The following is a 56,544-nucleotide window of genomic DNA, read 5'->3' as shown; positions in this document are numbered from 1 at the left end:
CCGTTGGAACCGTCCCAGCGTGGCCTCGCTCGGTCCGGCCTCCGTGGATCCATGTCACGGAAGCTTATTAGCGAGCGCCCGTGTCTCATGCTGCCGGAGAGTTCGCAGATGGGTCAGCTTCCACGCTTCAAGGTCGCGGCCGTCCATGCCGCCCCGGTCTTTCTCGACAAGGCGGCGACGACGCGAAAGGCCGTCTCGATCCTGCGGGAAGCCGCCCATGCGGGCGCCGAGTTCATCGCCTTCCCGGAGACCTTCATCCCGGCCTTCCCGGTCTGGTCGGCACTCTGGGCACCGATCGAAAATCACGACCTGTTCGCGCGGATGGCGACCGAGTCGGTGTTCGTCGACGGTCCCGAAGTCGCCGAGATCCGGCATGAAGCGCGGCAACTCGGCGTGTTCGTCTCGATCGGCATCAGCGAGCGCTCGACGGCCAGCGTCGGCTGCCTGTGGAACTCGAACCTGCTCATCGGCGACGACGGCGCGATCCTCGTCCACCACCGCAAGCTCGTGCCGACCTTCTACGAGAAGCTCGTCTGGGCCGCGGGCGACGGCGAGGGACTGCGCGTGGCGGAGACCCGGATCGGGCGTCTGGGCGGTCTGATCTGCGGCGAGAACACCAACCCGCTGGCGCGCTTCACCCTGATGGCGCAGGGCGAGCAGGTCCACGTCTCGTCCTGGCCACCGATCTGGCCGACGCGGCCGCCCGCGGAAGGGGGGAACTTCGACAACGTAGCGGCCAACCGCATCCGCGCGAGCGCCCATTCCTTCGAGGCCAAGGCCTTCGGCGTCGTGTCCGCGGGGTTCATGGACGGCGCGATGCGCGACGCGCTGGTCGGACGCGACGCGAAGATCGCGCGCGTGCTCGACGAGACGCCGCGCGCCGCGTCCTTCGTGATTGATCCCACAGGACGACAGATCAGCGAGACGCTGCAAGACGCGGAAGGCATCGTCTACGCCGAAATTGACATCAATGCCTGCGTGGAACCAAAACAGTTCCACGATGTCGTCGGATACTATAACCGCTACGACGTTTTCGATCTCACCGTCCGGCGCAAGCGCCAGCAACCTGTCGCCTTCCGCAGCGACGACGAGCGCCCTCCCGCGGAGCCGCAGCGCCCCGCCGCCTCGCTCCCGCGTGCACAGCTGCACGAGATTGGCCCCGGTTACGGTCAGTTCGATCCTTGAAAAATAGGTTGCTTCGCGCGTTCTGGAGTCGGTCGTGTTGGGTCCAGATGCAAACCACTCCGACTCGCGAGATTGGCCTGCCCCCTGAAAAGTGGCCCTCCCTGAGGTATGGCTTTGAGCCCTGTGGAGGATGTCATCATGGGACGGAAGAAGCATACGGCTGAAGAGATCGTCGCCAAGCTGCGCCAAGTGGATGTTCTGGTCTCACAAGGTCGCAAGGTTGCCGAAGCAATCCGATCCATTGAGGTGACGGAGGTCACGTATTACCGCTGGCGTTCTGAGTACGGCGGCCTGAAGGGTGATCAGGTCAAGCGGCTGAAGTCGTTGGAGACGGAGAACCAGCGCCTTCGTCGGGCGATCTCGGACCTGACCCTGGAGAAGCTCATCTTGAAGGAGGCAGCCTCGGGAAACTTCTGAGCCCGGCTCGGCGCCGGGCTTGTGTCGATTACGTCGTGGCCGAGCATGGCGTGTCGGAACGCTTCGCCTGCCGTGTCCTGGGCCAGCATCCCTCATCCTGAGCCTGTCGAAGGATCGACGCAGCGTAAGTGCGCCGTGGTGGCCGAAGACGAGGCCGTCCTGACAGCCACCATCGTCGCCCTGGCTCTGCAGTATGGACGCTACGGCTACCGTCGGATCACGGCCTTGCTCCGGCGTGACGGCTGGACGGTCAACGTGAAGCGGGTCGATCCTTCGAGAGCCTCAGGAAGAGGGCATCTGGCGGCGGGAGGAGCTCAAAGTCCCAGCCCGACAGCCGAAGCGGGCTCGCCTCTGGCTCAACGACGGCTCGTGCGTGCGCCTGCGGCCGGAGCGGCCCGGTCACGTCTGGTCTTACGACTTCGTCGAGCACCGCACTCACAACGGGCGCAAGTACCGGATGCTGAACGTGATCGACGAGTTCACCCGGGAGTGCCTGGCCATCCGCGTATCCCGCAAGCTGAAGGCGCATGACGTGATCGACGTGCTCTCGGAGGTCGTGTCCCGGGTGGTGGTGTAGCTGAGGGGTGGTCATCGGCGGTTGCCGGGTAGGGTCGGGTTGCGAGCACCAACCTCGAACCCAAGAGACCTCCGATGACCGACGAGATGATGGCCCTGCGCGGGAGCGGCGCCCATCGTGGCAGGCCACGATGGGGTCCCGCCGATGGAGAAGAGTGCCGACGCCGATCTGCTGCGCGAGATGATCGGCTTTGCCGCCGAGCGGCTGATGGAGTTGGAGGTGGGCGGCCTGACCGGGGCGGCTCACGGCGAGAAGAGCGCCGAGCGTCTGGTCCAACGCAACGGCTGCCGCGACCGGGACTGGCAGACGCGGGCCGGCACGGTCGAGTTGCGCATCCCCAAGCTGCGCAAGGGCTCGTACTTCCCCGGTTTCCTGGAACCGCGGCGCATGGCCGAGAAGGCGCTCACGGCGGTGATCCAAGAGGCTTACATCCAGGGCATCTCGACCCGCTCGGTGGATGATCTGGTGCAGGCCATGGGCGGGACCGGCATCTCGAAGAGCCAAGTCTCGCGGCTGTGCGAGGAGATCGACGAACGGGTCAACGCCTTCCTCGACCGCCCCATCGTCCTTCGAGAGCCTCAGGATGAGGGGCGAGTGGCCGTATCTCTGGATCGACGCGACCTACGTGAAGGTGCGCGAGGCCGGCCGCATCGTCTCGGTCGCCGTCATCGTGGCGGTCGGCGTGAACGGCGACGGTCGCCGGGAGGTTCTCGGCATGGACGTCGGCCCCTCCGAGGCCGAGACCTTCTGGACCGCCTTTCTCCGCAAGCTGGCGCGCCGCGGCCTGCGCGGCGTCAAGCTGGTGATCTCGGACGCGTACGAGGGCATCAAGGCCTCCGTGGCCAGGTGATGAACGCGACGTGGCAACGCTGCCGCGTCCACTTCATGAGGAACGGGCTCGCCCGTGCAGGGCGCAGCGGCCGGCGCGTCGTCTCCGCCTTCATCGCCACCGCCTTCGCCCAAGACGACGCCGAGGCGGCCCGGCTCCAGTGGCGGCGCGTGGCCGACCAGCTCCGGCCCAAAGTGCCCAAGCTCGCTGCCCTGATGGACGAGGCCGAGCCGGACGTGTTGGCCTACATGGGCTTCCCCGCCCAGGAACGGGTCAAGCTCCACTCCACGAACCCGCTGGAGCGCCTCAAAGGCGAGATCAAGCGCCGGACCGAGGTCGTTGGCATCTTCCCCAACGAGGCCGCCATCACCCGTCTGGTGGGCGCGATCCTGCTCGAACAGAACGATGAGTGGGCGGTCCAGCGCTCGCGCTCCATGACCCTGGAAAGCATCGCCCCAATCGGTGATGATCCCCTCGTCGGCCTGCCCACCATGGCAGTCTGATCGATCCGGCCCTGGCCGGTGATCGTGGTGGCCCTCAGCGAGCTACACCACGCCAAGGGACACGACCTCCGACAACCCCGTGAGTCCGCTTCAGCGCCGATTGTTATAAGCAGCGTGCTCCACCAAACCTGACAATGAACCATCAGCATGGGGGCGGATCACGGTCATCTGGTCAGCCGTTTCGCAAGTTGAAAAAAATTCGTCACCGAACTGTCGCTTTCCCAATCTCGCCCGTCAGACCGGTCGAAACCCATTTCGGCAATCGCTAGTGAGGTTGGTACGCAATGCTGGGATTGACGCGCGCGGTATTGAACCGCCGGATCAACGCGAGGTCGTGCCTCGCCGCCGTGGCTCTGCTGACGGTGCTGCTGGCACCAGGGTCGGTCGCGGCTCAGGCGGAGCCGGCGCCTGTGCCGACCGTGGCGAGTGCGGAAGAGCCGCCGTCCATCGCGGCCGCGGCTCCGGAGGCGAGCGATACCCGCCTTCCGGCTTCCGCACCCAAGACAGACAAGGTCGCGCACGATCTGACCCCGATGGGGATGTTCTTGGCCGCCGATCCTGTCGTGCAGGCCGTGATGATCGTTCTAGCGGTCGCCTCGGTCGTCACCTGGACCATCCTGCTGGTGAAGATTCTCGGCCTCGCTCTGGCCAAGCGCCGGCTGCGCGCGACGCTCCGGGAGATTCGATCCTCCGCTAGCTTGGCCGAGGCCGCGCAAAGAGTCCGCCGTGGGGTCGGCGCCCGACTGCTGGTCGAGGCCGAGGAGGAACTCAGCCTGTCCTCCGGCCTGCCCTGCGAGGGGATCAAGGAGCGCGTCGCCATCGCGCTCGGCCGGATCGAGGTGATGGCCGGCAAGCGCATGGCGTCCGGCACCGGCATCCTGGCGACCATCGGCTCGATCGGACCTTTCGTCGGTCTGTTCGGCACGGTCTGGGGCATCATGGGCAGCTTCATTGCCATCGCCAACTCGAACACCACCAACCTCGCGGTGGTCGCGCCGGGCATCGCCGAGGCGCTGCTGGCCACCGGCATCGGCCTCGTGGCGGCGATTCCCGCCGTCGTGATCTACAACGCGCTGACCCGCTCCATCGCTAGCCAGCGCGTCATGATCGGCGACGCGGTCGCCCTGATTATGTGCCATCTGTCGCGCGACCTCGACCGCTGCGAACGTGGCACCTACGGCAAGGTCGGCATCCGCATGGCGGCGGAGTGATCCCATGGCCGTGAAGCTCGGATCCAACGACGGCGACGACCTGACCGAGACCGCCGACATCAACATCACGCCGTTCATCGACGTGATCCTCGTGCTGCTGATCATCTTTATGGTGGCCGCCCCCCTCTCGACCGTCGACGTGGCGGTCGAACTTCCGGTCTCCTCGGCGCCGCAGAAGCCGCGGCCCGAAAAGCCAATCTTCGTCAGCGTGAAGTCCGACCTCGCCATCACCCTGGGCGAGGACACCGTGGCCCGCCCGGCGCTCGGCGCCGCGCTCGACACTGCGACCAAGGGCAACAAGGACGAGCGCATCTTCTTGCGCGCGGACAAGGGCGTGCCCTACGGCGAACTGATGGGGGTGATGAACCTGCTGCGCGCGGCGGGCTATCTCAAGGTCGGCCTCGTCGGCCTGGAGGACGTCTCGGGCGGAGACCGGCCATGATGCACCCGCCGCCCGAAGCTTTCCTGCGGGCGATCGAACGGCATCGCGCGCAGATCGAGAGTCACGAACCGTCGCCGCCGGTCCGCACCCTGACCTGGACGGCGGCGGGCCTGCTGACGCTCGGTGTGCATGTCGGCCTCTACCTCGCATTGACCCAGCAGACGGCCCCGCCGCCCGTGCCCCTGCAAATGCCGGCGGCGGTAATGATCGACATGTCGCCCGAGCCCACCGTGGCGAAGTCGACCACGGACAACGCCACCAACCAGCCGGACGCGCCGGACTCCCAGCAGGCCAAGCCCGAGCCGGAGGAGGAGCCGCCGCCCCCGCCAGAGCCGGAACCGATCGTCGAGGCGCCGCCCCCGCCGCCCCAGGCGAAGCCGCTGGCAATCCTGCCGCCGAAGCCGCCCAAGGCGGAGAAGAAGGTCGAGCGCAAGCCGCCCGAGAAGAAGATTGAGAAGCCGGTCGAGAAGAAGAAGCCGGAGAAGACCGTCCAGAAGGACAAGCCGAAGGCGGCCTCCCGCAGCGGCGGCGGTCCGCGCTCCGACCAGGCGACCGCGGACCGCACCGCGGCCTCCGCCGCCGGATCCGAAGCCAGCCAGGCGTCGCGGGCGTCGTGGCAGAATGAGATGCGCGCCCGCATCGTGCGCGCCAAGCGGTTCCCGTCCGGTGCCGACGGCGCGGTCGGCGTGGCTGTGGTGAGCGTCACGTTCTCGGGCAGCGGCAGCGTGATCAGCGCCCAGCTCGTCCGTTCCTCGGGCAACGCCGCACTCGACGGCGAGGCCGTGGCGGTGATGCACCGCGCGGCCCCCTTCCCGCCGCCGCCCGGCAATCAGGTGATCACCCAGCTGATCCCACTCAACTTCAGCCGCCGCTGACGGCGTCCGGCCCGGCGGTGAAGCGCCGGCGAGCGGCGGTCGAGAGCCCAATCCGGCGCGGTCGTCGTTCCGCATCGGACGGTTCGCGCGTCGACCCAGCAGGCCCGCTTCGGGCGAGGCGGCGTCGCCGGGGCGGTCCGTAAGGGCACCCAACGGGGCGGACGAAGCGTACTCAGCAATGGCCAACCGAAGGTTGGTCGGCCAGGGCATGCAATTCTGCGAAGATTTGGCGGTGTGTCGGACCAGTTCCGGACCGTGTTTCCAAACTTCATTCCAGAGAACTGAAAAAAGTTCGGATCGGCACTGTCGGTTTGGGTTCGTGAGCCGACACAGCCAGTGACCGATGCAAACATCGAGACGATTGGGGGCAGAGAGATGCGGTGCGCGGGCGACGGTTGCGGGATGGAGGATGACGGGGCCGTGCGTGGGCACCTGCCGACCGGGTATGGGACGGTCGGCTCCGCCGCGTCCCCGCGTGGAACGGCGGCGGCACCGCGTCCGTCGCGGTTGCGGGCTGCGCCCCTGGCGGCCCTGCTGATGGCCTCGACGGCGGCCGTGCCGCTGCTCGTCGCCTCCACGACCCAGCTGCGGGCGGCCGGTCCGATCGTGTTCGACATCCCGACAGGCGACCTCGGCGGTGTACTCGCCCAGATCGGACGGGTCGGGGCGCAGCCCATCTCGTTCCCGGCTGACCTGACCCGCGGGCGCCGCGCCGGCCCGATCGCCGGGCGCATGGGAGTTCAGGAGGCGCTGACGCTGGCCTTGGGAGGCACCGATCTGGTGGTCGTGCCGGCCGCCGGCGGCACCCTGACGGTCCAGAGGCGCGGGCCCGTCCCCACGGGCGCTGCGGCCCCCGCGGCCGCCGGAGACATCGCCGCCATCGACGTCGTCGACGCCAATGCCGGCTCGCCCTACGGCGACCGAGGCTTCCAGGCGGGCAATGTCGGCGACACCATCCGCATTGCCGACGCCCCCCTCAAGGAGACTCCGGTCGCGATCTCGGTGGTGACCAACGAGACCATCCGCTCGCAGAACGTCACCAATACCCTGGAAGCAGCCCGCAACTCGGCGGGGGTCATCGTCACGCCCGGGGCCACCGGACAGCCGAGATTCATCATTCGGGGTTTCGAGACCTCCGGCTTCTCCGTGAATGGCCAGCAGAACCCGGTCACCTTGCAGCAGCAGATCCCAATCGATGCGGTCGACCGCATTGAGGTCCTGAAGGGGCCGACGGCGATCCTGACCGGCGTGAACGTCGCGGGCGGCGGTCTTATCAACGTCACGCTCAAGAAGCCGACGGCGGAGACGATCCGCGATTTGACGATCCGCTACGGCACCTACAATTACAAGACGATCGCGCTCGACCTCGGCGGCGGCGTGCCTGACCTCGAAGGGACGACTTACCGCTTCGTCACCTCTCTGAACCACGCCGACCGTACCGATCTCGGCTACCGCGACCCGAGCGAGTTCCTCGTGATGCCGAGCGTCCGTTGGGAGGGGCAAGATCTCACTGTGTCGGCCGGTCTGCGCTACATCCAGACGCGTGCCGTTCCTCAAGCGCGCTTCGGCTTCCGCGCCCTCGATCCGGAGACCGGCATCGGGGCGATCTACCGCATCCCCGGCAACGGTCCCGGCAATCCCAATTCGCATTACGACGGCAGGGAACTTACTTTCGAGACGGAACAAAACTATCACGCCGGAACGTTATTCGGTCTCTTCGACGTGTCATTCAACAATCTGTTCCAGCACCAATCGGTTCGATTCGTCGGTGATTCCTTTTCATTTTTCAATACTAATTTCGGCTTTACACAGAGCGGTGTCCAAACTGGTTTTGATACCCAAGTCGAAAATATCAGCGAGCGGCTGAGCATGACGCTCAAGTATCAAGACGATTTTATGAAAAGCACAACTAAGTTCGGCTTCGATTACCTGTCTTATTGGAGTGGAGCGCGCTCGGCACTTCCGGCATTTCTGCCAGATTTTGATCTATACAATAACACTCCTATTAGTCCACTTATTAGCGGGCCCTATGATTTTACCGTGCGCAAATCCAGCAATATCTATCGCGGCGGTTATATGGTCGAGAAACTTGATCTTTTTGATAACAAGCTGCATATTCTCGGAATGGCCCGATGGGACTGGTTCAACCAAAATTCGCAATCGCTGCAATTCGGAGTGGCTGAAACACCGTCCGTAAGCAAGAATGACGCCCTGTCCTATACTTTCGGTGCGCTCCTCGATCTTCCTTACGACTTAGGCGTCTATATCAACCGCAGCGAAGGACGGATCCCGCAAGCGCCGGTCGCCGGTATCAGCCTCGCGCCGATCGGCCGAACACTGAACGAGTTCGGCCTGCGCTCCTCCATGTTCGACAACAGGTTCAGGACCACGCTGAGCTTTTTCGAACTCACGGAATCGCCCCTGACCCTGATCCTGCAGGGCCAAGCGGGCTTCCCCGAAGGCATCCGGATCGTCAATACCGCGGGCCTGCAGTCGCGCGGCATCGAACTGGAAGGGCAGGGCGAGATCCTGCCCGGCTGGAACCTGACTGCGAACGTCACTAGGCTCTGGACCCGCTCGCTCGATCCGGACGGGCTCGGACTCGACCCGAGTGCCGGACGGCCAGCCTATCAGGGAAGCCTCTGGACGACCTACACGTGGCTGTCGGGATGGGCGGAAGGCATCACCGTCGGCGCGGGCGTGCGGGCTCTAACTGAGTTCAAGGTCAATCAACTGGGCGCAAATTCGCTGTTCACGCTGCCCGGATACGCGGTCTTCGACGCGGCCATCGGCTACACGTCCGGCGACTTCTCGGCCAACCTGAAGATTAACAACCTCTTCGACTCGCACGCGTTCTCGCTCTCCACGATCAGCACCTACCTGCCGATCGAACGCGGGCGCCATGTACTCCTCCAGGCGAGCTATCGCTTCTAACCCCACGGCGACGGGTCCCGGCCGCGCGGAGAGACCGCACCGCCTCCCGCGAAGGCGGGCGGTGGTGACCGATCAGCAGCGAACAGGCTCACGCCTTGTCGTCCGACCTGACGGACAGAAGGACCGTCCGAAGTTCCAAAGCCCTCTTTGACCCGATCGCGTCGGGCCGGTGGCCGCGGATTCTCCTCATTCCGCGCTTTCCGACGAACCGGCAACCGGTTTGTCGGAAAGCGCTCAACCGATCAGCGGATCATGCGTTCTCTGGCTTTCTCGCTCGCAGGTACCGGGATGGCGGCACTCGCCGTGGCGTCACGGACGGGCGACTGGAATCTCCACTTGCTGACCGGCTTCCTCATCGTGGCGGCGGCAGCCGTCCTGTTGGTGCGCGACCGCTCGACCTTTCTCAGGATCCCGCTCGCCACCTTCGGGTGGGAGGCGGTGGTGCTCGGCATCTGCTCCCTGGCCAAAGCCGAAGGGATGTGGCCGTCGCAACTGGACGATCTCGCGGTTCCGAGCACGAGCGTGATGACGCTGTGCTTCCTCGTCATCGTCCTAGCCTCGCTCTGGTCGTTCGCCGTCGTACGGCGCTGCCTCGTCATCGCCGACCGCTACTTCGACCGGGACGATGTCCTCGCCTGGCGCCTTCCCAGGGGCGCGACGCTGCGCCTGCGCGAGGGCCGCCTGGGCACGGCGGCGGTGGCGTTGACCATCCTGCTGCGTCAGGTCGGCGTGATCCTGACTATCAAGAGCCTCTACGTGAGCGCGCAACTCGCCGACGCGCTCCAAGCCGGCGACCGGGCGATGTTCTGGGACGCCCTGCTGGTGCAGGCGCCGCTCTGGGGAATTCCCTGGGTGATCCTGCAACTGTCCAGCACGTCGCTGGTGGTCGCCTTCTCCGTCCGCTGGCGGCAGGTCCTGGCGGAGGACTATGCGCGGCGCTGGTTCTCGGGTGCGGCCCACTACCGCATGACGCTCGTCAACAGCGGCATCGACAACCCCGACCAGCGCATCCACGAGGACGTGCCGAACTTCATCGGCGGGAGCGAAGGCAGCACCTGGGGCGTCTACAGCATCGTCGTGATGATCACGGGCATCCTCAGCTCGTTCCTGATCTACGCGATCATCCTGTGGAACCTGTCCGACAGCATTGACCTGTTCGGCAGCGAGGTGCGGATCCCCGGCCTGCTCCTGTGGATCGCGATGGCCTGGGCCGTCGTATCGACCCTCTTCACGATCTGGATCGGCAAGCCGATCGTCCCGCTCGCCTTCCGCCAGCAGCACGTCGAGGCGGATTACCGGTTCGGCCTCGCCCGCACCCGGGAATACAGCGAACAGATCGCGCTCTCGCACGGCGGCCGCGCCGAGGCCGCCATCATCGCGGGCAGGCTCGGTGCCGTGGTGAGCAACGCCTACCGGCTGCTCGGCATGACGGTCGTCATGAGCGTCCTCAACGCGATCCTCGACGGCGTGAAGGACCGCCTGCACATCTTCCTGCTCGGCCCGATGGTGGTGGCCGGCAAGCTGACCTACGGAACCCTGACGATCGCCATGTCGGCGTTCTCCTCGGTCAATTCTGTCTTCAACTTCGTCGTCGACAGCTTCGTCTCGCTGGCCAAGTTCAAGGCGGTGGCGGATCGCCTCTCGACCTTCGACGCGGCCCTCGACGCCCTCGACGGCCGCTCGGGCGGCACCCGCATCGAGACCGCGCCCGGGGGGCCGATACGCTTCACCGACGTCGCGATCGCCCTGCCCGATGGGTCGCGCCTCTACGACCGGACCTCGCTGGTGCTGCGGCCGGGTGAGAACGTCCTGCTGTTCGGCCGGTCCGGGACCGGCAAGTCGACCCTGTTCCGCGTCCTGGCCGGCGTCTGGCCGCACTGGACCGGCACCCTCGCGCTGCCGCCGCAGGGCAGCCTCCTCGTCCTGCCGCAGAAGGTCTACCTGCCCGCGGGCGACCTGATGACGGCCGTGAGCTACCCCTACGCGCCCGACGCCTACCGGCCGGAGGACGCGGCCCAGGCGCTCGACAATGTCGGGCTCGGCGCTCTAGGGCCCAAGCTCCACCACGACGTGAACTGGGCGCAGAAGCTCTCCGGCGGTGAGCAGCAGCGTCTGGCGATCGCCCGCGCCATCCTGGCACGGCCGCGCTGGCTCCTGCTCGACGAGGCGACCTCGGCCCTCGACGCCGACCTCGAACGGCAGGTCTACGAGGCGCTGCGCCGATGCCTGCCGGAGACGACGCTCCTGTCGATCGGGCATCGCGACAGCCTGCTGGCCTACCATCCGCGGCGGCTGCGCGCCGAGCCTTCCCCAGGCGGCGTCGTCCTCGAGGACGTCTCGTCCGGGAGCTCCCCGGCGAGGCACGCCGACGCGGCAGAGGAAATGCCCGCCTGACCGCCGCTCTCCGCGACCGTCCCTCTCCCCCACCTTTTCCCCTCGGCCGCGGCGCGTCGCTCGCGACCGCCCGGCCACTCTCCCCGACAAGGCGCCACCATGACCCCTCATCCGCGTGCCCTCCGGACCGACCTGCCGGCCGCGGACAGTCCCTCCGCCGCCCTTCCTCAAATCGCGACCGGGCGGCTCGTCAACGGCCTGGACGTGCTCGTCCTCCCGAGCCGCCGCAGCCCGGTGGTGACGCACGCGCTCTGGTATCGCAACGGCGCGATCGACGATTCGGCTGGGAAGTCGGGGACCGCCCACTTCCTCGAACATCTGATGTTCAAGGGAACGGAGCGCTACCCCGCCGGACATTTCAGTAAGGCCCTAGCCGCAGTCGGCGGCGAGGAGAACGCGTTCACGAGCTGGGCCTATACCTGCTACCACCAGAAGGTCCCGGCCGTGCACCTGCGGACCTGCATGGCCTACGAGGCCGACCGCATGCGCGGTCTGCGGTTCGACGAGGCCGAGATCGCCTCCGAGCGCGATGTCGTCCTCGCCGAGCGCGGCATGCACGACGATTCCGACCCCGCGCGCCTGATGCAGGAGGCGCTCCAGGCCGCTGCCTTCCCGGCCCATCCCTGCGGCCGGCCGATCATCGGCTGGCGCCACGAGATCGAGACCCTCGGCCGGGCCGACGTCGAGGCCTATTACCGCCGCTTCTACACCCCCGAGAACGCACTCCTGATCGTCGCGGGCGACGTCGAGCCGGACGCCGCGCTGGAGATGGCCGCGGACGTCTACGGGCCGATCCCGCCGAGCGGAATGTCGCTCGACCGGTCCCACCCGGTCGATCCGCCGCGGCGTGGGCGGCGTCTCCTAATCGTTGCCGAGCGGTCGATCCGCCAGCCGCGTCTGCGCCGGCTCCACGTCGTGCCCTCGCCGCGCCGGGCCGTCCCCGGGGAGGCTGAGGCGCTGGAACTCCTGGCCCACCTGCTGGCCGGAGACCAAACCTGCATCCTCCCGCGCCGGCTCGTGGTCGAGACCTCGCTGGCGACCTCGGTCGGGGCAGGCTACATGGGCACCGTCTTCCCCGACGCCACGGTGTTCGCCCTCAGCGGAACGCCATCGGCCGGCATCACTCCGGAGCAGATCGACACGGCCCTCGACGGGATCCTCGCGGAACTCGCCGAGACCGGCTTCCCGGAGGCCGATCTCGCCCGCGCCAAGCGGCAGATCGTAGCGGAGGCGGTCTACGAGCAGGACAACCATTCCGCGCTCGCCCGGCGCTACGGCGCCGCCCTGTGCTGCGGACTGTCCCATGAGGACATCGCGCTCTGGCGCAGCCGCGTCGAGGCGGTGACCGACGACGACCTCCGCTGCGCACTTCGGCACCTCGACCCGCGCAGCGCGGTCTCCGGGCATCTCGTCGAAGCGACCGCCTGAACGGACGGAGTTTGACCTCATGACGATCCATGTGGGCAGCGTCGCTGCCTCGCCCTCCCTCGCCGCGCGCGTGCAGGTGGTCCGCAGCCCCGGCGGCATCGAGGCCTTCCTACTGGAAGACCACGCTCTGCCGCTTGTCTCGATGCAATTCGGCTTCCACGGCGGCGCCGCCCTCGACCCGGACGGCAAGGCCGGGACAGCGCGTATGACGGGCGGACTGCTGTGCGAGGGCGCCGGCCCCTTCGACGACCACGCCTTCCAGCTCGCCCTCGCGGACCGAGCGATCCAGCTCTCGTTCGGGATCGAGCGGGACCGCCTCACCGGCTCGCTCCTGACGCTCTCGTCGGAACTCTACCATGCCTGCGAGCTGCTGGGCACGGCGCTGCGGGAGCCGCGTTTCGCAGTGCCCGACTTGGAGCGCCGCCGCGGGGCCTACGCGGCGGAGCTGCGCCACGGCCTGACCCAGCCCGGCGCCGTCGCCAACACGGCGTTCTGGGAGCGGGGCTTCCGCGGCCACGCCTACGGCCGCCCCCCCGCCGGGGCCCCGGAGGACCTCGCCGCGATCGGCCGCGAAGACGTCGTCGCGCTGCACGCGGCGCTCGTCACCTGCGCGGGTCTGCGTATTGCCGTCGTCGGCGCGGTGGGAGCCGACGCGCTTGCTGCTGCCCTCGACGCGGCCTTCGCGGGCCTCCCCGCCGGCTCGGCCCGCACCATGCCGGCGACCGCCCTCGCGGGCGTGGGCGAACGCGTCGCCCGTTCCGTCGACGCGCCTCAGTCGAGCGTCGTCTTCGGGCGGCCCGCCCTGCCGATGGCGGATCCGGATTTCCCCGCCGCGATGGTGGTCAACCATTGCTTGGGCGGCAACCCGTTCTCCTCCCGCCTCTACGCCGAACTGCGGGAGAAGCGCGGCCTCTGCTACGCGATATGGACAGGCTTCGACCTGTCGGAGGGCGTCGCTTCCCTCGTCGGCTCGACCTCGACGCCCAACCGGCACGTCGACACCAGCATCGCGCTGATTGGCGACGAGATCGGGCGGCTCCTGCAGGACGGCCTCGGCGAGGACGAGATAGACGCGGCGCGGCACTACCTGGTTGGCTCGCACGCGGTGCGCCTCGACACCTCGACGGCGATCGCCCGCCAACTCCTGGCGATGCGCTTCAACGGACAGCCCCTGTCCTGGCTCGACGAGCGCGGCCTCCGTATCGCGGCGGTGACGCGGGCCGAGGTCGCCCGCGCGATCGCCCGCCTCTTCGGCGAGGGCGACCTGCTCGTCGCCAGCGCCGGCGGACTGCACTGACGTCGCAGCCCGCCGCGCTCCACGGAAACCCAGCGCCCCCGTGCGGGCGGCGCGCCCATCGAAAACGAGGACAATCCCATGACCCAGACCGAACTCCTGGTCGGCGATCCGGCCCCCGCCCTCCCGCCCGCGACCTTCCTCAAGGGCACGCCGGTCTCCGCCTTCGAGCCCGGCCACGTCTACGTCGTGGAGTGCTGGGCCACGTGGTGCGGCCCGTGCCGGACGACCATCCCGCACCTGACGCAGATGCAGAAAGATCATCCCGAGGCCCGCTTCGTCGCCGTCGCGGTGTGGGAGGACAACATCGAGGATGTCCGCAGCTTTGTAGCCGAGCAGGGCGAAGCGATGAGCTACGCCGTGGCCTACGACGTCGCCGAGCCGGCCGCGAGCGGCGGATGGATGCCGCATCACTGGCTGCTGCCAGCCTACCGCAACGGCATTCCCACCGCCTTCATCGTGGACCGCGCGGGCCGCGTCGCGTGGATCGGCCACCCGGTCGGCATGGAGGACGTTCTGCCCGCCATCGTCGACGGGAGCTTCGACCTCCCGGCCGCCGCCGAGCGGTACGCTGGCTGGATGCGGGAGAGCCTGACCCGCGAGAAGGCGCACCTGCAGGCGGCGGTGCAGGGCTGTCTGAAGGCGGGGGACCGTGCCGGCGCCGTCCGGGCCTACGACGCCGCCTTCGCCGCATGTCCCCGCCTGGAGGCCGAGGCTGGGCTCAACAAGCTGCGGCAACTCCTCTCCCACAACGGGGCCGCCGCCCTGGATTACGGAAGCCGCCTCCTCGCGTCGTTCGGCTCCGACCATCCCTATCTGAAGCGGGCCATCGCCTCGGAGGTCGTCGCTACGCTGGAGCAGAACGCCGGCCACCCGCAGCGGCAGACGTTCGCCCGGTTCGTCGTTGACGTCGTCGGGGGCGGCGAGGCGGAGCGGCCGGAGGACGAGGACGCCTTCGAGGCGTGCATGCGCGCGCGCTGCCTCGCGGTCGCCTTCCTGAGCGATGACCGGCCGGCCGCAGCACTTCGCCAGGCGGAGGCGGCCATCGCCCAGGGACGGGCGGCCGACCTGAACGAGGGAGCGATTCACCGCCTCCAGTCCCTGGCGGACCGCTGCGCCGGCGTCGTCGCGAGCCAGCAGCCGAAGACGCCGACGGTCGTCTGCGAGGGCGACGTCTGCCGCATCGCCTGAGTCGCCGTCGCCACGGATCGGCGAAGCAGATCACCCCGCCGATCCACCCACGCCCGCCTCCCTCGGCCAGGCCCCACCGCGCGGGTCGCCGACCCGCCGCCTCCGAAGTAAGCGCCTCACGTTCCCATGACCTTCCAGACCTGGCTCGCCTTCTTGGCGGCATCCAGCATCGTTCTCGCGATCCCGGGCCCGACCGCGCTCATCATCATGCGCTACGCCGCCGAGGGCGGGCGCGGGCGCGTCGCGCGCGTCATCGCCGGGGCGGTCCTGGGCGACGCCACCGCGCTCACGATCTGCAACGTCGGCCTCGGCGCGCTACTCGCCACCTCCACCGTCGTCGTCACCGTGCTCAAGTCCGCAGCGGCCGCCTATCTGATCGGCCTCGGCCTCCGGAGCCTGTTCGGCCGTGCCCCCGCGACCGCACAGGCGGGACCCCGCGGCGGGCGCCCCTTCCTCGGGGTGTTCCTCGTGACGGCCCTGAACCCGAAGGGCATCGCCTTCTTCTGCGTGCTGCTGCCCCAGTTCGTCGACGGGGCTCAGCCGGTCCTGCCGCAATTCGCCCTCCTCCAGGCGACGTTCTGTGTCCTTACCTTCTGCGCCGCTCTGACCTGGGCGCTCGTCAGCCTGTCGCTGCACCGCGCGGTGGTGCAAGGTCCCGCCAGCCGCCTGTTCCGCCGCGTCACCGGCCTGGTCCTGATCGGCACCGGGATCGCCCAGGTAACGGGACGGTCGGCGTGAAACGCCCGATGCGCCGCCGCTGCGTCCCCGCCCGCACGGGCCTGCCGCAGCGGCCACGCAAACGTTTCCTCATCGGCAGAGGCGCGAACGGCGCGCCTTGCCCCGCACGGACGCTACAGCCCCCCATGACCCACCCCACCCCGGATTCTGCGAGCGCGACCGCCCGTTATGTCGGGAGCGACAACCAGTCGGGGATCAGCCCGGAGGTCTGGGCCGCCATGGCCGAGGCCAATGCCGGGCACGCCCCCGCTTACGGCGCCGATGCGTGGACGCAGGCCGCAGCGGACGGCGTCCGGCGGCTGTTCGACACGGATTGCGAGGTGTTCTTCGTCTTCAACGGGACGGCGGCCAACTCCCTGGCGCTCGCCTCCCTCTGCCAGTCCTATCACAGCGTGATCTGCGCGGCCTCGGCCCATGTCGAGACCGACGAGTGCGGCGCGCCAGAGTTCTTCTCCAACGGCTCGAAGCTGCTGACGGCCCCGAGCGAGGAGGGAAAGCTCCTGCCGGAGACGATTCGCGCCCTCGCCACCAGCCGCACCGACATCCACTTCCCGAAGGCGCGGGTCGTCACCATCACCCAGGCGACCGAGACCGGACGGGTCTACACGCCCGGCGAGATCGCAGCGATCGCGGACACCTGCCGGGGCTCGGGCCTGCGCCTGCACATGGACGGGGCGCGCTTCGCCAATGCCTGCGCCGGTCTCGGATGCCATCCGGGCGACATCACGTGGCGGGCGGGCGTCGATGTGCTGTGCTTCGGCGGCACCAAGAACGGCATGGCGGTGGGCGAGGCGGTGATCTTCTTCGACCGCAGGCTGGCCGAAGATTTCGACTACCGCTGCAAGCAGGCGGGCCAGCTCGCCTCGAAGATGCGCTACCTAGCGGCCCCCTGGATCGGCAGCCTGCGGGACGATGCGTGGCTCGCCCGCGCCGGCCACGCCAATGCCTGCGCCGCGCGGCTCGCCCGGCAGATTGCGGACGTGCCTGGCATGCGCCTGCTCCACCCCGTCGATGCGAACGCGGTGTTCCTCGACATGTCGGACAGCGCCGCGGCGCGGCTGCGCGCCCTCGGCTGGCAGTTCTACGCCTTCATCGGCGGCGGCGTGCGGCTGATGTTCACCTGGGACACCGCCTTCGCGACCGTGGACGCGCTGGCGGCCGACCTGCGCCGGGCCGCGGCCTGACGACCCGGCCGTTCAGTAGCTCCGGGTTGGGCGGTCGAGCACCGTGCGGCCCATCAGGCTCGCGGCGAGGTCGGCCATGACGATGGCGGTGCGGCCGCGCTCGTCCAGGAACGGGTTGAGCTCGACCAGGTCGAGGCTGCCGACGAGGCCGGAATCGTGGAGCATCTCCATGATCAGGTGGGCCTCGCGGAACGTCGCCCCGCCCGGCACAGTCGTGCCGACGCCCGGAGCGATGGAGGGGTCGAGGAAGTCGACGTCGAGGCTGACATGCAGGCGTCCGTTCTCCCGCGCGACCCGCCCCAGGAACGGCGCCAGCAGGGCGAGGACGCCGTGCTCATCGATCGCCCGCATGTCGTGCACCGTCAGATCGGTCCCGGCCAGGGCGGCGCGCTCGGCCGGGTCGAGGCTGCGCGTGCCCATCAGGCAGACGTGGCCGGGCGGGATCGGCACGGGCGGCGGCAGGTATCCGGCGAAGCCCGGACGGCCGGTGGCGTAGGCCAGCGGCACGCCGTGCAGGTTGCCGCTCGTTGTGGTGTCGAGGCTGTGGAAGTCCGCGTGGGCGTCGAGCCACAGCACGAACAGCGGCCGTCCCTCCCGCTCGGCGCGCCGGCTGATCCCCGACAGCGTGCCCGCCGAGAGGCTGTGGTCGCCCCCCAGCAAGATCGGAATCCGCGCCTTGCTCTCGGCGTACGCGATCTCGGCGAGCGCGGCGGTCCACGCGACGAAGGCCGCAAGGTCGTGGACCGCCGGATTGGGGTGGGCGCGGGCCGCGCCCGGAACGACCGGGACGTCTCCGGCGTCGCGGATGTCGAGGCCGAGATCCCGCAGCGCCTCATGCAGGCCCGCAGCCCGGTAGGCGCTCGGGCCCATGTCGCAGCCGCGCCGCCCCGTTCCCTCGTGGACCCGGGCGCCGATCAGGGTGCAGCGCCGTCGGATGTCTGAACTCATCGAATTCCCTTGCCGGCTTCCACGCGGCGGGCGGTTTCCACCGGCGGAACCCCCTTTTGCAGGAACGCCGCCATGGCCTCCCGCGGGCCCTCGACGTCGAGGCCCCGCGCCCGCGTCCACGCCGCGTCGAGATGGGTGCTGCGGTAGCGTTCGCCCGAATCGCAAAGGAGGGTCACCACCGAGCCGGTTCGGCCGCTCGCCGCCATCTCCGCGATAAGCGTGGCCGCCGCCCACAGATTGGTCCCGGTCGAGCCGCCGCAGGAGCGGCCGAGCACCGCCGCCAGCGCCTGCGCGGCCCCGAGGCTCGCGGCGTCCGGCACGGCGATCCAGCGGTCGATCAGCGAGGGCAGGAACGAAGGCTCCAGTCGGGCGCGGCCGATGCCCTCGATAACGGAGCCGGCGCCGGAGCTTCCGGTCACCTGCGGGTCGGCGAGGTGGCGATGAAACACCGAAGCCTCCGGATCGGCCAGGCACAGGCGGGTGTCGTGGCCGCGGTAGCGCAGATAGCGGCCGATCGTGGCGGAGGTGCCGCCCGTGCCGGCCCCCACCACGATCCAGGTCGGGATCGGGTGGCGCTCCCACACCATCTGCTCGAAGATCGACTGGGCGATGTTGTTGTTGCCGCGCCAGTCGGTCGCCCGCTCGGCATGGGTGAACTGGTCCATGTAGTGGCCGCCGGTCTCCTCGGCGATCCGGGCCGCCTCGGCGTAAACCGCGCCCGGATGGTCCACGAAGTGGCAGCGACCTCCGTAGGCGGCGATCTCGGCTACCTTCTCGGGCGCGGTGGAGGCGGGCATCACCGCTACGAACGGGAGCCCTAGCATCAGCGCGAAATAGGCCTCGGACACCGCGGTCGAGCCGCTGGAGGCCTCCACGACCGTCGTGTGCGGCCCGATCCAGCCATTGCACAATCCGTACAGGAACAGCGAGCGGGCGAGCCGGTGCTTCAGGCTGCCGGTCGGATGGGTCGACTCGTCCTTCACGTAGAGGTCGATGCCGGCCGAGCCGCCGAGCGGGACGCGCAGGAGGTGGGTGTCGGCGCTGCGCCCGGCTTCGGCCGCGATGATGCTGAGCGCGTCGCTGAGCCAGGACCGGTCGGGGGCGGTGCCGGCTGTGCCGACGACGGAACGAGGCGAGGCGCTCACGGCCGGTCCCCCGTCGGGCGCTCGCCCGCCGCGTCCTGTGGGGCGAGCGCCCCGGTGGAGGCGAGGTCTTCGCACTCCGCCGCGGCCGAGCGCGTCGCGATGCGGCGCACGGTCAGGGAGCCGCCCGCCCCTCGGGCGATCCGCAGGTCAGTGCCGACGAGCGCGCGCGCCAGGGCCGTCTCGACCGTCTCGCGGCCGCGGATCGGGCCGACGATCCGTCCCCGCGCCAGATCGGCCGGGAACACGATCGAGCGCCGACCATCCAGCGCGATCCGGGTCAGGACCGTGGCGAGACTGCCGCGCGGAACGTCGAAGACGTACAACTCCTCCGCCCGAACCGATCCGGCCGTCAGCATCCACCCGACGACCGCCGCCCCCGCTATCAGCCTCCAACGCGCCCGACCCGACTTTTTTTCGCCCATCTCCGGTTCCCCGTCTTCCGTCCCGGTTCCTGTGACGGCCGAGGGCGAAAAAGCGTCAGCGCAGAGGGCGTGGTCGTGCTCCCGACCGGAAACGAGACGATCGAGGGTCCCGGTGGCAGCGCTGGTCAAGCCGAGGCGGCGCGCGGGCCGAGCGACACCCAGTAATGGGCAATGCGCGTGATCGTAAGGTCGAGCGATTCCGCCAGGGCATCCAGGGACCCGTGCGGGTCCTTGAGCGAGAAGACGCCGGTCACACGGAGCGCCGAGACGGCCGGGTCCACTCGGATCACGCCGGGAAAGTACGGGCGCAGCTTGTCGACGATAGCTGCGAGCGGACGGTCCTTGGCCACGAGCAGCTTCTCCAGCCATGCCGTGGCGGCGTCCCGATCCGCCGCGAGGCGCCGCAGGCGCCTGTCACCGAACTCCAGCAGATCGCCCGCGGCGACCATCTGCGGGCCTCCCCCGCCAACCCCGGCTAGTTCGCCCGCTCCCTGCACGCCGGTGACCGACACGAGATGGTTCCGATCTTCGAGCACGAAGACGCCAGCCTGGGTCCGAAGGGTCAGAGCTCCGAGGGTGACGTGGAAGGGGCTCGCCCGCGACGCGACGCGCACGAGGATCTCGCCCCCCAGGAGTTCGAGGCCCCTCAGCCCAGCCTCGTAGCGCAGGTTCACTGCGGTCCTCGGCGAGAGGACGGCCTCGCTCCCGTCCACCAGTTGAACGGTCCGGTGTTGGGCCGTGAGGGTGACGTGGTCCGCCAGCACGCTGCCGAGCGGTACGAAACGGTCGAGCAGGCTTCCGCCGACGGCCCCGGCACCGACCAGGGCGCACATCCCGGTCAACAAGCCCCGGCGGGTCTGGAGCCGCTGTCTGCGGGCCATCAGATCGGGCGAGAGGCGGTGCCGGGAAGCGACGCCGTAGGGCATCAGGCTTTCCTGAAGGCGGATCCAGGCCGCCTCGTTGAGCGGGTCCGCACGCAGCCACGCCTCGAACGCGCGCAACTGACGCTCGGACGTCGCCCCGGAGCCCATCTCGACCATCCACTCGATGGCGGCCTCGGCCCTTAGATCATCGAGTCGATCGGCCCTCGACATGGTTCGTGCTTCCGGCGATCAGCCCTGCTGGGCCGTGGCCAGATACGTCGCGCGCAGACCCTGTGCAACGTACTTGCGCACCATGCTGACGGAAACACCCAGTTCGGCAGCAATGTCCGCGTAGGCAGCGCCCTCGACCTGACTGAGGAGGAACGCCCGGCGCGCCTTGTCGGACAGGGTGGCGAGCATCGCGTCGATCGCCTGAAGGGCCTGCACGACGACGAGCCGCTCCTCGGCCGAAATCTCCAGCGCCTCGGGCAGTGCCGCCAGTTCGGCCTCGTAGCTGCGGCGGAGGTCGTCCCGCCGCCGCGCGTCGCAGATCAGCCGCCGGGCAACCGTGGTCATCATCGCCCGCGGTTCGCGGATGGCACCGAGATTGGGCATGGTCATAAGCGCGACGAAAACGTCGGAGGCAAGATCCTCTGCCGAGGACACCGTCCAGCGCTGGACTCCCAGCCAGCGGGTCAGCCAGCCGTTGTGCTTCCGGAACATGCCGTCGAGCACTGCATGATCATCAGCACCCATTGATGTCGCCATCCCGCACCCCAGCCGTCTTCAGACGCTGCATCGTTGGACAGGAAATGCATCCAAGCATGCCCGTCCGCCCGTAGCCCGCTTCGCCATACGCATGCCGTGTGCCAATTATCGACTAACGGCGCTTTGACCGGGGCGACGACAGATCTGCACCTCGGCTGAGACGATACCTGCATCGATGCTGCACGTTGTTTTATGAGGTTTCGGTGATCGCAAAGTCAAAGCCATAAAGTCCTTTTTTTTGTTGTGAATAGAGAAGCTTCTCGCCCATGCCGCAGGTCTGGACCGCCGTCCGCCGCCACGCGGGCGACTGCAGCAAAACCGGGGCGGTTCACCTGAAGATGCGCCGCTTCCGCTGCAGCCACTGCCTAGGGCGGACTTCGCCGAGTGCGTGCCGGGGCTGGTTGCGCCCAAGGCGCGCCGCAGCGAACGGTTGGTTGAGGCACAGACCGATATCGGCATGGTGCTCGGCGGTGAGCCCGGTGCCCGTTTGTCGCGACGATTGGCGATGCCGGTCAGCGGCGACACCGTCCTGCGCTTGATTCGTCATCGCGGGATCAATCCGTCTCCGCCACCGCGCGTGGTCGGCATCGATGACTGGGCTTGGCGGCGCGGCCGATCTTACGGCACCATCGTCTGCGATCTGGAACGGCGGTGCGTCATCGACCTGCTTCCCGGCCGCTCGTCGGCACCGGTGCGAGATTGGCTCGCTGCCCATCCGAGCGTGACCGTCATCGGCCGCGACCGTTCAGGGCCCTACGCCGAGGCCGCGCGGACGGGGGCACCGACGGCGACGCAGGTCGCCGACCGCTGGTACCTGCTGGTCAATGCTTCCGAGGCGCTGCGCGGCATCGTCGAGCGGCACCCGTCCGAGAACCGGGACGGGGCGCTTCGCTTCGTGCACATCTCCTCCGATGGCCGCGATGCAACGGAGAGCGCGCCAACGTCGGTGGTGCACAACCCGCGGTGCGACCGCTGCGAGACAGCCCCGCGCTTCCACGGCGAAGGGATGCCAACTAAGGAGACCGCCCGCCGTATCGGTGCATCCCGCAACGCTGTGCGCTGCAGGGTTCGGGCCGGCCGGTTCATGCCCTACCGCCAAGCCCCAGGTCCGAGCCGGCTCGACCGTCATCTCCCCTTCGTCGAGGCGCGTTTGCAGGAGGGCGAACGCAGCGCGACCGTTCTCCATCGCGAACTGCGCGCCCAGGGCTTCACGGGTGGCTATGACATCGTCCGACGCTGGGCTGCGCAGCTGCGGTCAGGGGCGCCCCGACCAGTGTCTGCCCGGATCCCCTCGACACGGCGCATCACTCGATGGCTGACCGGCGATCCAGCGACGCTGTTGCCGGTGGATCGCGCCTTCACCGAAGCACTCTGCGTCGCTGCCCCGAAACTCAGGTAATCCGTCGAGGTAGTCGGGCCTTCGCCGAACTCCTGCGCCGAGGAGATCCGGCAGGACTGACGCCTTGGCTTGAGGCCGCAGGCAAGACCGCACTCGGCGGCTTCGTCACCGGGCTCCGGCAGGACGAGGCGCCGTACGCGCGGCCATCGACGAGCCCTGGAGCAAAGGCCCCGTCGAGGGACAGGTCAACCAACTCAAGCTGATCAAGCGGACCATTTACGGCCGCGCCGGATTCGACCTCCTGCGCCAGCGCTCCTGCATGTCGCCTGCGGCCGACCTGTAGAGATTGGCCGCACAGAAGCCCGCCAGCACCGAAAGTGCGGATGAACCCATATTCCACGCTCTTTGACAGCTTGTAGCGGATGGGCAGGCGGCTGAAGCGGTTGAATCACGCGTGAGTGCCCTCATCCTGAGCTTGTAGAAGAATCGACCACCCAGCGATGGCGACCGAGCTTTTCGCTGCTTTCGATCCCTTTGAGGGCGATGCGCGGGATGATCCCACGCGCTCAGGAGAGCTTCACTGCGCTGAACACAAAATCCGATCTTGCAAAAATGCAAAACTTTGTCATGGATCTACGACACAATTTTAGATCGAATTCGATAAAACTGAGCGCGGCTGATCCCTAGTCGGCGCGCAGCCTCACCGATATTTCCGCCCGTGGCCAACAGCGCCTCCTCAGCAAGACGCGCACGCTGAATGTCCGTCGAAACCTTTAGGGTTGCTGCCTCGGTGCTTATGTTCGCCGATGCCGACATCTCGTCGATGGCGAGTTCGCCGGTCACGAGATATCGGGTGAGAACGCTTTCCAATTCGCGCACGTTGCCGGGCCAGCGGTGTCTTTCAAGTCGCTGCAACTGCTCGGCCGAGAGCGATCTCTTGGGCAGTCCGCTCTCTGCGCTGAGACGGTTTAGCAGGGCCGTGCCTACTAGAGCGAGATCAATGCGCTCCCGCAGCGGAGGCATCCGGATGCGCAGGACGGCGAGGCGGTAAAAAAGGTCTCTTCGGAATGTGCCGGCAGTCAATTGGTCATCCAAAGACTGGTGTGTGGCGCAGACCAAGCGGAAGTCGATCCGCTTCGGCACCGTCGCGCCCACGCGCACGATCTCTCCGGTCTGCAGGACACGCAGGAGGCTGCCTTGCAAATGGACGGGCATATCGCCGATCTCGTCGAGAAACAGCGTGCCGCCGGAGGCAACCTCGATCTTGCCAAGTTTCCCTCGGCTCGAGGCACCTGTGAACGCCCCGGCCTCGTAACCGAACAGCTCGGAATCAATCAACTCGGCCGGGATCGAAGCGCAGTTGACCGAGACGAAGGGACCGGGAGCGCGAGGCGACAGGGCGTGTAAGGCATGCGCGATAAGCTCCTTGCCGGTTCCCGTCTCCCCGGTGATTAGAACGGGAAACTCGGTCTCTGCCGCCTGCCTCAGGCGCGTTCGACATGCGTCGAGCGCTGGATCGTTGCCGACCAAGTCGTCGATCCCGAACCGCGTGCGCCATGTGGCAGCCGCAGCCGGTACCGCGACGCTTGTCTCGAAGCGTTGATAGGCGCGGCGGAGCGCGGAGGGACTGGAGAATAGGGCCACGCCCACTGCGCCTATCGGCTTGCCGTCCTTTAAGACCGGCGCCTGACGTGCCAGCAGCTTCTGGCCGCGCACTTCCAGGGGAAACGGTGACATCGGTGTGTCGCCCTGCGCGACGAGATGAAGGCGCGTCTGTGGACCAACGACATCGGTAATGTGTCGCCCAACGAAGTCATCCTCCTCGCCGCCAAGCAAATGGCAATAGGAGCGATTGATCAAGACGATATGCCCGGTGCCGTCCACTGCAACAAGGCAATCCGAGACGTGGTCGAGCAAGAGGCGCAGCAACTGCGCTTCATCGGTGCCTGCGCCGGGCCAAGTGAGCATGTATCGCATGTGCCTCAAAGATGAGACATTTGTCTCGCAAATGCAATGCCAAACCGATTCCCCGAGCTCAGTCAAGGCGCCCCAAGCCACCGGGGAAGATCATAAAAACTATTTATAATCAGCATTTTGCGTGGTTTTCGGCCTCTTGGCACACCGCTGGTGCCGAAGTTGCGGGATGTTCGACCGTAACTCATTGTCAGGAGTGTCGGCGTGTCTAATAGCGAGCAGCGTCTGATCGGCGACAGCATCGTCGAGATCTCAGGCCAGGGGCCGGCCATCGTCTTCGTGCACGGCTTCACCACCACTGCCGAGTTCTGGCGTGAGCAGGTCGCGCCGTTCTCTCGGGATCGGCGCGTGATTCGGGTCAATCTGCCCGGGCACGGCGTATCGCCTCGACCGGAAGAGCGCGGGTACGCCATCGACGACTTCGTCGTGGACTTGGAGCGGGTGTTCACGGAACTCGCCATTGAGCCGTGCGTGCTTGTCGGCCTGTCCATGGGCGGCACCATCGCCCAGCGCTTCGTCCTGAAGAACCCGCCGCGCGTCAACGCCCTCGTTCTGGTCGGCGCGACCCCGCACGGTCTCGGCCCCGATGTGAAGGTTGAGAACGTTCTGACGGCCATCGATCGCTTCGGCGTCGCAATTGCGAGCCAGCACGTCATCGAAAGATCCTTCGCCGCCTGCGCTCCCGCATCGATCGTGGATTGGGCGAAGAATGAGGTCGTTCAGACGCCCGCCCACGTCGCCCGCGTCGCGATCCGCTCCCTCAATGCGAGCGACAGCCGGTCAGAGTTGTCCTCGATCCGCATCCCGACCCTTGTCGTCGTCGGGGAGGAGGACGCCATCACCCCGCCGGCCGAGTCCCGGGCGCTGGCCGATGGCATTCCCGACAGCTGGCTGACGATCATCCCGAATGCGGCCCATTTCCCGATGATCGAGCAGCCGCACATCTTCAACGCCAAGTTCAGCGAGTTCCTGAACTCGATTTGAGTCGGCGCGCAGCTGACTGCCAACACACGCGCAAGAATTCTGGTCACATCGATGCAGCCGGCTAACGACCAAGTCGAAAACTGTCGGTTCAGCGACCGATAGATTAAAAATAAAATGCACGGGCAATCCTTCCAAGGTTCAGGGCCAGTCGAAAACTAGGGGAACAGAAATGTCTGCACAGTCCGTGATGCCCGCGCCGGCCGAAAGCCAGCTATCAGCCCAAAGTTCATCGGAGACTCGACGCGTCGTGCTGGCCGCCGCCCTCGGCACGGTGTTCGAGTGGTACGACTTCTTCATCTACGGAACGCTTGCAGCCTTCTTCGGCGCGCTGTTCTTCCCGCCGAGCAATGAGACCGCGGCGTTCCTTGCGTCGCTCGCCACCTTCGGTGCCGGCTTCGTGCTGCGCCCCTTCGGTGCCTTGTTCTTCGGTCGGCTTGGCGACCTCGTCGGACGCAAGGTCACCTTTCTGATCACCATGCTGATCATGGGCGTCGCAACGGCGGCGGTCGGGTTGCTGCCGACCTTCGCTCAGATCGGCTGGTGGGCCCCAATCATCTTGGTGACGCTGCGGCTGCTGCAGGGTCTCGCAGTCGGCGGCGAGTTCGGCGGTGCCGTCACATACGTTGCGGAGCACGCGGGCAGCGGCCGACGCGGGTTCATCACCAGTTGGATCCAGATCACTGCGACCGGAGGCTTGCTGCTGTCGCTTCTTGCGATCCTGATCTGCCGCAACTCCATGTCACCTGAGGCTTTCGCTTCCTGGGGCTGGCGTATCCCGTTCGTGGGCTCGATCGGCCTTCTCCTACTCTCGCTCTATATTCGGCTGAAGCTGCACGAGTCGCCCGTGTTCAAGCAGATGCAGTCGGAAGGAAGGACATCGAAAAACCCTATCAAGGAGGTTCTCGGCGAGAAACGCAACCTTAAGACCGTGCTCATCGCAATCTTCGGCGCGGTCGCCGGTCAGGCAGTGATCTGGTACACCGGCCACTTCTATAGCCTGTACTTCATGACAAACACGCTTAAGCTCGATCCGAGTACGGCCTATATCTATCTGACCATCGGTCTCGTCCTGGCGACGCCATTTTTCGTGGTGTTCGGCTGGCTCTCCGACTGCATCGGCCGCAAGTGGATTATCCTGACCGGTTGCGCGCTCTCGGCGATCCTGTTCATCCCGATCTTCAACGGGCTGATGATCTACGGCAATCCGCGGCTGGCGGCCTTCCGAGCGAACCACACGGTGGCGCTTCAGGGCGCCGACTGCGTTGCCGACCAGTCGATCGTCACGCAGCTGTTCTCGCCAGCCAAGACGACGCCCTGCTCGAAGGCCAAGTCATTCCTGTCCGCCAACGCGGTGCCCTACACCGTGGTCCCCGGCGACGGCTTTGGCCTGCGGCTGGGCGACCGTAGCTTCACCGGGTTCGACGAACCTGCCGTGAAGGTCGCGCTCGTGGAGGCGGGGCTGCCGCTCAAGGCAGACCCGGCCCAGGCCAACGCCCCGATGATGGTGGCGCTGTTGTTCGCTCTCGTGTTCCTCGCCACCATGGTCTACGGCCCGCTAGGCGCGATGCTGGTCGAACTGTTCCCGACCCAGATCCGCTACAGCGGCGTGTCCGTCGCGCTGCAGTTCGGCAACGGCTGGATCGGCGGCTTCGCGCCGCTCGTCGCCGCCTCGGTGGTGGTGAGCACCGGCGATGTGTTCGCAGGCCTCTGGTACACGGTGATCTTTGCCGCCAGCACCGCCGTGATCGGCGCCGTTCTGCTGCGCGAGACCCACACGTCCCGCCTCTGATGAGGCCGACAGCGCCGCCGTCAGCGGGCGACGGCGCTGTCAATCGCGATTGGCCCGGCCCTGACATGCCGGTTTCTCACCACATCTCGCACTCCGCCAAACCGATGAACGACATGGAACCCCGCGTGATCACCGTCGGCATCGTCGCGCCGGCCGGATCGCAGGCCCTCGATATCGTCGGCCCGGTCGATGCGTTTGCGCAAGCCGGGAAGATCCCGGACAATCCGGTGCGCTACGCGATCTCGCTCCTCGGAACCGCTCCTGGTCCGATCACCGCGTCCTCGGGCCTGCGTCTAATGCCGGACCGGCTGATCGGCGAGACAAACGAGTTGTTCGACACCTTGCTGGTCGCGGGTAGCCCCGACATCGAGGCGTTGAGCCTAGAGACGGCCGCCGCCGCCTGGCTCGCGGATATGGCTCCTGTAACCCGCCGGATCGCGTCCATCTGCAACGGCGCCTTTCTCCTGGGCGCGGCGGGCTTGCTAATGGGCCGGCGGGCGACCACGCACTGGCAGTCCGCCGACACCCTCGCAAACCGCTTTCCCGACACCCGAGTCGAGCACGACCGGACCTTCGTCCGCGACGGCCACATATACAGCTCGGCCGGCGTCACGGCGGGCATCGACCTCGCGCTCGCCCTCATCGAGCAAGATTGCGGCCCAACCGTCTCTCTCGCCGTCGCCCATGCCCTCGCCGTGTGCTTGCGTCGGCCGGGCGGGCAGTCGCAGTTCAGCATGCATCTCTGGGCACAACTCTCCGAGTCGTCGCCGCTCGGCGCCCTGTCGGACTTCGTGCTCGACAACCTGTCTGCCGACCTCTCCGTCGAACGGCTGGCGCGGCAAGCGTCCATGAGCCGGCGCAGCCTGACGCGCCTTTTCCACGAGGCGTTGAAGACGACGCCGGCGCGCTTTGTCGAGGCCGCCCGCGTCGAGGCCGCACGAAGCCTCCTTGAGGCAGGTTCGCTCAGCATCCAGCAGGTCTCGCATCATTGCGGGTTCGGCTCGATCGACACCATGCGCCGGGCCTTTATCCGGCACCTGACGGTTTCGCCGGCCGGCTATCGCCAGCGCTTCCAAGCGCCGTCACACGCGGCTCCCGGCCCACTTTCCGCAGGGCGCTCCAAGCACCTCGCTCAACAGGGAGGCAAGCGGTGAGTAGGCGCAAGGCAACGTGAGCCACCCGTCCAGATATGCGTTCTATCTGGCCTAAAGTGCCACAGAATCGCGCTGGTTCCTGATGTGGCGTGGATTTAGCTTCGCCGACGACGCAGATTCCGGGAGACTGTTCTATGTCGTTAAGTAGTGGGAAAGTTCCGGTCACGGTCCTCACCGGCTTTCTCGGCTCGGGAAAGACCACCCTCCTGAACCAGCTGCTGGCGCAGGCGGGGGCGGAGGGGACGGCCGTCATCGTCAACGAGTTCGGCGAGGTCGGCATCGACGGGCAACTGGTGGTTGGCGTCGACGAGGACGTCGTCGAGATTAACAACGGCTGCATCTGCTGCACCGTACGCTCGGACCTTGTCACCACGATCGAGCGCCTGCTCACACGCCCTCAGCGGGTCAGCCGCATCCTGATTGAGACGACGGGCCTCGCCGATCCCGCACCCGTGATCCAGAGTTTCATTCTCGACGAGCGCCTGCGTGCCGAGACTGAGCTCGACGCGCTGGTGACGGTGGTGGATGCCCTGCACAATCCGCTCTGGCTCGCCCTGGGCGAGGAAGCGGAGGCAGCAGGGGGCGAGAACGTCGCCGCCGAGCAGATCGCCTTCGCCGATCTCCTGATCCTCAACAAGACCGACCTCGTCGACGAGGACACACTCCGCGAGCGTGAGACCGAACTGCGGCGCCTGAACCCGCTCGCGCGCATCCGGCGCGTCCAGAATGCGGCGGTGCCGGCCGCCGAGGTGCTCGGCATCCGCGCCTTCGATCTGAAGAATGCCCTGAGCATCGAGCCCGAACTTCTCTCGGACGTCGAGCACGAACACGACGATAGCATCGGCAGCGTCGCGGTTCGCGTCGAGAGCGATCTCGACTCGGGAAACTTCTTCCGGTGGCTCAACGGCTTCGTCCAGGCCAAGGGCGCCGACATCTTCCGCATCAAGGGCATCGTCCCGGTCCTGGGCGAGGCGCGGCGCTACGTCTTCCACGGCGTGCATATGACACTGGACGGCCGGCCGGGCCGTCCTTGGCGACCGGGCGAACGCCGGCACGGCGAAATCGTCTTCATCGGCCGCAAGCTCGACCGAGCTGCAATCGAGGCCGACATGCACGCCTGCTTGGCTGGGCGGGACGCCGCATGACACCGCAACCCATCACGGCTGGAGATCCTACCATATGTCCCCGACGCTCGCCCTGACTGTCAGCATCGCGGTCCTCGGAGGCCTCGACACCTACCTAACGGCCACGCTCCTTCCGATCCCGGTCTGGGTGACCTTCATCGCCTGGGCCTCGTTCTTCGCCTGCGGCGGCGGCGTGTCCGGCCTCGTGAAGTCGGTCGCCTCGAACTGGACCGGCATCCTCATCGCGAGCCTGTGCCTGCTGGTCATCACGATGGCGCCGACCTCTCCGGCCCTCGCCGCAGTGTCGGTCGGCATCGGAAGCGGCCTGATGATCCTCGCCGCCTCGGCCGGCTTCCTCGGCTATCCACCGGCCATCGTGTTCGGCTTCGCCTCGCTGGTGGGTACGACGCAGGCGAACGGCCGAGGAGTGCTCGATCTCGGTCTTACCCACCCGACCCTCGTGGCCGGATTCTCGATGCTCGTCGGCGCGCTTTTCGGCATCGTCTCCGAGAGGCTCGCCAAGGTCCTGACCGAACGCCCCACCGCCCCCGCGCAAGCCCACTGATCCGGAGGTCCCATGAAGCTTCAGCATACCCTCGGCGGCCTCGAAGGCCTCGACCCCGTCGCTCCCGAACTGCGCGTCTTCGTCGAGCCCTGGGAGGAGCGCATCTTCGGCATCCACACCGCCATGATGGCGCTCAGCCCACAGGTGAAACTGCCGCCGACATCGAGCAGCTTCAGCACCGTCTGGACCTGGGCCGATCTGCGTAAAGGCGCGGAGGCGATGAACCCGTTCGACTACTTCAAGTATCGCTATTACGAGAAGTGGCTCGGCGGCATCTCCGGCTACTTCGTCGCCAACGGTTACATCACCCAGGCCGAGCTAGACGCGCGAACCGATGAGTACTTCGCCGATAACGCCAAGCCGCTGCCGTCGGGCGGCCAGTCGGACGTCGACGACCGCGTCCACAAATACCTGATGGACGGCGACTCGCCCTGGCATCAATGGGCGGACAAGCCGCGCTTCGCCGTCGGCGACACGGTGGTAATCGGCGATCCGCCGACGGTCGAGCACACCCGCTTGCCGGGCTACCTACGCAACAAGGTCGGTGTCGTCGAGACCGTCTACGACGACGCGTTCGCCTACCTGTGTTCGACCGGGCCCGACGGCATCGGCCCGGCCATGCCGGTCTACTGCGTGAAGTTCGATCCGCAGCATCTTTGGCCCGGCAACGCCGAGCCCGGCTTCTTCATCTACGCCGACCTGTTCGATGCCTATCTCCGCCCGCTCGACCAGCAAGCGGCGGCCTAAAGGGGGAACCGATGACCGACCGTTTTGCCTATCCGAACGACCGCGAGGAGCGCAACGCCGCGCGCGTACGCGCGCTCGAAGCTTTGCTGATCGAGAAGGGCATCATCACCGATCAGACCGTGGACAAGGTGATGCAGACATTCGCCACCGAGATGGGCCCGTTCAACGGCGCCAAGCTGGTCGCACGGGCCTGGGTCGACGATGCCTTTAAGGCGCTTCTCGTCAAGGACACCATGGCGGCCGTCGCCCAGCTCGGTCTGCCCACGGGCGCTGCGGGCGCCGAGGGCGAGCACATGCGCGCCGTCGCCAACACGCCTCAGGTCCACAACCTGATCATCTGCACGCTGTGCTCGTGCTATCCCTGGCCAGTGCTGGGGCTGCCGCCGTACTGGTACAAGGACCCGTCCTTCCGCGCCCGCGCGGCCCGCGAGCCGCGGGCAGTGCTCAAGGAGTTCGGCCTGGAGGTCGATGCCTCGAAGGAGATCCGGACCTGGGACAGCTCGGCCCAGATCCGCTGGTTCGTCGTGCCCGAGCGGCCGGACAACACGCAGGGCATGAGCGAGGACGATTTGGCCAAGCTGGTCACGCCGGAAGCGATGATGGGCGTCGCCATCGCCCTGCCGAAAGCCGCCTGATTCGGCCATGCAGACGAGCTTCGAGCACTTCGCCGTCGCCAGCATGATGGGACAGTCGGACACGCCCCCACGGGCGAACGGCTCCCTCTGTTTCCATCAGCCCTGGGAACGGCAGGCGTTCGGGCTGGCCGTCGCGCTCGCGCGGGACGGCCACTTCGAGTGGGAGGATTTCCGGCAACTACTGATTGCAGAGATCGCAGCCTGGGAAGCCTCCCACTCCCGCAACGATCCGGGCTGGGACTACTATGAGTGCTGGCTGAACGCGCTCGAACGCGTGACCCGGGCACACGTCGTTGCCGCCGATCCGCTAGCCGGTGCATCGGCGCCATGACCCGCCGGACGGGTCCGCCGCTGCACCTGACGTTCTGAAGATCGCTGCGCCGGTCGGCTGACTTCGATCCCCCATGGCCCTCTCATCAGTGAAGTGGCAGGCTATGCTGCTGCATGCAGGTCTCGTGTCGCGTCGGACGATGCCGGGCGTCGTCGCCCTCTACGTTGCCATCCTGGCGGCGACAGGAGCGGCTTGGGGTGGTGCATTCTACCTGTTCGGCGATCATCCGGCCCTGCTGGGTACGGCCCTTCTCACCTTCCTTCTCGGCATCCGGCATGCCGTCGATCCGGATCACATCGCGGCCATCGACAGCGTCACCCGCAACTTGGTCCAGGCCGGAAAGCAGCCTATCAGCGTCGGCCTGTGGTTCGCACTCGGTCATTCGAGCGTCGTGGTCTGCGGCTCCGTTGCCGTCGCCTACACCGCCACGAACCTCGCTGAAACCTTCGAACGTTTCGAAGCCATCGGCGGGGTGATCGGCAGCGGCATCTCGGCCCTCGTTCTCCTGCTGCTCGGCATCATGAACCTCATGGTGCTGAGGCAGGTTCTAGCCGCGCGCCGGTCCCCGGCATCGCATGATCGACCGGTTCCTTTTGACCGTGAGGCCAGATCCGGCCTCGGACTTCCGCGGTTCCTGCGGCCTCTGACCCGGTTGATCGTTCAGCCGTGGCAGATGCTGCTCCTCGGCTTCCTGTTCGCATTGGGCTTCGAGACCGCGACCGCGGTGTCGCTGTTCGGCGTGGCCGCGTCGCAGGCACTCGACGGTTCGTCGATCGCCAGTGTTCTGGTGCTGTCGGCGCTGTTCACGACCGGCATGGTGTTCGTGGACACGACCGACGGCATCCTGATGCTACACGTCTACAAGTGGGCGCATAAGGATCTGGACCGGACCTACCGATACAACATGGCGGTGACATCCCTATCGGCCGGAATTGCTCTACTGATCGGCATGGCGGGGGTCGCCAACATTGTGAGTTCCCACATCGGCAGTGCCATCCCGGACTGGCTGAGCTTGGACTGCCTCGAAGCACATGTCGGCTCTCTCGGGCTGTGGGTCGTCGGCATGTTCCTGAGCATCTGGCTGATCGCACGCGCGGTCGTCCGCTTTCAGCCGCGCTCCAGTCCGTGAAGCATTTTTCGATGGCCGCCGGCTCACTGCTGGATATGCCCATGTCCCATCGCGCGGGCGACACGCGGGCTGCGGCCAACGAAACAATTGGCGTTCCCCAAGACCGAGGAAGGTGCATGGATATCTGCGCGATAACCGCGGTCGAAATCGCTTCCGCAATCCGGGAAAAAACGGTCTCCGCCTTGGATGTGACGGAGGCTTGCTTGGGTCTGTTTGGGTCGTGTCCCGTGATGTGGTGTAGGAGCGCCGGTCCTCGGCAAGGTCCGAAGATGATTAGGCGGCCACGACAGCCTGAGGACGGGATCATCGCTCAAGGCGACGCGGTTTTCCAGGCTTGTGTAGCGGCGGGGGACCGCCCACTCGTTGTTCTGTTCCAACATCAGCGCCCCGACGAGGCGCAGGACGGCCCGATCGTTGGGGAAGATGCCGATCACGTCCGAGCGGCGCTTGATCTCGCCGTTGAGGCCCTCATCCTGAGCCTGTCGAAGGATCGAGCGGGTTGGTCGAGGCGATCTGCGGCCAGTGCTCGCGCGGGAAAGCCATGTAGGCCAGGACGTTCTCGTGCGCCTCGTTCATCAGGCCGGCCCGCTTCGGATAGCGCTCGCGCAGCGTGTCGGCGACCGAGGCCCACTGCTCTCGGGCTGCCTTCGCACTGTCCTGGGCGAAAATGGTCTTGAGCATCGCCATCACGGCGGGCCGCTACTTGGGCGCGACGTGGGCGAGCGCGTTCCTCATCGTCGCCTCCGGCGTGAGTTCAAGCTTCGCAACTCGAACCCTACCCGGCAACCGCCGATGACCACCCCTCAGCTACACCACCGCACGGGACAAGACCGAGATCCATCAACCCGCCTGCACCGAAAGTGAGTCAGAGCCCCGATTGGACGCCGATACGGGGTCCAGTCCGATGCTGTTTGACATTCACCCGTCGATACAGCGGAAGCTCGCAGAGCATTTTTTTGCTACAGCAGCGCTACGAATTCATGCTACATTGATGCTACGAGCCGGGGCAAAAACATCTGTCTTTTCAACATTTTGAGGCGTCGCACACCGAATCCCGTAGGGCGCGCCAGCTTGTCACGCGATCCAATTGCCTAATGATTGCAACGGGTTGTTGAGCGACGATCTGGCGCGTGAACCCCAAATTAAAGCGATGGTGAACCCCAGCCTTTTTGGGGCTCAAGCCGTCTTCCACACCACCTTTTGGTGCCGCTTCACGGCCTCAATGAGCGCCTCCCAAAGTTCCCGGTGCTCGACGCGTCCGCCGCCCCCTTTGACCGGCGAGGCTGGAGACGAGGTCATCGCGGCCGTTACCGACAAGCAGAATGCCGCCGCTCGGATGCTCAACAAGCTGCCGGTGCATATCGGCGCGCCGAAGGGCCCCCATCGCCGCAGCGTCCGCTGCCCGAGTGCCTGACGCGGTTTCTGTCGGAGCCGACGCCGCAATCGTGGCCGCGGCCCGGTCGACCAACGCCTAGCCCCCGGACCGGCGAAGCGCGTCCGGCGGTGCCGAACCGCCCCATGCCGATCTTCCTGGCCGGGGCGCTCGCCTACGATGTCCTCGGCTTCGCGGTCATCCTTCTGCTGTGGAAGGGCATGAACTGACGGCGAGGCCTTCATTCAAGGCCGTCCCGCGGCGGGCGAGAGGGCCCGATTTCCTTACCGCGTTCCCGAGCCGGTGCCGGTACCGCTCGATCCGGGCGACGACCCGGAACCCGCATCGTTCGCGCCGGTGCTGTTTGACGTGCCCGACCGGCTCTTGCCGCCGGTGGTCGGCGCGCTGCCGGACGATCCGGGGGAAGAGCCCGAACCGGCGTCGGTCGCCCCGGTGCCGTTCGATGTGCCCGAGTTGCTGGTGCCGGACGATCCCGACCCCGTACCGCCGGCCAGGGCCAGACCGGCCGTCGCGACGAGAGGGGCGCCGGCGAGGGCTGCTGCCGTCACTCGCAGGGGGATTCCCCCTGTTGTGCCGTTCGGCAGGAGGAGAACAGGGCTCAGAGCTACCACGTTCCAGAATGTCGCAGGCCCCGCACTGCTGATCGGTTGAGACGAGCTGCTTCGAACCCTGGTACGCCTCCCCCTGGATGGCCCGGTCAGTTTCGTGCCTCGACGACACGGCGGGTCCGGCGCTCCGCCTTGCGGGTCGCCGTCTCCCGCAGGTGCTGCTCGATCGCGTCGTTGGCGCGCCCCCGCATCTGCCGGATCGCCTCGGCGTCGTCGAAGGTCTCGGGGAAGCGCCGGGCCAGCCAGAGGTAGGCGCTGGCGAGCTTCACCGTCCGTTCCTGATAGTCGAGTTCGCCCGCGAGGCTTGCCCGCAGGGCAGGCACCGTTGCGCCGATGGCGCGAGCTTGGCTCCAGCGCTCCAGCATGCCCATGGCGATCTCGTCGCGCCGGTTGATCGGGCAGACCGAGAACACGAATCTTTCCTCGATCGGCAGACGGGCGCGGTCGATCGTGCGCGCGACCTCCAAGATTTCCTCCAGGGCCGAGGGCTGGAACGGCGAACCCGCGTAGAAGGTGGCACGCGCGAAATGCGTCATCACCTCGGTGAGGCTGTTGGTCTGCATCTCCTCCGCCACGGAGCGGATCGCGGTCAGATCGGGGCGCACGAAGAAGCGGGTGTCGGCCGCCGGCGCCGTCGGTGCGCCCGACAGCGCGAGGCGGATCGGCTCGATCGCGGTGGGCTCGGTCGCCGCGACGTAGCCGACCTCGTGATGCCCGTAGCGCCCGGCCCGGCCGGCGATCTGGCGGATTTCCGAGTTCGTGAGCGCCCGCTCCCCGGTGCCGTCCCACTTGCGCACCGCCGAGAACACGATCCGCTTCAGCGGCCCCAGGTTGAGGCCCATGCCGACCGCATCGGTGGTGACGAGGACGTTGGCCTCGCCCGAGCGGAACCGCGCGGCCTCGGCGCGGCGGACCTCGGGCGAGAGCGCGCCGTAGATCGTCGCGACCCGGTGCCCGCGGGCGACCAGGATCTCGCGGTTCTCGTGCACGGCGCGCCGCGAGAAGGCGACCACGGCGTCCCCCGGCTCCACCGTCTCCAGCGGGACCGCCTCGTCCTGCAGCAGCAGCGGCGACTTGCGCTCGAAGGCGATCACCTCCAGCGACTCGTCGGCGGCTTCCGCCGCGCGGCGCACGTAGGACAGGGCATCGTCCGAGCCGCAGACGATGACGGTCCGGGCCGGCACTCCGAACAGCGCGTTCGTCCAGGCCCAGCCCCGATCCGGGTCCGCGAGCATCTGGATCTCGTCGATCACGGCGACGTCGATCGGCCGGGTCAGGTCTGCGGTCTCGATGGTGCGCGCCGTGTGGGTCGGGTCGATCGCGCCGAGGATTTCCTCGCCGGTGACCATGCCGGCCCGCAGCCCCCGCTCGCGCAGGGCCTCGTAGTTCTCCAGAGCGAGCAACCGCAGCGGCGCGAGGTAGGCGCCGGTGGGCGCATCCGTCAGGGCCTGGAGCGCCGCGTAAGTCTTGCCCGAATTGGTCGGCCCCATGTGGAACAGGATGCGCCGGTTCAGGCGCCGCGCCGCGCCGAATTTCTCGATGTAGGCCCCGAATCCGACCTGATCGCGCAGCCGCCGCAGGCGGGAGCCCTCGCGGGCGACGGCCTTGGCCCGTTGGCGAACCGGCGCGAGGGCGTCGAGGAGGGACCGGGCGAGCCGGGGACCCAAGCGGAACGGGCGCGAGCGCAGCGAGCGATCCATGTGTTCGAGGTAGGCGGCTGCATCGGCGCCGACCTCGCGCAGGTCGGCGAGGATCTGGCCCCTCAAACGGTCGACCGGCTTGCGCAAGGCACCGACGATCTCGACCTCCGCCTCGGTCAGGGCGGCCCGCAGCGCGTCGAGGCGGTGGGTCGGATCGTTGCGCCCGGCCATCCCGGCCAGGATCTCGGCCGCCTCGCGTTCCGGCGCCGCGTCCACCCGCAGATCCATCCGGCCGGCATCGAGCAGCGGGATCGCGACACGAAGGCTCCAGATGATGCCGTCGTCCTTCGCGACCGTGGACCTCAGCCTGGGAACGGCGCGCTTGAGCACGGGAATGCCGGTTTCGATGAAGGCGCGCGCCGCTGACATCTCGCGCACAGCGAGAGCGACGCGCTCGTCCTCGACCGCCGCTCCGAATTCCGGCAGTTCGAGATGGGCCCGCAGGGCTTCGAGATCGACGCTCCTGGGCGAGAGGCCGAGCCGCCCGAGGGACTCGGTCAGGCTCTCGATCGTGGGGCGGAGGCGCTTGCGGGCCATGAAGGCGTGTCTCGGCTGAAACGGGGACGGCGGAACGATCGGTCCGGATTGGGCGAGCAACGGACGCGACCGGTTGATGGTTCGGCGCACGAGCCTCCGCGCTGGCTCCTACAGCCATCGCTCGTCGAGGTCGGTGGCGTTGTAGGCCGCCGGAGGTTGATGCTCGTCGCCCTCGGCGAAGATCACGAGATCGTCCGGTCCGACGTCGTGTCGGGCGATGCGGTCCCATTTGCGATGGATCATCCGCGGTCCGCCCCAGATCTTGAAGGCGTTCCAGTAGCGGTCGTCCCGGAAGCCGACATAGTGGACGCAGAGAGGCCGATCCCTGCAGGTCTGCTCCGCCATCATGCACCCTCGTGCTTGGCGCCTCGCCCAACCACCGTCAGCGTACCGTCCGGCAGCGGGCGCTGCAGCGCCTTCGCCTCCGACCACGGCGCCCGAAGCCACGCGTCCCGCTCCTCCTCCGTCGCCAGGATCACCGGCATCGCCTTCGGGTGCACCGCGCCGACCTCGGCGTTCGGCGGGCAGGTCAGGAAGGCGTAGAGGTCGTCCGTCGTCTCGCCGTCCTTCAGCTTGCGAACCGAGGTCCAGCCCTCCGTCCTGATTCCGGCGAAGCAGGCGAGCGGGCGATCCTCGTTCAGGGCGAACCAGATGTCGCCGCCGGCGGCCTTGTTGAACTCGCTGAAGGCGGAGAGCGGCACGAGACAGCGGTGCTCCGGCCCGAGCCAGCGGCGCCAGTGCGGCGAGCCGGTGTTGCGCACGTTGGTGACGCCCGGATCGACCCGCTTGCCCTCCAGCGCGAAGGCCGGCGAGGGCATGCCCCAGCGGTACATCGACAGCACGCGCCGCCCCTCCGCGACGTGGACGATCGGCGCGGCGGTGTTCGGGAAGATGCCGGGCAGCGGCGGCAGGTTGCCGGCGCGGTCGGTGTCGATCCGGAAGGCGCGCCGGATCTCGTCCTGGCTCTTCGTCAGGCTGTAGAGGTTGCACATGGGTGTGAACGTAGCAGAAGCGTTCAGCCTTGGGCGTCGCTCACCAGCCGAGGCCGCATCAATGCCGGCGGCAGATCGGGCAGCAGCGGCGCCCCCCTCGACGAGCGCCGACGGCGTCGCGACCGCGCTTCCGTTATTCCGGCGGCGACAGGCGTGTCCCCTTCAGGAGGGACACAAGCTGACTCTGCTGGGTTGCTCCGGTCTTGCGGAAAATCCTCTCCAGGTAAGATCGGGCTGTCGAGAAGCGCAGATCGCTCTCGTGGGCGGCCTGTTTGAGGGTGAGGCCGGCCGTGAGGGCCGTCGCCAGTTGCGCCTCCCGCGGCGTCAGATCGTAGAGTGCCGCGATGAGTTCGACCTTCGGCACGTTGTCGACGAGATCCAAGGTGGTGATCACCAGAAGGGTAAAGCCGCCGAAGATGTCGTGCGCCGCCCCGCGGAGCGGCAGGATGTGAGCGATGCCGCTCGGCTGCTCTCCGTCGGGCGGCAGCGGTATCGAGCGGGAACGGGCGGCCGCATCCGGTGCCGCCAGGATCTCCCGAAGCATCCGGTCGGCCATCGGACTCGTGAGCACCAGGCGCCCGTACGGCCCGGGCGCGACGCGGGGCGAGCGCTCGAGACGGTCGTTGACGGCCACGACCTTTCCGCCCGACGTCAGGACCGCCGCCGGCAGGCCGAGGGCCGACAGGGTCGCGACGGCCCCGCGCGCCCGTTCGAGCCCGAGCCGTGCCGCCATCAGGACGGCGCGGGAGAGATGCGGGCGCAGGTGATCCAGCCGATCGACCTGCAAAGCCTCGTACGGCCCGCTCGCGATCATCCGCTCGCAGGTGATGACCGCCAGCTGGCCCAGCGTGAGGGGAATGACGGTGCCGATCTGCCATCCGAGGCCGAGCGCGTCGAGGCTGCGGCCGACGGGATCGTTGGCCCGTTCCGCCTCGGTCAACGCCATGCCGACGTCTCGGAAGCCGGCCCATGGCGTTCGCGACGCCACCGCCTGACGCGGATTGGCTTTCCAGGCCCCGCTCTCGACATGCGTCGTCAAGCTCGCATGCGTCCGTTCCGTCGCCTTGAAACGAGGCTGCGCGACCGGGTCGAACAGGATCAAGGACGACGCGGCGGAGCCCGACAGGGCGTTGACCTCGTCCAGAACACCCACCCAGAGGTCGGGCACGAAGGCCGCCTCGTAGATCCGGTCGATGAGATCTTCGGTCATGAAGGTCCGGGGCTCGCCGACGCGACGTCCGAAACATCGCCCCAGACCGGGGTGAACTCAACCCGGTCGGCGAACGCGACAACACGGCGCCGCTGGAGCGTTTCGCGAGCGCCTGTCCCTTCGAGAGTCGGGCCGAAACCGGATCGCAACCGGCAAATGCCGGTACCCGCCGTCCTCATGCGGTGGCAACACGAACGACGGATCGATTCGGGAGATCAGCCATGGCTGTCATCAACGGCGACAATCAGCCGAACAAGTATCTCGGGCCGTTCGAGAGCGGCACCTCGGACCCGCTGATCGGGACATTCCTCGGCGACACCATCAACGGGTTCGGTGGCGCCGACGATCTGATCGGATTGGGGGGCAGCGATTTCTTGTACGGAGGTACCGAGGGCGACGATATCAGCGGCGGCACCGGCTCCGATACTCTGGACGGCGGTTCCGGCGACGATTTCCTGCGAGGCGGCGGCGGCGCAGATCGGATCGACGGCGGCACCGGCAGCGACACCCTGGTGTTCGGGCGCGCCGGGGGATACTCGTCCGACCTGACCGGTCTCTCGGACAACACCAGCAGCGATGCCGGGGTGACCGTCACGCTGGCGAGCACCAATTCCGGCAGCGGCGGCACCGGACGCTTCGGCGATGCCGAGGGCGACACCTACACCTCGATCGCCAACGTCATCGGCACCGAGAGCCGCGACGTCATCACGGGCACGAACGGGCGCTTCGTCGGCACCTTCCCGTCGGGCGGCCTGACGGTCGTGGACGGCAACAACATCCTCGACGGCCGAGGCGGCGACGACGCGCTCTCCGGCAAGGGCGGCGACGACACCCTCCGCGGCGGCACGGGTCGGGACAGTCTCCTCGGCGGCAGCGGGAAGGACAGCCTCTGGGGGGGCGACGACAACGACACGCTGATCGGCGGGAGCGGCGCGGACAAGATCAGCGGCGGCAACGGGATCGACACGGTCTCCTACAGCGATAGCGCAGCCGGCGTGACCGTCTCGCTCGCCGGCGGGATCGGCAGGGGCGGCGACGCCGAAGGCGACGAGATCCGCGCCTTCGCCGGCCGCGAGTTGAGCCCGGCGGACTGGGTCGAGAACGCGGTCGGCTCGGCCTTCGCCGACATCCTCTACGGCAACGAACTGGTCAACACGCTCACCGGCAACGGCGGAAACGACGCCCTGTTCGGGGGCGCGGGCGCCGACACGCTCTACGGCGACGACCTGTTCGGTGCCGGCAACGACACGCTGGAGGGCGGAGCCGGCGCGGATCGGCTGATCGGCGGTTTCGGCATCGACACCGCCTCCTATCTCGGCAGCGCCTCGGGCGTTCTCGTCAACCTTGCGACCGGCGCGGCCAATGGAGGCGACGCGAGCGGCGATACCTTCGGTGACATCGAGAACGTGACGGGCTCGGATCATAACGACGAACTGCACGCCGCGGTGAACTTCAACTTCGATGGAAGCCGTTTCGGCAGCACGCTGAACGGTGCGCGAGGGAACGACGCCCTGTACGGCGGGGACGCCAACGACACCCTGAACGGGGGCCTCGGCGCCGATCGGCTCTATGGCGGAAAGGGCGACGACGTCATCTACGTCGATGCGGGCGATCTCGTCTTCGAGGCGGCCGACGCCGGCACCGACACGGTCATCACCGAGGTCAGCTTTTCCCTCAGCGATGTACAACACATCGAGACGGTGAAGACATTCTCGCCCTTCTCGACCGCCGCGATCAATCTGTCGGGAAACACGTTCGCCAATACGCTCGAGGGCAATAGCGGCGCCAATCTCCTCAGCGGCGGCGGCGGTGCCGACACGCTCAACGGCGGCGCGGGCGCCGACCGCCTGATCGGCGGGACCGGCGACGATGCCTTCGTCGTCGACAACGCCGGCGACCTCGTGTTCGAGGCCTCGGGCGGGGGCGTCGACCGGGTGTTCGCCTCGACCAGCTACGCGCTCCAGGCCGGGCAGGAGATCGAGGCGCTGCAGCTCCTCGCCTCGACCGGCTCGGCCGGCCTCAACCTGACCGGCAACGAGATCAGCCAGTCGCTGGTGGGCAACAACGGCGCCAACGTCATCAACGGCGGCGTCGGCCGCGACGCGATGACCGGCCGGGGCGGCGGCGACACCTATATCGTCGACAATCTCGGCGACCGCATCACCGAGGCGGCGGGCGGCGGGCGCGACACGGTGCTGGCCTCGGCGAGCTACGTGCTGGGGGAGGGCCAAGAGATCGAGGCGCTGCAACTGCTGGCCTCGACCGGCTCGGCGCGGTTCAACCTCTCCGGCAACGCGTTCGGCCAGTCGCTGGTGGGCAACAGCGGCGCCAACGTGCTCGACGGCCGGGGCGGCGGCGACGTGCTGACCGGCCGGGGCGGAGCGGACAGCTTCGTCTTCTCGACGGCGCTCGGCGCGGGCAACGTCGACCGGATCGCCGACTTCGCGGCCGAGGATACGGTGCGGCTGTCGAAAGACGTCTTCTCCGCGCTGGCGCCGGGACAGCTCGCCGAGAGCGCGTTCAAGAACATCAGCACGGGGACCGCGGATGCGAACGACCGCATCCTGTACAAGCAGACCACGGGCGAGCTGTTCTACGACGCGGACGGCTCGGGCAGCGGAGCGGCGATGAAGTTCGCCGTGCTCGACAACAAGGCCGCGCTCACGGCAGCCGATTTTCTGGTTGCATGAGCCACAGAGTGAGGGGTGCTCTCAGAACGCCCCTCACGCCCGGGCCGTTGGTCGTTCGTCCGCCCGCGTGGTGTCGCGCGGCGTCCGCCTCTCGAACTTCCTCGCCCAGCCGCGCCGTTGCCGCTTCAGCCCAGCCCCGCCGGCCCCACGGCGGCGCGGCCCCAACGTGCGGTGCAGGCGTCGAGGGCGCCTATCAGTCTCGCCGAGCGCTCCCGTCGAGACGGCCGATCAGCGCCCGCTGCGAGCCTGCCAACGGCACGCAGTCGGCCGTCGGATCGTCGCGCAGCATCGTCCTGCGCCCGCTAAACGCGTGCATCGAGCCTCCGAATTATTTAGAACAAAACGTGAACGAACTCGATCGGCGGGCGCGGTTCACCGAGGATCGAGGCGGGGGCTAAAGGGCGTGGGGAGCGCTGTGGACGCAGAGCGAAAAGCGCAGTGACGGTTCAGCGTTTCCACTGCACTTGTGGCGGCGGCGGGGTGGGGGCGACGCCGTCTTCGACCTCACCGGCCGCTGGATCCCGCGGCTGCAGGCGCCGACCCCTCGGGCCGATCGCGTCGCGCGGGAACTCATGGATCGGGCACCCGGTACGGATTGGACAGGTTGGCTCGTTGACGTGCACGACGCGCGGGGCCGGCGCGTGTCGATGCGCTCGTTCGCGCATGCGGGCTCGGGGCGGAGGGGGTGAAACGATGGGGATGAAGGCGAGCTACGTCGTGCAGCCGTTCGAGCTGCACCGGAAACGGCTGCGGCCGGCGCGCCAGGAGGCGGCGCAGTCGGAAAGCGGCGCGCTCAAGAAGGCGGAGAACCTCGCCAAGCGCATGCCGGGCGCGGCCGCGCTTCGGATCGTCGCCGACGACGAGACCGGCGAACTGGAGAGCGCGACGATCCTCGAAGCCTTCGGCGAGGTGCCGGACGACTTCGCCGAAAGCCTCCAGGGCGGGTAGACCGCCAGCAGAAAAGGACAGCATGCATGGCACACAAGCCGAAATCCGCCGCCGAGACCAAGGCGCGCGACCTGGGGCTGGCGCTGGCCCGCATCGCCGAGAGCGAGGGCAGGCCGGCCAGCATCGGCGTGGACAGCCTGCGGCGGGCGAGCCCGCGCCTGACGCCGCTGGCGATCGGGCAGATGGTGCGCAAGCAGCGCGACATGGTCGAGGCGACCCTGGCCGAGCGCGGGCTGGCCCTCGCCGACTATGCCGACCAGGGGCCCGGCCGCGGCATGACGTTCACGATCGAGGACGCGGCGTGATACCCATCGGCGATGACCATGACTCATCGCCGATGGCCCGCGCGACGGCGCGGCGGCGGTCGTCCGCCGGACGCATGGAGCAGGACCATCGGTCCTGATCCACGCAGCTTGGTATAAGGGGCCGCGGCAGGAGACAGTCCGAGGTGTCATCCCCTGTCTGCAGGTTCAGGACGGCGACGGCTGCCGTCATATCCTGCGCGTCTCCGGCGTTCGGGCCTTCCGCAGAGCGGCCTCGACGACCCATCGCCCTGGGCCCAAGCCTCACAACCCCTCGAGGCCGTGGCTTGAGAACAACGCTTACAAAATTGCGGCAGTTCAAGCAAAGCAGCGTCAGGGGCCGTGCTTCGGCACCGAAATATGCTGATTCCATTTTTCCGCAAGACTGACGTCTAACTGCGAATTACACACAAATATCTTTAGGTTCAGAAACTTTCGATCTTGTCGTCATTCAGGAAGAACCCCTTTTGCAAAATCCTTATTTGTCAAAGACTTGGCGCCGCGCCGCGATATCTTTTTATTAAAAAATCAACGATAGGCTTCCAAGTGCTTGAGTGTGCATTCGCGGGCCTGCAGGTACGGCACGAAAATGTCTGAAAATTTTCTCCATGCGAACGCGTTCGGACTTCTCGCGGGTCAAAACGCACGCTCTGGCAAGAGCGCCACACCGGATATGCAATTCAACGCCCTCCGCCGCCACACAAGCGAGCTGCCAGACCGACATGCGGCATTCGCCTCTCCGGACGTGGCGGAGCGCGGAGGTTATGAGGCCGGGCCCATCGAAACAGCCGAACTTTTGCGAGTAACCTTGGAGAACATCATTCAAGGCATTATTTATTATGGGCCTGATCAGCGCGTACGGGTTCACAATGTTCGCGCGCAGGAAATTCTCGGATTGCCGTCGCACATCCTTCGCAGCGGAGCGCATATGCGTGACGTCCACGGCTTCCTTAAGGGACAGGGCGAATTTGCCGATGACGTCGACTACCTCGGCCGCATGGTCGTGAGCGGTGACCCGTCGTCCGTGCCCAAGGTCTTCGAAAGGGTCCGCCCCAACGGAACGACGATCGAGATTCGGGGCACGCAACTCCACGACGGCGGCGTCGTCTGGACGTTTACGGACATTACGCAGCGTAAGGCCGCCGAGGCACGGATCGAGCACATGGCGTTGCACGACGCGCTCACGGGCCTTCCCAACCGCGTCCTGTTCGGTCTGCGCCTCGACCGTGCCGTGAAACAGGCCACCGCCTACCCGTCTCGAAACGCCGTGCTCGCGTTGGATCTCGACCGCTTCAAGCTCGTCAACGACAGCTACGGGCACGCCGCGGGCGATCAACTCCTTTGCATCGTCGCCGAGCGCCTCGGTGCCGTCGTTCCCGCGGGCGGAACCGTCGCTCGCCTGGGCGGCGACGAATTCGCTGTGATCCTCACCGACCTTGGTCGTGACGCGGAGGTGATACGCGTTTGTGAGAGCATCGTCGCCACGTTGGGCGAGCCGTTTCCGCTCGACAGTGCAGAGGTCGAGATCGGCGTCAGCGTGGGTGGCGCCCTCCTTCTCGATGACGGCGCGAGCGCGGACGAGATCCTGCGGCGTGCCGACATGGCCCTTTTCGAGGCGAAGGCCGCCGGGCGTGGTACCTACTGCATGTACGAGAAGACAAATTACTGCATGTTCGAGAACGCGGCCCATACGCGTGGCAGGCTGACGAAATCGGCCGACCGCTGGCCGGGCCCGTGACGGCCGTCGGTCGTCACGCGGCCTGTGCAGACGATCGATCCATCGCCACGCCCGGCCCCCGCATGCGTGCTCCGACGGAACGCTGTCCCGGAGCCCCACCCATGCCCGAGCGCCTCGGCGACGACGACCGGCGGCGGGTGGCGCGCGCAGCGGGCCCCGGAATCGCGGCACCGGAATCGCGGCACCGGAATCGCGGCACCGGAATCGCGGCTCTTGGGCTCGTGGAGTCAGGCGCGCGCCGTGCGGGCGTGACGCAGGCGGAAGAAGAGGCCGACCGCCAGGGTGAGGGCGAGGCCCGCGGCGGCGAGCGCGTAGTGGAGCATCGGCTCGTCCAGCGGCAGGTAGGGCATCAGGTAGGTCTTCACGTAGCGGTCCGAGGCGATGATCCCGCCCGCGACCCAGCCCAGCAACGCGGCGCCCGCCCAGATGAGGACGGGAAAGCGCGTGAGCAGCCCCGAGATCAGGGTGCTGCCGGCGATGACGACCGGGATCGACAGGAGCACGCCGAAGGCCATCAGCCAGAGGTTGCCGTGGGAGAGGGCGGCGATGGCCAGCACGTTGTCCAGGCTCATGCCGGCATCCGCGATGGCGATGGTGGTGACCGCCCCCAGCAGCGTGCTGCTCGCCTGGGTCTCCTCGTCCTCGGCGCCGTGATCGATCACCAGCTTGGCCGCGACCCAGAGCAGGAACAGGCCGCCGACGAGGCTCAGGCCCGGCATGGCGATCAGCCACGCCACGCCGAACGCGAAGACGATGCGCAGGCCCACCGCCGCGGTGGCGCCCAGCACGATGCCCATGCGCCGCTGCGCGGGCGGAAGCCGCGAGCATACCATCGCGATCACGACGGCGTTGTCCCCCGACAGCAGCAGGTCGATCCACACGATGCCGGCGAGGGCGGCCCAGAAATTCGCGTCCATCGCGGGTCCCCTCGGGCAGGAAAGCGGCGGCTCGAAGGCCGCCGCGCCGCCCCCGGCACCTGCGGTTCACGCGCAGGCTTCGGCCGTCACAGCCGGCGCAGGGCCACGCTCTCGATCCGGTGGCTCGCGCCCTTGGCCAGGATCAGGCTCGCCCGCTGGCGCGTCGGCAGGATGTTGTCGCGCAGGTTCGGCAGGTTGATCGTCGTCCAGAGCCGGTCGGCGATCTCCAGCGCCTCGGCCTCGCCGACCTCGGCGTATTTGCGGAAGTAGGAGAGGGGATCGCGGAAGGCGGTCTGGCGCAGGCGCAGGAACCGGTTGACGTACCAGCGGTGCAGGTCGTCCTCGTGCCCGTCGAGATAGATCGAGAAGTCGAAGAAGTCGGACACGAAGGGAATCGCCGTGCCGTCCCGCGGCAGGCGGGCGGGCTGGAGCACGTTCAGCCCCTCGACGATGAGGATGTCGGGGGATTCGATCACCTGCTCCTCGCCGGGCACCACGTCGTAGACGAGGTGGGAGTAGACCGGCGCGGCGACCCGCCGATGTCCCGCCTTGATGTCGGCGAGGAAGCGCAGCAGGGCGGCGCTGTCGTAGCTCTCCGGAAAACCCTTCCGCTCCATCGCGCCTAAGCGCAGGAGCTCGGCGTTCGGGTGCAGGAACCCGTCGGTGGTGATGAGATCGACCTTCGGAGTATTGGGCCAGCGGGCGAGCAGGGCCTTGAGCACCCGTGCCGTGGTCGACTTGCCGACGGCGACCGAGCCGGCGAGCCCGATGATGTAGGGCACCTTGGCCTCGCGCTCGGCCAAGAGGAAGCGTTGCGTGGCCTTGAACAGCCCTTGCGTCGCCGCGACGTAGAGCGAGAGCAGCCGCGAGAGCGGCAGGTAGATCGCCACGACCTCCTCGATCGAGATCGGGTCGTTGAGCGATTGCAGCCGGCCGATATCCTCGGCGGTGAGCGTCAAGGGTGCGTCGGCGCGCAGATGCGCCCACTCCTCGCGGGAAAAAATCCGGTAGGGGGAGAGGCGGCCCGGCCCCTCTCCGGTCACCGGATTCTGCCGCTCCGCGGGCTCGATCCCGGCCGACGGGATCGGGGCGCCGATCACGTGTGCCTCCGCGCCGCCTTCTCGGCCAGCCCGCTCTGCGCCGTTCGCCGCCCCAACTCCGCCATCACGTCCGAGAGCGGCACGCCCCCGGCCTTCAGAGTCACGATCAGGTGATAGAGCACGTCCGCGGCTTCCGACGTGAGCGCCTTGCGGTCGCCTTGCACCGCGGCGATGGCCGCCTCGACCGCCTCCTCGCCGAGCTTCTTGGCGGCCTTGGCCGGCCCCTCGGAGAGGAGCTTGGCCGTGTAGGAGGTGTCGGGGGGCTGGCCGGCCCGGCTGTCCACCAGGGCGGCGAGGTCGTCGAGGGTGAAGGTCGTCATGGAATCCGGCGCTTGGACCCGTCCGCTGCGACATCGAAGGATCGGATGCCGGCTCAGCGGACCCTGCGCAGGGGCGGCGCCCCGGTCAAGGGCCGGGGCGCGGCAGGGCTGACGGATCGCTTCGACTGATGTGGACGCGCTCGTCCGGTTACACGGACCGGAGTCCGTGCGCCCGGCGGACGAAAGCCGCCGCCCGGTCTCGTCCCTTCTGCGCGCAGGAAATTACCGCGCGCAGCCGTTCTCCCGCTCCTGACGCACGATGTCGGCGACGGTGGCGCGCTGGCGGGCCGAGAGCGGCACGTCGGCGAGATCGTCGTACTTGCAGCCGGCATTGCCGAAGGCGCGGATCGCCCGCTCGGTGCGGAAGCAGTAGCCCGCGTCCTTGTAGATCGCGTTGCGCTCGCCCCACAGCTCGTCGCAGGGGAATGCCGCCGCGGCAGGAGTCGCCGCGCAGGCGAGGAGGGCGGACAGGGCGAGACGTCGCATCGATGGGCTCCGGTGGTGCACGATCAGGCCGCCCGCAGCGGAAGCGAGCGGCTCGGCTCGCGACCGTAGCCGCGGATATCGATCCGGTCGCCCGCAATCTCGACGACGGCGAAGGCGGAGGTGTCCGGCGTGTCCACCATCCCGCAGAAATTGACGAAGTGGATGCCGTGGGCCTGCCCGTAATTGCCCGCGTGGTTGTGGCCGTTGAAGTAGGCCAGAACATTGGGAAAGCGCGCCAGCACCGCGACGATCTCGCCCGAATCCCACAGGTTGTGCGGGTTCTCGGGGAGGACCGGGTAGTGGTTCATCACGACGACGCGTTCGCCAGCACGCTGCGCCGCCGCGAGCGTCCGCTCGAGCCACGCGCGTTGCGCGGCCCCGAGCGAGCCGTTCCAGGGCTTGGCGTTCGGCAGGCCCGCCGCCTTGGCCGCCGCCAGCCGCTCCTGCGCGAGCTGCCAGCGCGGATCGCCCTGAGGGGGCGCGAACAGCGACACGTCGTTGCCGTCGAGCACGACGAAGCGTACGCCCTGGACCACGAAGTCGTAATACGACCCCGGCATGTCGAGCCGGTCGACCACCTGTCCGAGATGCGCGGCGCCGACCTCGAAATCGTGGTTGCCGAGGACGAAGCGGGTCTCGTGGCGAAGCTTTCGATAGAGCGGCAGGATGCGCTCGAAGCTCGAAAAGTCGCGGTCGATCACGTCGCCGAGCGTCACGACGAAGCGCAGATCCTGCGCGTTCAGGGTCTCGACGGCCGCCGAGAGCTTGTCGAGGCTGTTGGCGTAGTAGCGGCCCATCGCGGTGTTCGGCGGCGCGTCGGCATATTGCGGGTCGGCGATCACGCCGAAGCGCAGCGGCGGGTTCTGCGCCCGCGCGGGTCCGGTCAGCAGCGCGGCGCTGCCGGCAAGAACGGTACGGCGGGACAGCATGGCGGCCTCCTCGAACAGATGACGGCAAAACCCTCGCGGCCCCGCATGAAAGGCCGATGACACGCAGCCCGACCGGCGCCGACGCCCTTTCCCCTGGGGGCGGAACCACACTACAAGGCGGGCGCGGACGGAGCGAACCGGCCGACGATATCAGGGCATTCTCGACACTCAGATGCGCAACGCCAGCATCAGCCGCCGCACGGCGGAGACCGACGTCTCCGTCTCGCTCGACCTCGACGGCACCGGCAAGGCCGCGATCGCCACCGGCGTCGGCTTCCTCGACCACATGCTGGAGCTGTTCGCGCGCCACGCCCTGTTCGACGCCGAGATCAAGGTGACCGGCGACCTCCACGTCGATCAGCACCACACCACCGAGGATGCCGGCATCGCCCTGGGGCAGGCCTTCGCCAAGGCGCTCGGCGACAAGCGCGGCATCGCGCGCTACGCCGACATTCACCTGCCGATGGACGAGACCCTGAGCCGGATCGCCATCGACATCTCGGGCCGCCCGTTCCTGGTCTTCAGGACCGCGTTCCGTGTGGAAAAGATCGGGCAGTTCGACACCGAACTGGTGCGCGAGTTCTTCCAGGCCTTCGCGATGAATGCCGGGATCACGCTGCACGTCGAGACGCTCTACGGCGAGAACGCCCACCACATCGCCGAGAGCCTGTTCAAGGGGCTGGCCCGCGCCTTGCGGAAGGCCGTGGCGGTCGATCCGCGCGAGGACGGGCGCGTTCCCTCCACCAAGGGCACCCTTTGAAGGGCGGATCACATGCGCACCTACACGCTGCACGTTCCCGAGGGCGCCGCCCGCGGCGATGCCCTGGCCCTCGACCGGGCGCAGATCGTGCGCGACGGCTTCGCCCCGCGCGCCTTCGCCTTCACGGTGCTGTGGTTTCTCTGGCACCGGCTCTGGCTCGCCGCGATCCTCGTCTTCGCCGGGCTCGTCGCCTTGAGCGTCGCCGGCCACGCGCTCGGCCTGTCGCCGGTGGCGGGCCTGATCGTCACGGGGCTTGCGAGCCTTCTGATCGGGCTGGAGGCCTCGTCGCTGCGCCGCTGGACCTATGGCCGCCGCGGCCTCCCCGCCCGCGATGCGGTGATCGCGGCCTCGCACGAGGAGGCCGAGATGAAGCTCGCCGCCCGCTGGCTCGACCGCGACGCCGCCGCGCGCCCCGCGCCGACGGCCCGCCTCGCCGCGCGCCGCGACGAGGACACGGCGCTCGGCTTCTTCCCGGCGCGCGAGGGCCTGCGGTGAGCGGACAGACCGTCGCGATCATCGATTACGGCTCGGGCAACCTCCACTCGGCGGTCAAGGCGTTCGAGCGCGCCGCCCGCGAGGCGGGCGAGGACGACACCCGCATCGTTCTCACCGATGCCCCCGAGACCGTGGCGGCGGCCGACCGGATCGTGCTGCCGGGCGTCGGCGCCTACGCCGATTGCCGCCGCGGGCTCGATTCCGTGCCCGGCATGGTCGAGGCCCTGACGGATGCCGTGCGCCGCGACGGCAAGCCCTTCCTCGGCATCTGCGTCGGCATGCAGCTCATGGCGAGCCGCGGCCTCGAATACGAGGTGACCGCGGGCCTCGGCTGGATACCCGGCGATGTCGGCCCGATCGTCCCCGCCGACCCGGCGCTCAAGATCCCCCATATGGGCTGGAACACGCTGATCGGCGACCGCGGCCATCCGCTCCTCGACGGGATCGAGACCGGCGCACACGGCCTGCACGCCTACTTCGTCCACAGCTTCGCCCTCAAGCCGGCCGAGCCCGCGGACGTGGTGGCCCATGCCGAGTACGGCGGCCCGATCACCGCGATGGTGGCGCGGGACAACATGGCCGGCACGCAGTTCCACCCCGAGAAGAGCCAGCGGCTCGGCCTCGCGCTCATCGCCAACTTCCTGCGCTGGCGCCCTTAGAGCGCATTTCGACGAAGCGGATACCGGTTCGTCGTCAGAATGCGCGGCAAAACAGAAGCTTGGAGACGCCGACCTGATGCAATCCGGTCGGGGACGGCTCCAGACCCCTCGAACGAGACGAGCAGACGCGTGATCCTGTTTCCGGCCATCGACCTCAAGGAAGGGCGCTGCGTCCGCCTCGTGCAGGGGGACATGGCCCAGGCCAAGGTCTTCAACGACGACCCCGCCGACCAAGCCGCCACCTTCGAGCGCCAGGGCTTTTCCTGGCTGCACGTGGTCGACCTCGACGGCGCCTTCGCCGGCGCGCCGCGCAACGCCGCGGCGGTGGAAGCAATCCTGGCGCGGGTCAAGATGCCGGTGCAGCTCGGCGGCGGCGTGCGCGAGATGCGCACGCTGGAGGGCTGGATCGAGAAGGGGGTGAGCCGCGTCATCATCGGCACGGCCGCGGTGCGCGATCCGGCCTTCGTCCGCGAGGCCGCGCGCCGCCATCCGGGCAAGATCGCGGTCGGCATCGACGCCAAGGACGGGCGGGTCGCGGTCGAGGGCTGGGCCCAGACCTCGTCCATGACCGCCGAGGATCTCGGCCGCCGCTTCGAGGATGCCGGCGTCGCGGCCATCATCTACACCGACATCGCCCGCGACGGCATCCTGAAGGGCCTCAACATCGAGATGACGCTCGCGCTGGCGAACGCCGTGCGCATTCCGGTCATCGCCTCCGGGGGGCTGGCCTCCATGGCCGACGTCGATCGCCTGCTGGAGCCCGATTGCGCGGTGCTGGCCGGCGCCATCACGGGGCGCGCCCTCTACGACGGCCGCATCGACCCGGCGGAAGCGCTCGCCGCCATCGCACGCTCCCAGGGGACCGCGACGCCGTGATAGGATGCGGGCAGGAGGCTCGCATGACCGCCCTCAAAGCCACCAAGCCGCCTCACCCCGGCACAGCGTACGAGCACGACTTCTATACGTGGACCCAGGAGCAGGGCGCACGCCTGCGCGCGGGCGACGTGTCGGGCCTCGACTTCGCGAACCTGGCAGAGGAGGTCGAGAGCTTGGGACGCAGCCAGTTCGATAGCCTCGTCAGCCTTTGGTGCATCGTGCTGCTCCACATGCTCAAATACGACCATCAGCCCGGCCGGCGAACACGAAGCTGGCTCATCTCGATCCGGACCCATCGAAATCGTGCGGAAGATATCCTTGCGGACAATCCGGGCCTGAAAGGCAGACTAGCGGAGGCCGTCGGTCGGGCTTACCGGGACGCCCGGCTCGATGCCTCGAAGGAAACGCGGCTCGCCCTGAAGAACTTCCCCCAAATCTGCCCCTACACCCTCGACGACATCCGGTCGCGGCCCTTCCCCGTCGATCCCGACGACACGACCGCCTGAGAGACATGACCTTGCTCAAGACCCGCATCATCCCCTGCCTCGACGTGAAGGACGGGCGCGTCGTCAAGGGCGTGCAGTTCCTCGAACTGCGCGACGCGGGCGATCCGGTGGAATCGGCCAAGGCCTACGACGCGGCGGGGGCCGACGAGCTGTGCTTCCTCGACATCACCGCGAGCCACGAGGCCCGCGGCACGCTGCTCGACGTGGTGAGCCGCACGGCGGAGGCCTGCTTCATGCCGCTCACCGTGGGCGGCGGCGTACGCACCGTGGCCGATGTCCGCACCCTGCTCCTCGCGGGCGCCGACAAGGTCGGGATCAACACGGCCGCCGTGAAGAACCCCGAACTGGTGGCGGAGGCGGCGGAAAAGTTCGGCGACCAGTGCATCGTCGTGGCGATCGACGCCAAGCGGGTCTCGGGTCCCGGCGAACCGGCCCGCTGGGAAATCTTCACGCATGGCGGGCGCAACCCGACGGGAATCGACGCGGTGGAGTTCGCCCGAAGGATCTCGGAGGGCGGGGCAGGGGAGTTGCTGGTCACCTCCATGGACAAGGACGGCACCCGCTCCGGCTACGACCTCGCGCTGACGCGGGCGATCACCGACGCGGTGCGGGTGCCGGTGATCGCCTCGGGCGGCGTCGGCGGGCTCGACGACCTCGTGGCAGGCGTGCGCGACGGCGGCGCGAGCGCGGTGCTGGCCGCCTCGATCTTCCATTTCGGGGAAGCCACGGTCGGCGAGGCCAAGGCCCACATGGCCGCCGCGGGCCTCGCGATGCGGCTCGATCCGTAACCGCTACCGCGGCGCCCCCGCCGCCGCCTTCGCGGCGGTCCGCAGGGCATCGAGCAGCGCGCCCTCGATGAGCAGGGCCGAGCCGTAATGGAACTCGATGTCGAAGGCGTGGCGCGAGTTCATGGAGAGCGAGGCGCTCTGCATCGCCACCATCCGGCCCGCCTCGTCGAACAGGCCCGAGCCCGAGCCGCCGTAGCCGTCGTTGCAATCGTGGCGGGCGCGGCGGGTGCCGCCCTCCGTCGGCGGATCGACCCGGCGGATCGAGCAGGTCTCCAGGCTGTTGTCGCCGCGGTAGTTCCCGTGGCCGCCCGGCGACACCATGGTGACCGGAAGCGTCAGGTCGCCCGTCGTCAGGTCCGGCGGCGCCTCGGGCAGGGGCTGGATCGGCGCCTCGGCGGCCTGGACGAGGCGCAGCAGCGCCCAGTCGTCGGTGATGTGCAGCCGTTCCGCATCCCGCGCCACGCCGAGAGCCAAGCTGTCGGCGACGAAATCGTAGTTGCGCCCGCCGATCTGGAAGTAGCAATCCGAGACGATCCGCGTCGTCTCGAGCTGCCGGTTGCGGAAGTTGTGGGCGTTCAGCATCACCAGCGTCGGCGCGCCGATCAGCCACGCGGCCGCCGCCTTGCGCGGCACCCCGTCGGGGCGGCGGCACCACAGGACGCCGGCCCCCGGGAAGCGCAGACGATCGTCCGCGGTCAGATCGCGGCGCCCGTCGCGCGGATAGAGCGCGCCGGTCTGGTCCACGTCGTTCTGCCCATCAATCTGCCCATCGATCGGATCGGACGCGCAGGCCGGTGAGAGCCCGAGCCCCACCGCGAGACCGGCGAGCACGAGCGCGCGCATCGGACGCCGCCACGCGGCCAAGCCACCTCCTCCCATGGACAAAATGTCTCCCCCCCACTGCCGGTCGGGCCGCATCGGCGAGGACCCGTTGGAGCGAAGTGGTGGCGCGCAGAGCAAGACCGGTCAAGTGTGCACTGCACCTACCGGACGGCAAACTTAAGTTTGCCTTATGCTCCCGCCAACAAATGTCGGACCACCTGAAGACATGTCCTCCAATAAAGTCCTAGAAAATATAGGCGAAGGGGCGCTAATAAGTCTTTCATAAGGCCGCACTGCTCTAAGGGAATGCTTAGAGATCCGCTGCGGACCGCTGATCGACTTGGAAGCGAGCCTGGACCTCGGACGTAGAAATCTGAGTGGTGCCGCGAGGCCGAAAGGCGTGGCGGTTGAGCGAGGAGACGCAGGATGAGCAGATACGTGACATCGGTCTCGGCACTGGCGATGCTGGCGCTCGCGCCGGTGGCCCTGTCGAGCGGGGCGTTCGCCAACGACAAGCTGGTCGAGCTGTCCAAGAGCGACGACAACTGGGTGATGCCCGGTAAGAACTACGATTCGAACAACTTCAGCGATCTCAAGCAGATCAACAAGTCGAACGTGAAGCAGCTCAAGCCGTCGTGGACCTTCTCCACCGGCCTGCTGAACGGCCACGAGGGCGCGCCGCTCGTCGTCGACGGCAAGATGTACATCCACACCTCGTTCCCGAACAACACGTTCGCCCTGGGGCTGGACGATCCGGGCACGATCCTGTGGCAGGACAAGCCCAAGCAGAACCCGGCAGCCCGCGCGGTCGCCTGCTGCGACCTCGTCAACCGCGGTCTCGCCTACTGGCCGGGCGACGGCAAGACCCCGTCGCTGATCCTCAAGACGCAGCTCGACGGCCACGTCGTGGCGCTCAACGCCGAGACCGGCGAGACGGTGTGGAAGGTCGAGAACTCCGACATCAAGGTCGGCTCGACGCTCACGATCGCCCCCTACGTCGTGAAGGACAAGGTGATCATCGGGTCCTCGGGCGCCGAGCTCGGCGTGCGCGGCTACCTCACCGCCTACGACGTGAAGACCGGCGGCCAGGTGTGGCGCGCCTACGCCACGGGTCCGGACAAGGACCTGCTGCTGGCCGACGACTTCAACGTCAAGAACGCCCATTACGGCCAGAAGGGCCTCGGCACCGGCACCTGGGAAGGCGACGCCTGGAAAATCGGCGGCGGCACCAACTGGGGCTGGTACGCCTACGATCCGGGCACCAACCTGATCTACTTCGGCACCGGCAACCCGGCGCCGTGGAACGAGACCATGCGTCCGGGCGACAACAAGTGGACCATGACGATCTTCGGCCGCGACGCCGACACCGGTGAAGCCAAGTTCGGCTACCAGAAGACCCCGCACGACGAGTGGGACTACGCCGGCGTCAACGTCATGATGCTCTCCGAGCAGAAGGACAAGGACGGCAAGGCCCGCAAGCTGCTGACCCATCCGGACCGCAACGGCATCGTCTACACGCTCGACCGCACCGACGGCACGCTGGTCTCGGCCAACAAGCTCGACGACACGGTCAACGTGTTCAAGTCGGTCGACCTGAAGACCGGCCAGCCAGTGCGCGACCCCGAGTACGGCACCCGGATGGACCACCTCGCCAAGGACATCTGCCCCTCGGCGATGGGCTACCACAACCAGGGTCACGACTCCTACGATCCGAAGCGTGAACTGTTCTTCATGGGCATCAACCACATCTGCATGGATTGGGAGCCCTTCATGCTTCCCTATCGTGCGGGTCAGTTCTTCGTCGGTGCGACGCTGAACATGTATCCGGGCCCGAAGGGCGACCGTCAGAACTACGAGGGTCTCGGCCAGATCAAGGCGTACAACGCGATCACCGGCGACTACAAGTGGGAGAAGATGGAGCGCTTCGCGGTGTGGGGCGGCACCATGGCGACCGCGGGCGACCTCGTGTTCTACGGCACGCTCGACGGCTACCTGAAGGCCCGCGACTCCGACACGGGTGACCTTCTCTGGAAGTTCAAGATCCCGTCCGGCGCCATCGGCTACCCGATGACCTACTCCCACAAGGGCAACCAGTACGTCGCCATCTACTACGGCGTCGGCGGCTGGCCGGGCGTGGGCCTCGTGTTCGACCTCGCCGACCCGACCGCCGGTCTCGGCGCGGTGGGCGCCTTCAAGAAGCTCGCCAACTACACCCAGATGGGCGGCGGCGTGATCGTCTTCTCGCTCGACGGCAAGGGTCCCTACGACGATCCGAACGTCGGCGAGTGGAAGTCGGCCGCCAAGTAAGTCGAACGACCGACTCCTCCCTCTCTCTTTCGGGAGAGAGGGAGCAGCAAGGACGGCGCGGCTCTCGTTCCCCTCGGCGCCGCGCCGTTCCGGCCCTGCCTCCGACCTCGGAGGAACAGCCAGAAAATCCGGATCGCGGCACCATAAGCCGGCACCGGAACCGTCGCCCCGAACGACGATCCCAAAAAAGAATCCCAGAGGAAACGAACGATGCCGCTCGCGAACGGACGCCGCCGCGCGACCGCCCCAGCTGTCGCCCTGGCCGCCCTCTTCGGTCTCGCCGGCCCCGCCCTGGCGCAGGAGAAGGCCGCCCCCGCCCCGGCCAAGGCCGATCCGGGGACC

51 protein-coding genes and 5 pseudogenes (1 of these 56 cut by a window edge) are annotated in these 56,544 nt (G+C 67.8%); 38 read left to right on the top strand and 18 right to left on the bottom strand.

Annotation, left to right across the window (positions count from 1 at the left end):
* Nucleotides 1-108: 108 nt before the first annotated feature.
* The 13 genes and pseudogenes from HNR00_RS05950 to HNR00_RS05890 all read left to right on the top strand — a co-directional run bounded on the left by HNR00_RS05950 (nt 109) and on the right by HNR00_RS05890 (nt 17,202).
* Nucleotides 109-1,185, top strand: a complete 1,077-nt coding sequence (locus tag HNR00_RS05950; protein WP_183566497.1) for a carbon-nitrogen hydrolase family protein — start codon at nt 109-111, stop codon at nt 1,183-1,185.
* A gap of 138 nt (nt 1,186-1,323) precedes the next feature.
* Nucleotides 1,324-2,158: pseudogene (locus HNR00_RS05945) on the top strand (transposase); the annotation flags it as partial.
* 110 nt (nt 2,159-2,268) lie between these two features.
* Nucleotides 2,269-3,511: pseudogene (locus HNR00_RS05940) on the top strand (IS256 family transposase).
* Between the two features lie 347 nt (nt 3,512-3,858).
* Entirely contained in the window at nt 3,859-4,722 is an 864-nt protein-coding gene (gene exbB, locus HNR00_RS05935; RefSeq protein WP_312886004.1) for a tonB-system energizer ExbB, read from the top strand.
* A 4-nt stretch (nt 4,723-4,726) separates the two neighbouring features.
* Nucleotides 4,727-5,164, top strand: a complete 438-nt coding sequence (gene exbD, locus HNR00_RS05930; RefSeq protein ID WP_183566357.1) for a TonB system transport protein ExbD — start codon at nt 4,727-4,729, stop codon at nt 5,162-5,164.
* Nucleotides 5,161-6,039, top strand: coding sequence for a TonB family protein (locus HNR00_RS05925; protein ID WP_183566354.1), 879 nt, complete (start codon nt 5,161-5,163; stop codon nt 6,037-6,039). Before exbD ends, HNR00_RS05925 begins: the two co-directional genes overlap by 4 nt.
* Before the next feature lie 420 nt (nt 6,040-6,459).
* Nucleotides 6,460-8,973, top strand: a complete 2,514-nt coding sequence (locus HNR00_RS05920) for a TonB-dependent siderophore receptor (RefSeq protein WP_183566351.1) — start codon at nt 6,460-6,462, stop codon at nt 8,971-8,973.
* 252 nt (nt 8,974-9,225) lie between these two features.
* The gene (locus HNR00_RS05915) at nt 9,226-11,367 is read left to right on the top strand and encodes an ABC transporter ATP-binding protein/permease (RefSeq protein ID WP_183566348.1); all 2,142 of its coding nucleotides are present in this window, start codon (nt 9,226-9,228) and stop codon (nt 11,365-11,367) included.
* 99 nt (nt 11,368-11,466) lie between these two features.
* Nucleotides 11,467-12,795, top strand: coding sequence for a M16 family metallopeptidase (locus tag HNR00_RS05910; protein WP_246390314.1), 1,329 nt, complete (start codon nt 11,467-11,469; stop codon nt 12,793-12,795).
* A gap of 19 nt (nt 12,796-12,814) precedes the next feature.
* On the top strand, nt 12,815-14,092 hold the full coding sequence (locus HNR00_RS05905; RefSeq protein WP_183566345.1) for a M16 family metallopeptidase: 1,278 nt from the start codon (nt 12,815-12,817) through the stop codon (nt 14,090-14,092).
* A gap of 78 nt (nt 14,093-14,170) precedes the next feature.
* Nucleotides 14,171-15,280, top strand: coding sequence for a TlpA family protein disulfide reductase (locus HNR00_RS05900; RefSeq protein ID WP_183566342.1), 1,110 nt, complete (start codon nt 14,171-14,173; stop codon nt 15,278-15,280).
* Between the two features lie 126 nt (nt 15,281-15,406).
* Nucleotides 15,407-16,018, top strand: a complete 612-nt coding sequence (locus HNR00_RS05895; protein ID WP_183566339.1) for a LysE family translocator — start codon at nt 15,407-15,409, stop codon at nt 16,016-16,018.
* A 125-nt stretch (nt 16,019-16,143) separates the two neighbouring features.
* On the top strand, nt 16,144-17,202 hold the full coding sequence (locus HNR00_RS05890; protein WP_183566336.1) for a threonine aldolase family protein: 1,059 nt from the start codon (nt 16,144-16,146) through the stop codon (nt 17,200-17,202).
* A gap of 12 nt (nt 17,203-17,214) precedes the next feature.
* On the opposite strand, the gene rocF is transcribed toward HNR00_RS05890, so the two are convergent.
* The 5 genes from rocF to HNR00_RS05865 all read right to left on the bottom strand — a co-directional run bounded on the left by rocF (nt 17,215) and on the right by HNR00_RS05865 (nt 21,336).
* Nucleotides 17,215-18,150, bottom strand: a complete 936-nt coding sequence (rocF, locus tag HNR00_RS05885; RefSeq protein ID WP_183566333.1) for an arginase — start codon at nt 18,148-18,150, stop codon at nt 17,215-17,217.
* Nucleotides 18,147-19,295, bottom strand: coding sequence for a PLP-dependent cysteine synthase family protein (locus tag HNR00_RS05880; protein ID WP_183566330.1), 1,149 nt, complete (start codon nt 19,293-19,295; stop codon nt 18,147-18,149). The genes rocF and HNR00_RS05880 overlap by 4 nt, the downstream gene beginning before the upstream one ends.
* The gene (locus HNR00_RS05875) at nt 19,292-19,651 is read right to left on the bottom strand and encodes an STN domain-containing protein (RefSeq protein WP_183566327.1); all 360 of its coding nucleotides are present in this window, start codon (nt 19,649-19,651) and stop codon (nt 19,292-19,294) included. The genes HNR00_RS05880 and HNR00_RS05875 overlap by 4 nt, the downstream gene beginning before the upstream one ends.
* Nucleotides 19,652-19,842: 191 nt before the next feature.
* Nucleotides 19,843-20,811, bottom strand: a complete 969-nt coding sequence (locus HNR00_RS05870) for a DUF4880 domain-containing protein (protein ID WP_183566324.1) — start codon at nt 20,809-20,811, stop codon at nt 19,843-19,845.
* 18 nt (nt 20,812-20,829) lie between these two features.
* Nucleotides 20,830-21,336: a sigma-70 family RNA polymerase sigma factor gene (locus tag HNR00_RS05865; RefSeq protein ID WP_246390312.1), complete on the bottom strand. Its 507-nt coding sequence runs from the start codon at nt 21,334-21,336 to the stop codon at nt 20,830-20,832.
* A gap of 344 nt (nt 21,337-21,680) precedes the next feature.
* Here HNR00_RS05865 and HNR00_RS05860 point away from each other — a divergent pair.
* Nucleotides 21,681-23,030 (top strand): annotated as a pseudogene (locus HNR00_RS05860) (ISL3 family transposase); the annotation flags it as partial.
* Nucleotides 23,031-23,066: 36 nt separating this feature from the next.
* Here the strand turns inward: HNR00_RS05860 and HNR00_RS26020 are convergent.
* Both HNR00_RS26020 and HNR00_RS05855 read right to left on the bottom strand, forming a co-directional pair.
* Nucleotides 23,067-23,253: pseudogene (locus HNR00_RS26020) on the bottom strand (hypothetical protein); the annotation flags it as partial.
* 67 nt (nt 23,254-23,320) lie between these two features.
* The gene (locus HNR00_RS05855; RefSeq protein ID WP_183566318.1) at nt 23,321-24,655 is read right to left on the bottom strand and encodes a sigma-54 interaction domain-containing protein; all 1,335 of its coding nucleotides are present in this window, start codon (nt 24,653-24,655) and stop codon (nt 23,321-23,323) included.
* Between the two features lie 210 nt (nt 24,656-24,865).
* Between HNR00_RS05855 and HNR00_RS05850 the strand changes: the two genes are divergently transcribed.
* The 9 genes from HNR00_RS05850 (at nt 24,866) to HNR00_RS05810 (ending at nt 33,119) form a co-directional block, all read left to right on the top strand.
* Nucleotides 24,866-25,645, top strand: a complete 780-nt coding sequence (locus HNR00_RS05850) for an alpha/beta fold hydrolase (RefSeq protein WP_183566315.1) — start codon at nt 24,866-24,868, stop codon at nt 25,643-25,645.
* Between the two features lie 169 nt (nt 25,646-25,814).
* On the top strand, nt 25,815-27,434 hold the full coding sequence (locus HNR00_RS05845) for an MFS transporter (protein ID WP_183566312.1): 1,620 nt from the start codon (nt 25,815-25,817) through the stop codon (nt 27,432-27,434).
* A 65-nt stretch (nt 27,435-27,499) separates the two neighbouring features.
* The gene (locus HNR00_RS05840; RefSeq protein WP_183566309.1) at nt 27,500-28,588 is read left to right on the top strand and encodes a GlxA family transcriptional regulator; all 1,089 of its coding nucleotides are present in this window, start codon (nt 27,500-27,502) and stop codon (nt 28,586-28,588) included.
* A gap of 134 nt (nt 28,589-28,722) precedes the next feature.
* On the top strand, nt 28,723-29,733 hold the full coding sequence (locus HNR00_RS05835; RefSeq protein ID WP_183566491.1) for a CobW family GTP-binding protein: 1,011 nt from the start codon (nt 28,723-28,725) through the stop codon (nt 29,731-29,733).
* A 34-nt stretch (nt 29,734-29,767) separates the two neighbouring features.
* A complete protein-coding gene (locus HNR00_RS05830; RefSeq protein ID WP_183566306.1) occupies nt 29,768-30,277 on the top strand; it encodes a DUF1097 domain-containing protein in 510 nt (169 codons plus the stop codon).
* Nucleotides 30,278-30,289: 12 nt separating this feature from the next.
* Complete coding sequence (gene nthB, locus HNR00_RS05825; protein ID WP_183566303.1) at nt 30,290-31,024, top strand: nitrile hydratase subunit beta; 735 nt, start codon at nt 30,290-30,292, stop codon at nt 31,022-31,024.
* Nucleotides 31,025-31,035: 11 nt separating this feature from the next.
* Entirely contained in the window at nt 31,036-31,659 is a 624-nt protein-coding gene (nthA, locus tag HNR00_RS05820; protein ID WP_183566300.1) for a nitrile hydratase subunit alpha, read from the top strand.
* Between the two features lie 7 nt (nt 31,660-31,666).
* Nucleotides 31,667-31,990 carry a nitrile hydratase accessory protein gene (locus HNR00_RS05815; RefSeq protein WP_183566297.1) on the top strand — a complete coding sequence of 108 codons (324 nt, stop codon included), beginning with the start codon at nt 31,667-31,669 and terminating at the stop codon, nt 31,988-31,990.
* A gap of 103 nt (nt 31,991-32,093) precedes the next feature.
* Complete coding sequence (locus tag HNR00_RS05810) at nt 32,094-33,119, top strand: HoxN/HupN/NixA family nickel/cobalt transporter (protein ID WP_183566294.1); 1,026 nt, start codon at nt 32,094-32,096, stop codon at nt 33,117-33,119.
* Between the two features lie 284 nt (nt 33,120-33,403).
* On the opposite strand, the pseudogene HNR00_RS25460 reads toward HNR00_RS05810, so the two are convergent.
* Nucleotides 33,404-33,854 (bottom strand): annotated as a pseudogene (locus HNR00_RS25460) (transposase); the annotation flags it as partial.
* 376 nt (nt 33,855-34,230) lie between these two features.
* Between HNR00_RS25460 and HNR00_RS05795 the strand changes: the two are divergent.
* Together HNR00_RS05795 and HNR00_RS26015 are read left to right on the top strand one after the other, a co-directional pair.
* Nucleotides 34,231-34,533 (top strand): hypothetical protein, encoded by a 303-nt coding sequence (locus tag HNR00_RS05795; RefSeq protein WP_183566288.1) that lies wholly within the window; start codon nt 34,231-34,233, stop codon nt 34,531-34,533.
* Nucleotides 34,534-34,794: 261 nt separating this feature from the next.
* Complete coding sequence (locus HNR00_RS26015; protein WP_183566284.1) at nt 34,795-35,163, top strand: hypothetical protein; 369 nt, start codon at nt 34,795-34,797, stop codon at nt 35,161-35,163.
* A gap of 46 nt (nt 35,164-35,209) precedes the next feature.
* Here the strand turns inward: HNR00_RS26015 and HNR00_RS05785 are convergent, their stop codons facing one another.
* The 4 genes from HNR00_RS05785 to HNR00_RS25920 form a co-directional block, all read right to left on the bottom strand.
* Nucleotides 35,210-37,357 (bottom strand): helicase-related protein, encoded by a 2,148-nt coding sequence (locus HNR00_RS05785; protein ID WP_183566281.1) that lies wholly within the window; start codon nt 37,355-37,357, stop codon nt 35,210-35,212.
* Between the two features lie 108 nt (nt 37,358-37,465).
* Nucleotides 37,466-37,705, bottom strand: a complete 240-nt coding sequence (locus tag HNR00_RS05780) for a hypothetical protein (protein WP_246390310.1) — start codon at nt 37,703-37,705, stop codon at nt 37,466-37,468.
* Nucleotides 37,702-38,349 (bottom strand): SOS response-associated peptidase, encoded by a 648-nt coding sequence (locus HNR00_RS05775; RefSeq protein WP_183566278.1) that lies wholly within the window; start codon nt 38,347-38,349, stop codon nt 37,702-37,704. The genes HNR00_RS05780 and HNR00_RS05775 overlap by 4 nt, the downstream gene beginning before the upstream one ends.
* Nucleotides 38,350-38,482: 133 nt before the next feature.
* Complete coding sequence (locus HNR00_RS25920; RefSeq protein WP_183566275.1) at nt 38,483-39,517, bottom strand: helix-turn-helix transcriptional regulator; 1,035 nt, start codon at nt 39,515-39,517, stop codon at nt 38,483-38,485.
* A gap of 263 nt (nt 39,518-39,780) precedes the next feature.
* Here HNR00_RS25920 and HNR00_RS05765 point away from each other — a divergent pair, with 263 nt between their 5' ends.
* The 5 genes from HNR00_RS05765 to HNR00_RS05750 all read left to right on the top strand — a co-directional run bounded on the left by HNR00_RS05765 (nt 39,781) and on the right by HNR00_RS05750 (nt 45,237).
* Nucleotides 39,781-42,249 carry a beta strand repeat-containing protein gene (locus tag HNR00_RS05765; protein ID WP_183566271.1) on the top strand — a complete coding sequence of 823 codons (2,469 nt, stop codon included), beginning with the start codon at nt 39,781-39,783 and terminating at the stop codon, nt 42,247-42,249.
* A gap of 464 nt (nt 42,250-42,713) precedes the next feature.
* Nucleotides 42,714-42,938 (top strand): DUF6894 family protein, encoded by a 225-nt coding sequence (locus HNR00_RS26010; RefSeq protein ID WP_376770356.1) that lies wholly within the window; start codon nt 42,714-42,716, stop codon nt 42,936-42,938.
* Between the two features lie 4 nt (nt 42,939-42,942).
* Complete coding sequence (locus tag HNR00_RS05760) at nt 42,943-43,197, top strand: hypothetical protein (RefSeq protein ID WP_183566268.1); 255 nt, start codon at nt 42,943-42,945, stop codon at nt 43,195-43,197.
* Nucleotides 43,198-43,223: 26 nt separating this feature from the next.
* Nucleotides 43,224-43,502, top strand: a complete 279-nt coding sequence (locus tag HNR00_RS05755; RefSeq protein ID WP_183566265.1) for an adenylosuccinate synthase — start codon at nt 43,224-43,226, stop codon at nt 43,500-43,502.
* Between the two features lie 586 nt (nt 43,503-44,088).
* Nucleotides 44,089-45,237 (top strand): sensor domain-containing diguanylate cyclase, encoded by a 1,149-nt coding sequence (locus HNR00_RS05750; protein ID WP_183566262.1) that lies wholly within the window; start codon nt 44,089-44,091, stop codon nt 45,235-45,237.
* A 227-nt stretch (nt 45,238-45,464) separates the two neighbouring features.
* On the opposite strand, the gene HNR00_RS05745 is transcribed toward HNR00_RS05750, so the two are convergent.
* From HNR00_RS05745 to HNR00_RS05725, 5 genes are all read right to left on the bottom strand, one after another.
* Entirely contained in the window at nt 45,465-46,154 is a 690-nt protein-coding gene (locus tag HNR00_RS05745; protein WP_183566243.1) for a TerC family protein, read from the bottom strand.
* An 86-nt stretch (nt 46,155-46,240) separates the two neighbouring features.
* On the bottom strand, nt 46,241-47,254 hold the full coding sequence (gene coaA, locus HNR00_RS05740) for a type I pantothenate kinase (RefSeq protein WP_183566240.1): 1,014 nt from the start codon (nt 47,252-47,254) through the stop codon (nt 46,241-46,243).
* Entirely contained in the window at nt 47,251-47,574 is a 324-nt protein-coding gene (locus HNR00_RS05735) for a phosphoribosyl-ATP diphosphatase (RefSeq protein WP_183566237.1), read from the bottom strand. The genes coaA and HNR00_RS05735 overlap by 4 nt, the downstream gene beginning before the upstream one ends.
* A 222-nt stretch (nt 47,575-47,796) precedes the next feature.
* Nucleotides 47,797-48,060 carry a YARHG domain-containing protein gene (locus tag HNR00_RS05730; protein ID WP_183566234.1) on the bottom strand — a complete coding sequence of 88 codons (264 nt, stop codon included), beginning with the start codon at nt 48,058-48,060 and terminating at the stop codon, nt 47,797-47,799.
* 23 nt (nt 48,061-48,083) lie between these two features.
* Complete coding sequence (locus HNR00_RS05725; RefSeq protein ID WP_183566231.1) at nt 48,084-48,989, bottom strand: metallophosphoesterase; 906 nt, start codon at nt 48,987-48,989, stop codon at nt 48,084-48,086.
* A 172-nt stretch (nt 48,990-49,161) separates the two neighbouring features.
* Between HNR00_RS05725 and hisB the strand changes: the two genes are divergently transcribed.
* From hisB to hisF, 6 genes are all read left to right on the top strand, one after another.
* Nucleotides 49,162-49,749 (top strand): imidazoleglycerol-phosphate dehydratase HisB, encoded by a 588-nt coding sequence (gene hisB / locus HNR00_RS05720; RefSeq protein WP_183566228.1) that lies wholly within the window; start codon nt 49,162-49,164, stop codon nt 49,747-49,749.
* 12 nt (nt 49,750-49,761) lie between these two features.
* On the top strand, nt 49,762-50,244 hold the full coding sequence (locus HNR00_RS05715) for a DUF2628 domain-containing protein (protein ID WP_183566225.1): 483 nt from the start codon (nt 49,762-49,764) through the stop codon (nt 50,242-50,244).
* Entirely contained in the window at nt 50,241-50,903 is a 663-nt protein-coding gene (hisH, locus tag HNR00_RS05710; protein WP_183566221.1) for an imidazole glycerol phosphate synthase subunit HisH, read from the top strand. Before HNR00_RS05715 ends, hisH begins: the two co-directional genes overlap by 4 nt.
* A gap of 129 nt (nt 50,904-51,032) precedes the next feature.
* Nucleotides 51,033-51,779, top strand: coding sequence for a 1-(5-phosphoribosyl)-5-[(5-phosphoribosylamino)methylideneamino]imidazole-4-carboxamide isomerase (hisA, locus tag HNR00_RS05705; RefSeq protein ID WP_183566218.1), 747 nt, complete (start codon nt 51,033-51,035; stop codon nt 51,777-51,779).
* Between the two features lie 23 nt (nt 51,780-51,802).
* Entirely contained in the window at nt 51,803-52,285 is a 483-nt protein-coding gene (locus HNR00_RS05700; protein ID WP_183566215.1) for a DUF29 domain-containing protein, read from the top strand.
* Between the two features lie 11 nt (nt 52,286-52,296).
* Nucleotides 52,297-53,073 (top strand): imidazole glycerol phosphate synthase subunit HisF, encoded by a 777-nt coding sequence (gene hisF, locus HNR00_RS05695; protein ID WP_183566481.1) that lies wholly within the window; start codon nt 52,297-52,299, stop codon nt 53,071-53,073.
* A gap of 3 nt (nt 53,074-53,076) precedes the next feature.
* Here hisF and HNR00_RS05690 read toward each other — a convergent pair whose 3' ends face one another.
* Complete coding sequence (locus tag HNR00_RS05690) at nt 53,077-53,916, bottom strand: S1 family peptidase (protein WP_246390308.1); 840 nt, start codon at nt 53,914-53,916, stop codon at nt 53,077-53,079.
* A gap of 405 nt (nt 53,917-54,321) precedes the next feature.
* Between HNR00_RS05690 and HNR00_RS05685 the strand changes: the two genes are divergently transcribed.
* Entirely contained in the window at nt 54,322-56,202 is a 1,881-nt protein-coding gene (locus HNR00_RS05685; protein WP_183566209.1) for a methanol/ethanol family PQQ-dependent dehydrogenase, read from the top strand.
* A 210-nt stretch (nt 56,203-56,412) separates the two neighbouring features.
* Nucleotides 56,413-56,544, top strand: partial view of a methanol oxidation system protein MoxJ gene (gene moxJ / locus HNR00_RS05680; protein ID WP_183566206.1) — the start only. The gene runs 747 nt beyond the window's last position; only the first 132 of its 879 coding nucleotides appear in the window; the start codon lies at nt 56,413-56,415; the stop codon falls past the right edge of the window.

This window comes from Methylorubrum rhodinum (assembly GCF_014199935.1).
GTDB classification, from domain to species: Bacteria; Pseudomonadota; Alphaproteobacteria; order Rhizobiales; family Beijerinckiaceae; genus Methylobacterium; species Methylobacterium rhodinum.
This window is presented reverse-complemented; position numbering and strand designations above follow the sequence as displayed.

What these genes read in the sequence shown, in the direction of transcription:
- HNR00_RS05715 (WP_183566225.1), top strand. Translation starts at nt 49,762, where the DNA reads ATGCGCACCTACACGCTGCACGTTCCCGAGGGCGCCGCCCGCGGCGAT.
- HNR00_RS05905 (WP_183566345.1), top strand. Translation starts at nt 12,815, where the DNA reads ATGACGATCCATGTGGGCAGCGTCGCTGCCTCGCCCTCCCTCGCCGCG.
- HNR00_RS05835 (WP_183566491.1), top strand. Translation starts at nt 28,723, where the DNA reads ATGTCGTTAAGTAGTGGGAAAGTTCCGGTCACGGTCCTCACCGGCTTT.
- hisB (WP_183566228.1), top strand. Translation starts at nt 49,162, where the DNA reads ATGCGCAACGCCAGCATCAGCCGCCGCACGGCGGAGACCGACGTCTCC.
- HNR00_RS05725 (WP_183566231.1), bottom strand. Translation starts at nt 48,989, where the DNA reads ATGCTGTCCCGCCGTACCGTTCTTGCCGGCAGCGCCGCGCTGCTGACC.
- HNR00_RS05760 (WP_183566268.1), top strand. Translation starts at nt 42,943, where the DNA reads ATGGGGATGAAGGCGAGCTACGTCGTGCAGCCGTTCGAGCTGCACCGG.
- HNR00_RS05700 (WP_183566215.1), top strand. Translation starts at nt 51,803, where the DNA reads ATGACCGCCCTCAAAGCCACCAAGCCGCCTCACCCCGGCACAGCGTAC.
- HNR00_RS05785 (WP_183566281.1), bottom strand. Translation starts at nt 37,357, where the DNA reads ATGGCCCGCAAGCGCCTCCGCCCCACGATCGAGAGCCTGACCGAGTCC.
- HNR00_RS05775 (WP_183566278.1), bottom strand. Translation starts at nt 38,349, where the DNA reads ATGTGCAACCTCTACAGCCTGACGAAGAGCCAGGACGAGATCCGGCGC.
- HNR00_RS05730 (WP_183566234.1), bottom strand. Translation starts at nt 48,060, where the DNA reads ATGCGACGTCTCGCCCTGTCCGCCCTCCTCGCCTGCGCGGCGACTCCT.
- HNR00_RS05910 (WP_246390314.1), top strand. Translation starts at nt 11,467, where the DNA reads ATGACCCCTCATCCGCGTGCCCTCCGGACCGACCTGCCGGCCGCGGAC.
- HNR00_RS05685 (WP_183566209.1), top strand. Translation starts at nt 54,322, where the DNA reads ATGAGCAGATACGTGACATCGGTCTCGGCACTGGCGATGCTGGCGCTC.
- HNR00_RS05840 (WP_183566309.1), top strand. Translation starts at nt 27,500, where the DNA reads ATGCCGGTTTCTCACCACATCTCGCACTCCGCCAAACCGATGAACGAC.
- HNR00_RS05855 (WP_183566318.1), bottom strand. Translation starts at nt 24,655, where the DNA reads ATGCTCACTTGGCCCGGCGCAGGCACCGATGAAGCGCAGTTGCTGCGC.
- nthB (WP_183566303.1), top strand. Translation starts at nt 30,290, where the DNA reads ATGAAGCTTCAGCATACCCTCGGCGGCCTCGAAGGCCTCGACCCCGTC.
- HNR00_RS05765 (WP_183566271.1), top strand. Translation starts at nt 39,781, where the DNA reads ATGGCTGTCATCAACGGCGACAATCAGCCGAACAAGTATCTCGGGCCG.
- HNR00_RS05845 (WP_183566312.1), top strand. Translation starts at nt 25,815, where the DNA reads ATGTCTGCACAGTCCGTGATGCCCGCGCCGGCCGAAAGCCAGCTATCA.
- HNR00_RS05925 (WP_183566354.1), top strand. Translation starts at nt 5,161, where the DNA reads ATGATGCACCCGCCGCCCGAAGCTTTCCTGCGGGCGATCGAACGGCAT.
- HNR00_RS05875 (WP_183566327.1), bottom strand. Translation starts at nt 19,651, where the DNA reads ATGCTGACGGCCGGATCGGTTCGGGCGGAGGAGTTGTACGTCTTCGAC.
- HNR00_RS05815 (WP_183566297.1), top strand. Translation starts at nt 31,667, where the DNA reads ATGCAGACGAGCTTCGAGCACTTCGCCGTCGCCAGCATGATGGGACAG.
- HNR00_RS05690 (WP_246390308.1), bottom strand. Translation starts at nt 53,916, where the DNA reads ATGCGCGCGCTCGTGCTCGCCGGTCTCGCGGTGGGGCTCGGGCTCTCA.
- exbD (WP_183566357.1), top strand. Translation starts at nt 4,727, where the DNA reads ATGGCCGTGAAGCTCGGATCCAACGACGGCGACGACCTGACCGAGACC.
- HNR00_RS05890 (WP_183566336.1), top strand. Translation starts at nt 16,144, where the DNA reads ATGACCCACCCCACCCCGGATTCTGCGAGCGCGACCGCCCGTTATGTC.
- HNR00_RS05900 (WP_183566342.1), top strand. Translation starts at nt 14,171, where the DNA reads ATGACCCAGACCGAACTCCTGGTCGGCGATCCGGCCCCCGCCCTCCCG.
- HNR00_RS05830 (WP_183566306.1), top strand. Translation starts at nt 29,768, where the DNA reads ATGTCCCCGACGCTCGCCCTGACTGTCAGCATCGCGGTCCTCGGAGGC.
- HNR00_RS05915 (WP_183566348.1), top strand. Translation starts at nt 9,226, where the DNA reads ATGCGTTCTCTGGCTTTCTCGCTCGCAGGTACCGGGATGGCGGCACTC.
- rocF (WP_183566333.1), bottom strand. Translation starts at nt 18,150, where the DNA reads ATGAGTTCAGACATCCGACGGCGCTGCACCCTGATCGGCGCCCGGGTC.
- HNR00_RS05745 (WP_183566243.1), bottom strand. Translation starts at nt 46,154, where the DNA reads ATGGACGCGAATTTCTGGGCCGCCCTCGCCGGCATCGTGTGGATCGAC.
- HNR00_RS05735 (WP_183566237.1), bottom strand. Translation starts at nt 47,574, where the DNA reads ATGACGACCTTCACCCTCGACGACCTCGCCGCCCTGGTGGACAGCCGG.
- HNR00_RS05780 (WP_246390310.1), bottom strand. Translation starts at nt 37,705, where the DNA reads ATGATGGCGGAGCAGACCTGCAGGGATCGGCCTCTCTGCGTCCACTAT.
- HNR00_RS05895 (WP_183566339.1), top strand. Translation starts at nt 15,407, where the DNA reads ATGACCTTCCAGACCTGGCTCGCCTTCTTGGCGGCATCCAGCATCGTT.
- HNR00_RS05950 (WP_183566497.1), top strand. Translation starts at nt 109, where the DNA reads ATGGGTCAGCTTCCACGCTTCAAGGTCGCGGCCGTCCATGCCGCCCCG.
- HNR00_RS05865 (WP_246390312.1), bottom strand. Translation starts at nt 21,336, where the DNA reads ATGGGTGCTGATGATCATGCAGTGCTCGACGGCATGTTCCGGAAGCAC.
- HNR00_RS05810 (WP_183566294.1), top strand. Translation starts at nt 32,094, where the DNA reads ATGCTGCTGCATGCAGGTCTCGTGTCGCGTCGGACGATGCCGGGCGTC.
- nthA (WP_183566300.1), top strand. Translation starts at nt 31,036, where the DNA reads ATGACCGACCGTTTTGCCTATCCGAACGACCGCGAGGAGCGCAACGCC.
- HNR00_RS05755 (WP_183566265.1), top strand. Translation starts at nt 43,224, where the DNA reads ATGGCACACAAGCCGAAATCCGCCGCCGAGACCAAGGCGCGCGACCTG.
- HNR00_RS05870 (WP_183566324.1), bottom strand. Translation starts at nt 20,811, where the DNA reads ATGTCGAGGGCCGATCGACTCGATGATCTAAGGGCCGAGGCCGCCATC.
- HNR00_RS05750 (WP_183566262.1), top strand. Translation starts at nt 44,089, where the DNA reads ATGTCTGAAAATTTTCTCCATGCGAACGCGTTCGGACTTCTCGCGGGT.